Genomic DNA, 52,296 nt, shown 5'->3' on the forward strand with positions numbered 1-52,296 from the left:
GGAACCATCTATCGAGATGGCAAACGGGTGGCGGGCTGCTACATTCGGATCACGCACTCCTACGGATCACGAGGTCAGATCGGCTATTCCGGAAACGATAACCCTCAGGACAACAGTTTCAACGAAATCTTAAGCGTCGAAACCGATGAGCAGTCTATGTACCTGAAGGGGATGATGACAACCCGGTCGGGTCGTGAGCAGAAGCTCACGCATGAGGGAGTCGCCGAAGAGCTATGGCAGCTTTTCATAGAACGGGTTAAATAGGATACGCGCACGCAGTCTCTGGCATATTGCGATCGCCGCTGAGACTCCTCCTGGTCACGCGCTAGAAGGTAGTCTTGGGGTGCTGAATTACATGCCGACGCGGCAGTACGCCAGCCAATGTCACTGTACCGTCCACGGTAAAGCAAGCCATGCTTTACCGTGGCTATAAACTCGGCGTAGTAGGCGCCGAGCCGGCCACTTGGGCGCGATCGGCAAGCTGGCGCAATCTTGCTTCCAATTCGCGCAAGGCAGCCGAGCTATATTCATCGCCCTGCCCGTTCATTTGGTGAATCTCCGCTTCGAGGTGACTCAATAGAGCGTCTATTCGCTCACGCCGCACCTCACGCTCGATCTCGCCTGGCGACCGAAACCCGGTCCGCACTTCTCGCTGTAAGCCCATCATTCCTCCTCGCCATCGAGATTTTGCTGCGCCAGCCCTACAGCCACCCAGAGACAAATCGTCAATTTTCCCAAAATGGAAATTTTTTGGCCTTGAGGTGGTCGACGAATTTTTGATCGACAGACAAGAACCTGACCTCATCAAAGTCCGAGTATGGCCTTATTTGTCCGGGAATATGCAACGGCGGCCCTTGGACCAACGTGTTGATCGAACCACCGATTTGCCCAGGCGTACGGACGATGTCCTTGCACCATAAGCGATGCTCCTCAAGGAGAGCAAGTCTGTGTTCTGCCAAGATCTGTATGTTTGGCACGAATTCTCCTGGTTCGAAGAGGCCCACGGCCGAGTGTAGTCGAATGTTGAGGTGCTATGGCAGAAGACAGTAAATCTCGCGGTGATATGCTAAAGCGACCAAACCGCTTGATAACGCCCGAACAGGAGGCGACATGAATCGAGACGAAGTTTTGAGTACATTGCCAGGTAACGACGAGTTTCAGGCTGCGCCAAACTACAAAAAGAAGGAAATTGTCGCACGCCTTATCAGAACCATTCTCGATCAACTCGATGGCGAACAACGCAGCCCGGATCGTTGGGAGGCGGAGCATTTAGTCGCGGCGAATGGTTACCTTTTGTCGGACTGGTACAGTGCGGCGACGACAGCAGCCGTCAAGGCCCTGGCGCCTCCCCATGAGCGGGCGAACCCCGAAACATGGGCGAGGACCGACGACACGATCACAACGCGCGCACTTCGCGACGGGCTTGACTATGCCGCGGGAAAGCCAGCGCGAAACGGGTAGTTTGTGGGGACTGCTGTATAACGCAGGTCGGTGGCGTTGCCATTACAACAGTGCGGCGGAGTGGCCCTGCTTCGTCAGGAGGGACACGGCTTTCCTGTCGAAAGAGATGAACCTTTCCCCGCCGAGAAATCGGCCATCCCAGGCAATGATGCCATCGGCAAAATCGCCACCCGCCTCAAGCAAGGCAAGGCCCGCTTCGGCGGCTGGCCGGTTAGCGACAACGTTCCGCGTATCCAGCAGCGAGCGGATCGCCACTGCGATATCAGGCTTCGCCACCTTGTATGCGCTACGCAGGACCCAGACCAGTTCACACAATGTCTGCAGGCTCACGGCCACCATGTCGGCCGTGTCCAGTAGTGCAGTGGCCTTGTCTGCCTGCTCTTCATCATCGGCGACGATCGCGCGCAAAAGAACGTTCGTATCGACGGCTATCTTCATGCCTTGCCGGCCCCCGCCTTCGCGCCGGCTTTGGCGATTGCCTCGTCGATCTCCTCGATGGTCAATCTCGCACCGTTTGTCTTCCCTCTCAGGACGCCCCGAAGCTGGTGAAACGATCCGCCGGCCCGCGCAGCCCTAAGCTCGGCCCGGCCGTCAGGCAGCAGATCCACTTCAATCTTCTCTCCCGGCTGGATGCCCAGATGCTGGAGGACTTCCTTCCGGAACGTCACCTGGCCCCGGGATGTGACAGTTAGCGTGCTCATATCGACTCCATCAGTACATATCGCTATTGTAATGCAACCTTGCATTACTTGCGTGGGCGTTGTGACCATCTGGGCGCCAACTCAATCTTGCTCTTGCAAGGCGCCCGTTTTATCGATACTGTATAAACATACAGTATTTGTGGGCAGTCCGCCATGGAGCATCTAGTCAGGATCTGTAGTGAAAAGGATCGCCGGGTACTGGAGTGGTTGCGCCAGCGCGTCGGCGATACGGCGATCGCACGCGCGGCTGCGGAATGCGGTGGTGATGCAAAGCCGTATCTGTCTGCGGTATGCCGACGACTCGGCGTGCGGATCCCGATGCTGGCGACGCCACGCACCATCGAACCCAGCGTGGTCGCGGAGCGGTCGCTCGCCACCATCCGCTGCATCCTCGCGTCCCGCTATCCGCCTGCCGTTTCACGATCTGCTGTGGCACGCCGATGAAGTTCGCTGCGAGACAGCGGCGTCAGTGCCGCTGTTCAGCAGGCGAAATCCCTGCTCTAGAATCAGGTTTTCTGCCCTGCTTCAACGCACTCCATGCCGACCACTGCTGTGCAATTGCGAATCCGGTATTTGTACCACTATCAGCGCTACGGCGCTGAGGTGGCCACGCGGCTCGAGGCAATGCTGCGAACAAACAGGCTCTATATGTCGAGCCCGGCACAGTTCAACGATCCCTGGGATTGCCGCCCCTGGTTTGACCTGGACGCACTCGCGACACAGGCAGGTCGCGAGGAGCACATCGCGTGGTTCATGCGCCTGCCTGAGGCTCGGGCGGCGGATGCGGAGGAACTTCGCAACAATCCGGACCTGCTCCGGTTCATGGTGGACGACTGTTCCCGCTCGATGGGCCAGCGGATCAACGATGAATACCGTGTCTACTGCCTGACACCGTGTGACCAGAACATGCTGATGTGGTCGCACTATAGCGGGGATCATAAAGGCATCTGCCTTCAGTTCAAGGTACGGAGCGAACCATTTGTCGGAGCTTGCCAGATTGCCTATCAGGAGCGTCTTCCGCTGAGTACGTTGCCTGAGCAGCAGGATGACGCAATGACAAAAGCCCTGCTGACCAAATCGGACGTCTGGAGCTACGAACGCGAATTCCGCGTTGTTGCGAAGAACCCCCTCTTCGCGAGCCCCGGTGTGCCGACCGCGACCGATGGCTTTGTGACCACGAGCGAGAATGCGCTCGAGCGGATCATCATCGGGTGTGCATGTAGTGATGACGACGCCGAGGCGATCGTTGAAACCGTACGCCGACATCGGCCACGCGTTTCCGTGAGGCGGGCGCGGCGTCGCACGGATGTCTATGGTCTGGCGTTTACCGATCTCCATACGGGTCACTAGCGGTGGGCGCATCTTTGATTGGCGACCGGAAAGTACGCAATAATTGTGTCCAGTCGAATTCGCCAGGCGAGGCCCACCAGTGTTCCCATCCATCGAAGAGACGCGGCATCTTCTGCAGAGCCTGTCCGAGAGTTACGCGGTCGAAGTCAAGCGCTGGTTTGATCCAGCGCAGCCGGAGGGGCAGGCAAAACTCATCAAGACCTTGATCGCCTTGCGCAACAACGGCGGTGGAAGGTTCGTCATCGGTTTCGACGATGAGACGATGCGGCCTGTCCCGTTCGCTGGACAAGAGCCTGTTCGTGCCGTTTTCGTGCAGGACGAGATACAGGCACTCGTGAGCCGTTTCGCTTCGGAGCCGTTTGAAATTACGGTTCAGTATGTCGACCACGAAGGCGAAGAATTTCCGGTCATCTGCGTACCGGCAGGCGTTCGCACTCCCGTCGCGACGAAGTCCGAGCTCAAGGACTCGAACAACCAGAAAGCTCTTGTCCCGATGCATGCTGTCTTTGTGCGTACCCTTTCAAGCAACAATACGGTCAGTACCGCGCATGCGCAGTGGCGTGATTGGCCGAGGATTGCAGAAGTCTGCTTCGACAATCGTGAGGCGGACATCGGTCGTTTCCTGCGTCGTCATTTGACGGGAGCTTCGGCGGCTGCGTTGGCGCAGGTCTTCGGCGTAACGGATGGTGACGACGCTGAACCTGAGCCTGTGGGGAAAAAGAAAGAGCTGGTGAAGTTGCTGGATTCGGGGCGGCACCGGTTTTCAGATGCTGTTGCCGAGAGGAAGCTCACGTTGCCACCGACGGGCTTCTGGGAAGTTGCACTGATTATCGGTGGTCCTGTTCCGCCGCAGAATTTCAACAACTTCATGAATCTGCTGACGACGGCTAATCCGGAATACACGGGCTGGCCGGTATGGTTAAGCAGCACGTCTTTTCAGCATGAGGCAGACCGTCCCCATGTGCTCGAAAAGATATGGGAGGCACTCGTCGTTTCAGGTAACCGGCATATCGACTTCATGCAGTTTGATCCTCAGGGGGCGTTCTATCATCGTCGTGCGTTGAACGACGATCTGCCACTAACGAACCGTAGTCCCGCGCCGCAAACCGCATTCGATTTTGCGATGCCTGTTCTCGATTGTGCGGATGCTATCGCAGTGGGTCTCGCTTTTGCCAAAGCGATGGGTTGCCCGGAGGACGATGTAACGCTTGAATTTGCGTTCAGATGGAGTGGGCTGCGCGATCGTACGCTGGAGTCGTGGGCGCTTCCCGGTCGCTACATTTCACCGGGTCGCAAGGCTTACCAGGACGAAATCACGCTGTACCAGTCTGTTCCTTTGAGCACATCGCCTTCGGCGATTGGTGGCCTTCTGACGTCAATGCTGCCGCCCCTCTATGCGCTCTTTAATGGATTCGAACTTGGTTCCAAAATTATCGAGGAGCTGTCTGCCCAACTGGTTGAGCGCCGGGCACAAGTCTAGGAATCGCAGTAAGGAAACCGGGTCTGGACCGGTCGTGAATCTGATCGGCCAGACCCGACTCTCATTCGGCCTTGCCACTCAGCGAAACAGGTCCAGCTGACGCGGGTCGATGATGCGTTCAGGCACCTGGCCATGCGGTGCCTGCGCAATGCGGAAGAAATCGGGATTCACGCCAGCGTTACGCGCGGCGCTCAGCCAGCCTGGCATGGTGCCATGGCCATTCCACTCGTTGCCGAACGCGTCGCGGTAGACCGGCGCGTGGTCTTTATCGTGCTGGATGGAATCGGCGAGTGCCTGCGGCGTAATACCGAATTCCGCCATACGCCTTCTCAGCCAGACAATCAGCCGCTCGCGCGCTTCGCCGTCGTGAATTTTTCCACTCATGGCAATGTGAATTGCGTGTTGGTGGCCGGAAGCCCAACGCTTACAGCGGCGTGATGTTCGCCGCCTGTTTGCCCTTGGGGCCCTGCTTTACTTCGAACTGGACCCGCTGGTTTTCCTGTAGTGTCTTGAAACCTTCCGTGCGGATTTCCGAGAAATGGGCGAACAGATCTTCACCGCCGCCATCGGGAGTGATGAAGCCAAAGCCTTTTGCGTCGTTGAACCATTTGACGATGCCGGTTTGCATAATGAATATTCCAGAATGAATGTGAAAAAGGACGTCGAAGGACGACGACGCATCATAATCAAAAAGTGGCCACCTAACCAGTCGGAGTACTGGTAATCGGAGAAGCGCCACGACTCGTGTTGCGCGACTATCGCGTCTGGTACTGATCCGTTTCTATCGGTCATCCAGAAGCTGATGTCTACAGACTTCGGTCGATGCCAGCGGCAGCGGTACGAGAGCGATACCCCAGGCGCTGAGCAAGCCATCGAAGCACGGCTGGACACCTGTCCGTGGTACCGGCAACGCCACGCCGGTAACCCGGTAACGGACCCGCTCCTTTGCGCTTACGCCCCGGCGAACGATACGTTGAAGCGCTCCATGTCGAACGGCGTATTGCACGGCATCGGATGCCGTGCGTGAGTTCATCAATCCAGCGGCAGTGATTTCACCGACTGTCGCGTCACTGCGTTCACGCAACCATTCAAGCAGTAATTCGGCTTTTGCCTGCGTACCCATCTCCGTTTTTCCGACTCCCATGGTCACGCCCGTACCCGGGCATAACCAGATTATATCTGCCGTGCACAGTGAGTCCGCGCGGTACGGCAGGAATAATGGCGGAAACGTCAGCCATTACCCGCTTCTGGATCCTGCGCAACCTGCTGGAACTCCTTCATCATTCTGTCGTTGACACGGTCCCTGCTCTGCTGGGCCAGTAGCGACTGCTCGAGCACGAACGCAACTAGGTCGCCTGGCAGGGAAAGGAACTCAATGAGGTTCAGTCCAAAGTGCGCCAACACCTGGCGCTTTTCGTATTGCCGGATCCGCTCGTACAGAAGACCCCCTGAAGAACTGTCCTCGGCCTCATGCATTGCGACCAGCGACAGCGTTGGACCGCGGTTATCGAGCGCGTGGTTGTAGATGCCGTAGGCCGTTTCATAGCAGTCGCGCAGCAGCAGTTGGACGTCCGATGAGTTTGTGATAGCCGGCGCCTGTTCCAGTGCGAACTTCACCGGATTTTCTTCTGGTACGCGTGCGCCGAAGTCTGGCTGCGAGACATGCGGACGCCTTAATCCCTCAGGTTGATCTGGCTCATTTTCTGCACGAGCAGGGTAAAAAAAGTGTTTTCGACATTCATCGGCAGGATGTGCGGAAAGCGTGGTAAGCGGTTCTCCTCGTCCTGCGTCACGGTGTTCGTGCCGATGAGCGCGATGGTGCAGTCGTCGATGTACTTTCTCACTTCGGTGAAGTACCGGTTGCGCACTTCCTCGCCTGGCGAGAGCTCGTTGATGGCGTTCTCGATCGTCTCGCGATCGACGATGCCGGACTCGCCGAAATGGATCTCCTGCACCCAATGAACGTACTGCCGCATGTTGGTGGCCTGTCCGTGGGCGAGGATGTAGTTGTTGCGCTTCTCGTCATCAGGTGGCACTTCCATCGCGCCGTCAATGATGCGAACGATCTCGCCGATCCAGCGCTCGCCGGCGAGCACGTAGTCTGCGGCCGACGGTACGCGCAGCGTCATGGCGATCTCGTTGCTGAGTTGCACGCGCCGCGGCTGGCCGATCGTGAATTCGCTGCGGTAGCGGTTCACGCTCTCCGCACTCATCGTACTGCTGCCCCGCCCCGCCATATGCCGGACTTGCCACGCAGTAAGCGCTTTGTTGTCGACCCACAGCAGTTTGCTCACGTTCAGCCTGCTGCGCAGGATCCGCTCCTCCTTCGTCGTCGGATCGATGTACGGGCGCGCGTACTGGAATCCCCGCGGCCAGATAGAACAGGCGAGGCCCCAGAAGAGTACGGGCAGATCGGGCGTGAGAATCAGCTCACGGATCTTCGCCGGATCCTTTTCCTGCAGCGTCGTGTCGTGCAGGTGGTCGATGGTGAAATCGAGCAGCCACTTCGTCAGGTACGAGGAAGTGTTCGCGAACGCGAAGCCCGTGGTGTTGCGGCCCAGATCGATCTTGTCCTCCATGAGCTGCCGGTTCAGTTCGAGCATGGCCATCTCGTTCGGGGCTTTCAGTGACACGTGAAAGCCCGAATGAAAGAGCGGCACCTGGATGACGGCGCCGAGCCCCAGCATCGAGCGGATCTGCAGGATGGCCTTCTCGCCCGATACCTTCTCGTTCGGCGCACTCGAAAACGAGAGCCGTCCCAGATTGATCCTGCCCTGCTCCGAGTTGACGCCCTGCCGCCATTCACTGCCTTCGCGACTGATCGATGCCTGCCATTGGTCCCCTCGAGGCGCCAGACCGTTCGCGGCATTGGCCGTCCTGTACCACTCACGGCCATCTTCGGTTCGGGTGATGTCGATGTTCGGCAGCGTGTCCATGATGTCGCTGATATGCTGGCGCGTGCTCGCATGCCCGACGAGAAACATGTTGTCGGGGTTCCAGGCCCGCTCGAGCGGGGGGAACGTTTCGTACTCCTGTACGGTTGTCCTTGATGGTGTGAGTGGTGGCACGACGACGTTGACGCCGTCCTGCCCGTCCCCTTCCTCCTGTTCCCTTGGCAGCGCAGCGTTTTCGCCGCCCGCGGGCGGTTCGTCGGCACGGGGTACGTTGCGCAGGGCGTTGATGTCCGCCTGTTCAGCGGGCTGCCGGGCGGCAAACTCTGCAGCGCTGGTAACCGGAATTTCATCAAATCCATCGGCGGATTCGTCCGAGGGCAACGGCTGCCCTTCCGGACCGGGTTGATCCACGGGGTAATCTTCGGGCACGGTGACCTCCCGGCATGAAGATGAACGGCATGACGCCGAACGACAGCGCCGCTACTTTCCCTGACGGGGCGAGGCGGCTTCTACGACCTGCGCGGCGTTGTCCTCCTCGCTACCCCCATCAAGCCCGTCAGGCCCGTCAGGCCCGTCAGGCCCGACGCCGGCTGCCGTCTCGAAATGAATAGCTACGCCGGGCTGCGTCCCTGCCAGGGCGAGCTCCGCGTCATGGGTGAACTCGAGCAGGTGATTGACGATGGGAATAAGTGTCTGGTCGTGCCTGAGCTGCCACATCACGTACTGCTCGAACAGCATCGCCGCGCGCAGGTTTTCGTCGGGGTCGTCTGTGCCGCCCGTCATGCCGGTATGCGCCTGGTGCAACTGGACGAGTTCTTTCGAAAGCTGCTCCATGTCGCACCTGAACTGGATCAGCAGGGCGCAGTACTCTTCCTTGCTCCCCAGATGCGTGAGAAGGACAGGATTGCTGAGCACCGGCGCTGCGCGCCTGATCCAGTGGTCCATCAACGCGAGCATCTTGAGATACATGTCATTGAGCACGTCCCATTGCCCCGGTGCCTTATCGGCAGCCAGGCGGACAGCCTGCGCAATGGGCGCTTCCCGGAAGAGCGGCCCCTGCCTGGATGCATTTCGATTGCGTCGCGATTTCGTTTTTTTCGCCATTTCCGGCCACTCCAAAAACCTGATTTCGTTGTTTCGCGATTCATCATTTGAGGGAAATGAGAAATGCGACCCCGAGCCATTCGTTCGCTGCGTTATTCAGATATCGCGGCGGCTGAACAGATCGCTACAGCATTGAAGCAAGGGATATTTTTTAACGTGAGGAATCCAGATGATTGACATCCTGCGGGGCTACCTCGCGCAGGCGTCGTCCCCGGAATTCATGCAGACGATTGACGAGGCCCATACCGTGCTCGATGAATTCGGCATTGAGGACTATGCGGATATCTTTGTGCAGATCCTGATGATGGACGACGTGGTCGATCGCGGACAGACCGTTCAGGACGTGTACGACTCCACACACGATCTCCAGGTGGGATTGCTCAGGGCGCTTGGAGTCACGGTTTCCGGTGAGGCGCGTGTCGATCACCTGTCGGTGTTGCTCAGGGGCCTGAAAGCTATCGAGAGTTTTCACGATCCCGCTGCGATCCTGCGGCACTGCGAGCTTGAGTCGCATCCCGAGGAACTGCTGGCTGAAGTGCTGAGCATTACTACCGGCGCGCCGGCCGAGGACCTGCTGGTCGACCTGCACGGCGTCGACCAGCCGACCATCCAGCGCATTGTCGAGGTGGCCATTGCCCAGGCTGAAGACCGGATACCCGAGGGTGAGCGGCTGGACAAAGCTCCTTATGTTCAGGCATGGCGACGCTTCAGGGAATTCGCGGACGGACCGCCGGTGCTGCTGGAGCGCTTTTTTTCAGACGGGCTGGACGTGGGATACCCGTTTGCCCTCTACGTCAACATGATCGGGCCGGAACTCGAAACCCTGCCGCCTGCGGTGGTCGCTGCCAATCTCGTTGCAATGGCGCTCATTTCCAGTGATGGCAACGGCAACCCACGCAGCGTGATCAGCACGCACATCGACACCATGCTTCACGACCTCGACCTCATCACGAAGGTGACGGTGGCGGCGAACGATCTGTTGCTGAAATGCGAGATCAGGGCGACGACGGCCATCCGAACGGAAACACCCCACGATGGACAAGCGAACCTTCTTTTTCAGGGCGATGGCGGCTGAGGAGTATCGCCGCCGCGCCTGGGTCATTTCAGCGTTTAGCCAGACGCGCGAGAACCCGGATGCCTGGAAGACGGACCGGTATCCGTGGCGGATTGTCCAGACACCTACTGCACATTTTTTTGTCGATCCGGAAAAGGACCACGACCTCACGGCCATTGAGGATGCCACGCCAGGCCAACCGCCCTTCAGCTTCCGCGACCCCATCGACCTGAAGGCGGGCGAAGTGCCGAACCTGCGCGGCGATGTGCGAACGACCTATGGCAACACGCTGTTCAATTTCCTGGTGCTTGTCTATCCGTTCGGAGACCGCGTCGAATTCCAGCTGGGGCGAGTAAGCGCCGCCCAGCTCGAGGACCATGTCCTGAAGCGCACGATTGACGACCCCGATGTGGGTGTGAAGGGGAGCACGCCGGCACCCGCGCCAGGCACGGCATCAAAGGGCACCCAGGCTCCGCTCTACACCAGCGAGTATGTGAAATTCTCCAACGCGATGTTCCAGCTCACTGCCTTTACGCAGCTGTGCGTGCCCGCCGTAACGCGCAAAACCATGCAGGCGGCCCCGGGAATTCTCGCGCTGCGCGACAGGCTGCTCGAGCAGAACCGGGATCACCTCGATGACCCCGCTGTTGTCGCCGGCATCATGAAGGAGCTGGTGAAGTACGACAAGGAATATCTGAAAGACGATGAAGGTGCGAATTTCCTTATCACGAAGAAGTCCTGGGACGTCGTGCGAACACGTCTTTTTTCGATGATGGGCATGGAAGCGGGCTTTGGCGACCTGACCCGCGCCGATCTCGTGAAGACGTCCCTCGCCGAAGGCTGGGACATCAGCAAATTCCCGAGCATGAACGATACCCTGCGGGCCGGTTCGTACAAGCGCGGCGCGGAAACGGCGCTCGGCGGCGAACTCGTGAAGTGGCTGTTGAGGGTCTCGGCCAACCTCGGGGTTACACAAGAGGACTGTGGTGCGCGTCTCGGACTCGAGATGACAGTCGACGAAGACAACCTCTACAAATTGCCGGGTTCATCGGTGGTGACGCCTGGCGGTCGTCAGGAGATCGACAGCGAGGAGGCCGCCCGCGGCTATCTCGGCAAGAAGATCATGTTGCGCAGCCCGATGTTCTGCGTGCTTGCGAAGACCGACTACTGCTCGGTGTGTGCGGGCGCCCGTCTTTCGCTTAATCCCACGGCGCTGTCGGTGGCGATCTCGGACTACGGGTCCACGTTCATGGGATTGAGTCTCGGCGCTATGCACGGGAAAGTGCTTGAGACCGCAAAGATGGACTACAGGAAGGCTATTACATAGACACCTGAAATGGATAGAAAATGAGCGTCCAAAGGAAGTCTGTCGTCGCCAATGCGAACGCAGGGAGCCTGGCTGGAGTTGTAGAATATGACGTTCAGGCTACGGGGACTTCTTTTCTCCAGATAGTCTTGTCGCGCTCAGATCAATATCGTTTGCCCTTGTAAAGGCTGTCATCGAAGGCCAGCGTACGGTGCCGTTTTGGAGTCCGAACTGAAGCTGCCTTTCATTTGGCTCTTCATCAGTCGATTTGAGTGCTTCGAGCCCTTCCCGTCTCCATGCTAGGGCGATAAGTTTCTTCCTTCCATCCGATGACACGCTCAAGACGCGAATCCACGCTGGATTCCGTCCCAGACTTGAAAGGTCGGAGACGTCTTCATCTTCAAGCGAGCGAACAGGCGACCACCCTACGAGTATGATCTTCCGGGTTCGACCCGAGGAATCCAGCTGTTCCTGGCGCTGGACCTTTGTCCCGAGTAGCCGGAACCTTGAGGTTGGAATATGCGAGTCGGCCGCGAAGTGTTCTGCGATGACCCAATCCCCACCAGACGAGACAATAGGGACATCCCGTCGGCGATCGTAGTGGTATATCGACTGTAGGTGTCCCAGGGCGGTACGTGGGACTGCGGCATTAGGAAATGAATACCGCGCCGGCTTGAAGGCTCCAGCTTCAGACCTGATTGAATTGGCGGCGTTCATATCCAGTTCCAGTTCCTGGGGAGGCACCACAATTTTTTCCAGTCGGGTTCCATCGACCTGTGCAGAATAGACTGGCGTGGAAGACTCAATCGTGCTGACCGACGCCTGCGCCTCAAGGGTGAACAAGGGCAAGGTGCAGATCGCGACAGTCACTCTTTGAAGTAGAATGGATTGCGACATCACGCGATTTTTCATTTGAGAGTTTTTTGTTCCTGATGGTTGCCGACGCTGATATGCATTCGATTCTGCGAAGAACCATGCGCACCTATTGAATCGATCTCAGCGCCGTCGACCGACTGTTCCCGGCCCGTTCTACGTGGCAGATCCGCCTGCAATTGGTGCTGAAGGCTATCACCTGATACTCTCCTACAAACGAAGACCAGACGCGCATTTCAGTGCTTCCTCCCAGATCTGACGTGTTAAAAGTCCCGCGTCCTCCTCGCGGGCCAGGGCTGCTGCTTCGCCCGCCCACAGAAGCGAAAAATCGCTGCATCCACTCTTCTCGAACGCGACGCGAAGCGGATCCACTGCACCAGTTGCCAGCGGAAATGCGGGTGCGACCGCGCTCATCGGTCCCTGTTCGTGCATGAAGCGGGTCATCAATCCGCGTGCCGGCCGGCCCGTGTAGAGATTGGTCAGCCGTGTCGTGTCGTCACGCGAGCCACGCAAGGCTGCGCGGTGAATGCCGGACCTGCCAGCCTGAGGCGTCATCAAGTAGGCCGTTCCTATCTGCACCGCGCTCGCGCCAAGAGCAAAGGCTGCCGCAATCCCCCTTCCGTCGGCAATCGCGCCCGCTGCGATAACAGGCACCCTCACCGCGTCCACGATCTGCGGTAAAAGCGCAAATAGGCCGGGCTGCGCATTGATATCGGAGGTGAGGAACATGCCCCGATGGCCGCCGGCCTCTGCGCCCTGCGCGATGATGGCGTCGACACCGCGACTCTCAAGCCAGCGCGCTTCTTCGACGGTTGTTGCGGAAGACACGATCATCGCCCCGGTACGCCTCACCCGCGCAAGCATGCCCTCGCGGGGTAGCCCGAAATGGAAGCTGATCACCGGTGGTCTGGTTTCTTCGATCACATCGCACATGGCCTCATCGAAAGGTGCCCTACCCGGCCCTTTCCGGGCAGCGGACAGTTCAAGGCCGATTTCCCTGTAATAGGGGGCGAGTAATTCGAGCCATTTCGCTTCACCTTCCTCGTCCGTGTCTGGCGAGGTGTGACAGAAGAAATTGACATTGAACGGCGCTGACGTTCCAGCGCGAATCAAGCCGATCTGTTCGCGCAGTTGCGCAGGGGAAAGCGCTGCACAAGCAAGCGAACCCAGGCCGCCGGCCTCACTGACCGCAATTGTGAGAGGGCTCAGAGAACCGACCATCGGAGCCTGAACAAGAGGAAGGCGGGACGGAAGCATCATTTATCTCGCTTGCAGGAGGGTGATATTTTTTGATCTGGACGTCACGCGTATGCGCGTATTACAGGTGAGGTGAGATACCTCGCACTGTTCGTGCAATCCCATTTGCACTATTCGCGAGTCGATTGACGATCCAGCCATTGATGGCAACTGACCGCCGATGGCCGTTCTGCCGCACAACGATAGCCATCTGCATCTTACAGCTTTTGCCGCGTCGCACTATGACAGATCCACTGGTCTCGAAATTCCCGTGCATGGGAAAGTCTTTGAGACCGCGAAAATGGACTACCGCAAATCAATCATCTGAGCGCCGTGGGTGCCTGTCGGGCGAGCTCAGGTCCGTCAACCTTTTCGCGGGAGCCGCAGATGAACGATGAACCGAAGGAAACAGAGGGTCCAGATCCAGGGGCCAATCCGTCTGCCCGCACGACGGCGACCGCGAGGGGTCCCACAAGGCAGGATGGCAACGTCAGCCAGCCAGGTGAACAGGGCGGCAACACGCGGCCGGCCGTTTCCGCCGGCGAGGCCACGAAGGCAACTAACGGTCAGTCTGCGATACCATCGCGAAAAGTAGCAGCGCGCGCTGGTACGCCCGCGCCCGGCGCGCGCACCTCTCCAGCGGCCACGGATACCCCGGGACAGCAGCAGGAGCAGGCGCAGCAGGAACAGGAAGGCAGCCTGAAAGACGTGACCATTGCAGGCCAGATGATCATCAATACCGTTACGGAGTACGCGCAGATCATGAAGCCTGGTCGCGTGATCACGCAGGCCGAGGGCATGCGGCAACAGGTGAGCCTTTGCAACGCAGTCTTCGCCGCCATCAACACGCTCGATGCGGACTTCCGGTCCGTGCTCACCGCGATCCTCGGCATCCTGCACCGCGAACGTGACACCGCGTTCCGTGAGACACACCTCTTCCGCTACTGGGACAGCGTGGCCCTGTCGAAGAACCAGCGGCGCGGTTTCGAGAAGATCATCACCCTGCTCAAGACACTCGCGGATCCGAAGACGCGCCAGACCGCGCTGCGGCAGGTCGACTTCGAGCGTCTGATGCAGTATGGGCTGACAGAAAAAGGTCGCACACGTCTGGCGGCGTACTTCGGTAAGTAGTCGCCAGGTAGTCCTCTCAATTGCGGATCGCACTCATCCTGTGAACCCCCTCGCCCATCCGCAGCTCACGGGCCGCGGGCGAGGGTTCCATCCGGTGATGAGGAGAATCCGACCATGCCCGCCCTTCCCTCAGGTACATCCTCCACGCAAGCCCGGCAGATCCAGCGCGCCCTGAACGAAAAGACGGGCGCGAGTCTGAAGATCGACGGTCAGTTCGGGCCACTCTCAATCTCTGCACTGCAGAAGTACCAGAGCCAGATCGGCGTGCCGGTCAGCGGCATCTACGATTCGGCCACACAGGCGATCCTCGCGCCCTTCATGGCCCAGAAGTATCTCGGCGCGGCCGCGTTCCAGCAGGCCGCCGCGAAGCTGGGGGTGGATGTCGCTACCGTGCAGGCCGTGTGTCAGGTCGAAGCCAAAGGCGCCGGCTTTCTCGACAACGGTCAGTGCATCATCCTCTTCGAGCGCGCTCAGCTCTACAGGCAGCTTGTCCCGCTGCTCCCCTCCGCGAAACTTTCCCAACTCGTCAGCCAGTATCCCACGCTCATCAATACCACCGCCGGCGCCTATCTCGGCGGTGCGGCCGAATGGACGCGTCTTTCACAGGCCCAGCAGATCATCAAGGGCGGCGGCGTCGATCCTGGCGTCGCATACCGGGCGTGCTCCTGGGGGCTCTTCCAGATCATGGGCTACTGGTTTGCGGAGCTCGGCTATGCGAACGTGACCGACTACGTCAACGCGATGCAGATGAGCGAGTCCCATCAGCTTGACGCGTTCGTGCGGTTCGTGACCAATATGAACAGCGGCGCGATGTTGCGCTACCTGAAGGCGAAAGACTGGCTGCACTTTGCCCTGCAGTACAACGGGCAGGCGGCGGTCACCATGAACAACTATCCCCAGAAGCTGCAGGACGCCTACGCGGCTCTGATGCGCGTTGACCCATAGTTGCCGGGGCACAGGCTCCGCTGGCGACTGGACTGCACCCGGCACAGCAACGGATATCCCGATATGCCGCATCACGAGACGGCTCGAATTACCTGCAATCTCCAGCTATTGCAGCTCTGGAGTTTGGGGCTCGATCTCTGGGCGGCCCTTGAGCCAAAGTCCAAACTCCCGCATGACCTCGACGATGGGCTTCAGACGCTCGCCATCCGTGGTGAGCTGATACTCCACTTTTACCGGAACTTCGGCGAACACCGTCCGTTGGATCAGGCCGACCTGTTCGAGTGCCCGCAAATCAAGCGTCAACATTCGCTGCGATATTCCCGGGACATCTCTGCGCAGATCGTTAAACCGTTTCGGCCCATCCAGCAAATACGACACTAGCAGCAGGCGCCAGCGACCACCCAGCAAACGCATTGCCTCCTCAACTGAACATCCTGTCGCACTTCTCTTCATCGATTTTTCCGCATCAGTATATTTCTTGTACCTATATCACAATTTTCTCCCTTCTTCCTTTTTTATCCTTGCTGGGAGATATTAGCTTCCGCGCCATAGAAGTGGCGGCTTGTTTTCAATGATGAGGAACATGCATGAAGCTATATCACGCACCCGGTAGCTGCTCACAAGCGATTTGCATCGTACTGCAGGAAACCGGATTGGATGCGGAGATCGTCAAAGTCGATGCCCGCAAGCATTTGCTGGAGGACGGGTCCTGCTACTACGACCTTGCTGAACTGGGCTACGTACCGCTCCTGCAGTTAGACAGTGGTACCTTTCTGCGTGAAGGGCCAGTCATCGCGCAGTATCTTGCCGATCAACGCCCCGTGATTGGATTGATACCTGAATACGGTACGATTGAACGCTACAGGCTGCTCGAATGGCTCAATTTTTTGACTTCTGAAGTTCATAAAGGCTTCATACCGCTGCTCTATGCCGTGGCAGCGGGAAAATGGGTCGATATCGCCAGGCCAAAGCTCGAAAGCAGGTACGAATGGATTAACCGGCAGTTAGCTGGGAAGCAGTTTCTGATGGGCGACGTTTTCACCATCGCTGACGCCTATCTGTTCGCGCTAACGGGTTGGGGAAAGGCGACATGGATGAAGTCCGTGTACAACGCGAACATTGACTTCAGTTCGCACTGTCACCTCCAGGCGTGGTACGAACGTGTCAGGGAGAGGCCGACAGTTCAGCGCGTCCTGGCGGCAGAGCGGACGGCAGCTTCCTGAAGCGCAAGGTCACGCAGCTTTTCGGGCGACTCCGCCACATGTCAAAGAAACTCGATGCAGCAAATTGCCGGTAGTGTTGCCGTAATGGCTAACCCTCCGTTCATGAGCGGTTCTATTCTGCGCCATCCTCACGTTCGAAATCATCACCCGGGTCTTCATCATCTTCTGAATCGTCATTGCTGCAATCGACGTCTGCTGTGTCCCGGCGCGTGACGAGCGAGTACGCCGGAATTACGAACTTCAACCCCTTCGTGCGGGCGAATGCATCGAGCCATTGATCGAGCGATGGCAGCCCGAACAGCCCACATGCAACTTCCACTGCGTTGGTCGCACCGCCCGACAGATTGATGCCCTGCATGCGGCGGGTGTGCTCGCTCACTCCCTCGATACGGCAAAGCTCGCGGGACGTGGTTTCCTTGCTGATATTGAACGTCTCTTCGCCCGTGGGATACGAGCTGAGTGCATCGAGGTCGGCCGAGTGCGCCCGGATCGAGGTGCGAAGCGTCGGCGCCTCCTCGATCAGGCACAGTCCGTTATCGGCCACGAGATGCGCCGGCAGTGTGACGATCCAGCCCGACGGACTGACAACGTGCGCGTCGAGCTCTGTGCGCATCGAATCCGACGTCGTGCCGATGACCCGGTCCTTTTCCTCGAGGCAAAAGTAATGCAGCCGGTCGACGAGGCGTCGCGGCTGCGAGTTGAAATTGCAGAAGTCAGTCCATCCGGCAAAACCAGGCAAGGTGAGCTGCAGGTCCTTGTTCTCTTCGTCGAGCAGTTCCATCGACACGCAGTCGAACACGTTGTAGATCACGTATTCAAGCGGGTGATGCTGCTGCATGAACTGATGCCAGGAGATACCGGCCAGATGGCTGGCCGCTTCGAAACGGAGCTTGCGGATCCGCTCGCCGAACGTCTTCCTGAGGATCGCGTCGAGCGCGTATGACGGGTCCTTGCCCTTCTGCGAGCGCAGATGCCAGTAGACGCACATGGCGTCGATGAAGTAGAAGCTGGACGGACAGAAGACGGTGTGCCATTGCGCATGAGGTGGAATCGGACTCACCTTGCCCGAAGCCGTGACCTTCCTGCTGCTGCCGACCTTGTACCTGAAGTGGCGCCACGCCCCGGGCACGGCCGGATCGCTGAATACGTCCTTCGGATCGAGCCCGGCGTGCTCGAGGCATTCGATCATCTTCGGCATGTCGAAGTTGATATTCCAGATCGCGACAAAGTCCGGCTTCCATTCGTGCGCCTTCCGGAAACATGCGAGGACGATGTCGGCGGCACTGTCGGCCAGCACGACTTCCCAGCGCACTCCGCGTTTGCTGCATACGTCACCGATATAGTAATCCAGCTTGCCGCGTAGCGCCTGTTCGATGTCCACGCCCTCGCCCACGCCCTGGTTCGCGAGGAATGACTTGCAGATGGCCGTAATGATCCTGTCCCGGTACGAGAGCGTGGCCATGATGATCTCGCCGGTGCCGTGAACAGCATCGGTCTCGACGTCGAAAGCGGCGACGCTATATGGCGTGTTCACCGCGGGAAAGCGCTCCATGTACGTCTTGCGGATCACCGATGTGGACAGGAGATCGGCGCCGTACAGATACGGCGAGCGTCTGAGGATGTGCGGGTCCCGTACGCCTGGCATTTCCAGCGCCTTCGCGATGGCCATATTCTGGCTGGCGCGCGTACTTTCGAAGCGGTTCAGCCGCTCGAGCAGCTCCCATTCTTTTTTTTCCTGATGGTTTCTGAATGCGCGTTTCGTGACCCAGAACGGGAAAGTGAAATTCCTGATGAGCCGGATGTGCGGCTTCGCGGAGCCGTCCGGGTAGTGCGCAATTTCCTTGACGAGGTGGTAGTCGTCACGTTCGCCCCTGGGTGGCGGACAGTACACGGCAAATCTGCATTCCCAGGCAACCGGTTTGCTGGTGGCCGTCCCGGACATGGGGAACTCCCGCTTCCTGTAGATGAGCGCTGATGGACGACGGCTCGCGAATCCCTATGAAATGCCGGTGATGTCGTGGCTGCCGGTCGTGGCAACCAGCACACGATGGCGATCGCCGGTCAGATTTAATTTTCGGGAACAAAGGACGCGAGTCATGTGGCTGAAAATACCGATGCTGCAGATTGCCTGTGAGGACGTCGATTTCCAGAGCGATGCCTTTTTCCGGGAGCTGGCCGCATTGTTCCGGGAGCTGGAGGGTGTCAAGCCCGATGCGATTGCGGATCATGACGCTGCCATGCAGTTGCCGGTGCTCATCGCGCACTACACAGGCATGAACGTGAAGGTGGCGTGGATGGAGGACGGCCCCGTCGTCTATCCGCCGGCCGTGAACAAGAACCATGTCCTGTTAAGCAGATGGGGGGATTATTTCCGGCAGCACATGCTGACCAATGCGGATGCCGACAAGCTGATTGCGCAGAGCCAGGTCCGGCCCATCGGCCGGGTGGATCGCAGGAATGCGCGTGTGTCTGGTGTGTTCAGCGACCTGCAGTCGGTGTTGATCGTCCCACCCCAGCTTTTCCAGAAGAAGCTGTCAGCGGAGGAAATTGCAGCGATTGTCCTGCATGAGCTTGGACACGTCTTTGCGTATTTCGAGTTGATCAGCCATACGCTGACGACCAACCAGATACTCGCTGGCCTGTCGAAAAAGCTGGACCAGTCGGCCAGCGTCAAGGATCGCGAAGCGGTACTGGCCAAAGTGAAATCCGTTTCCCATCTTCAGGATCTGGACGTGGAGATGCTGGCGAAATCGGCGGACAGGAAGGTCATCGAGATCGTGGTGGTATCGAGCATTGCGCGCGAACTGCAGTCGGAGATCGGGATGCCGCTATTCGACATGAACGGCTTCGAGGCGCTCGCGGACCAGTTCGCCGTGCGCCTCGGTGCAGGCAGGGACCTGGTGACGGGGCTCGACAAGCTCAACCGGATCGATGGCCATATTGCGTATCGGAACCGGCTCGCGTGGCTCTATGCGGAATCGCTGAAAATGATTCTGCTGCTTGCCGTGCCGCTCACGCTGGGCGGCACGTGGTCCATGCTGATGGCCAGTTGCACGGCGGATTCGAAAGGCGCCGAGACAGAGGCGTATGGAACGCTAAAGACGCGTTATGAGCGCATCCGTGAGCAGCTGGTCGAGGGGATGAAGGATCCGAAGCTCAGCAAGGAAATGCAGGCGGACTATGCGGAGGACATCGCGGCGATTGACGAAGTACTTGCGACGGTTAGCAATCGCCGGCAGCTCTTCAGCTACATGGCCGACTTTCTCTCGTCGTCGCGGCGTCAGCGCATCTCGCAGGAAAAGCTCCAGCGGGAGCTCGAGAGCATCGCCAATAACGATCTCTTCGTGAAGGCCGCTGCACTGCGGCAAACCGGTATCTGACCACGGTCCCATCATGAAAGCCGAATTTGTCCCATTCCTTGCCGCGACTAACACCCAGATCCGCGAACTGGAGCACCGCAGCCGCGTCATTGCCACCGCGGTCGCACTTGCCGTTTCGCGGGTTGTATCCCTGCCGTCCACCGCCGTCGAGGCACCCGGTACCCATTACAACTTCACGGTGCTGTCTGAAGTCCAGCGATACATCGCGGTGTTTAACGAGGAGGTCGCCTTCGACGTGCGTCAGGCGCTCGCGAGCGCGCGTGAATTCTGGATGATGCGTTACCGCGCCGCGCATGCGGAGGCGTTTGCTCTGGTCGATCCCGGTGCGGGCTTCTACGATAACCTGATTGGCGTGGCGACGTACGTCGACAAGGATAGCTGCTGCTTCAATAACCAGCACCTGGTTGCGATCTATACGCTTGCGGGACAGGCGCTCGCGCTGATCCGTCAGATGCAGCTGGGGGACGGCCATGTTTAACCAGAGCATGAACGCGGGCCTGAACGCAGGTGTCGATGACTATGACACTGACCTCGAAGTCGTGCCGCAGATCGTCGAGACGATCGGCACGGGTGCGCCGCCGGAGCTCGAAGAAGAGACGGAGGCCATCACGGCGATGGAAGAGCGCATCGAGGATCTGCTCGTGTTGCGTGCCGAGATCCGCAAGCAGCGCGGTATGAGCCAGGCGCTCGCGATCGAGGGGTTGCGCATCACACCGGACTTTGGCGATGGTGCACCCATGAGCTTCTATTCCCTGCAGCCTGGCAGGACGCGACTCGCGCTCGCCAGCGAGTCGATCGTCAGCGGAATCTGGGACGCCATCAAGTCCGCGCTGGCCGCACTCAGACGCATGATCGGGAAGACCATCAGGTGGATTAAGGGCGGATCGGACGAGGAGGAAAAGGACGTTAGTCTCGACGAAGCGGCCAGCGAGACGGAGAAAAATATCGCGGCGCTGGTGAAGGTGGCCGAGGAACTGCTTGACGCACTCAAGGCGTCCCATCAGGGCAGGTACAGGAGTCGCGACGGCGGTGGTCCCGCCCAGCTGTCGTTCGAGCAGATAGTCGAATACGTGCAGGGCACTTCCAGGAATTACTTCTATGGCGATCAGCCTGGCCCTGAAAAGCTGTTTCTCGACCTGCTTCACAACGGAGAATATTCGCAGGCAATCAGCGCGATCGGCGGGCTCGTTGAAGGTCTGGCGGTGATCATCCGGCAGCGTGTGAACCTGCTGGATTCGATCGTCGAAAAGGATTTCAGGGAGTCTGCTTCTGCCATCGACGTGCACGTGGTGCTGCATGACCTGAGCGAACTGGAGAAACCCCTGATCGTCCAGTTTGAGGGGCGCTCACTGACGCTGGACGAACTTAACGCCCTGCTGCGCGATCTCAGGCACGGTGGCGACCGCAAGCGGGAACGCGACCGGCCTGCCATCGACGAGCTTTATACGGCCTTCTCCCGGATCCAGCGGCAGCTCAACATTAGCGAATCAATCCGGTCGCTCAGAAAGCTCACGCCGTTGATGGCCTCAATGGACTCGCACGTCGGGGCGCTTGAGACGACCGTGACCCAACTCCTCTTCCATCTTGGGTCTGATGAGGTAACGGAAATGCTCTGCCCTGCGCTGCTCAGCGCGGTTGCCAAACTGGGCCGGGACGTCAGCGACCTGGGAGTGCTGGTGCACAACGTGCTGTCGTATGCTGCCGGGATCCGGCTGACCGCGCAGATGGCGATTCGTCTTGCAAAAGACATCACGCACTTCATTGTGGAAAACATCGTCGACGAAACTGGCAAGGCACCAGTGGAATGGATGGAACTTGGCGCCAGGCTCGAACGAATCCGTTACTGAGTGTTCTGGATCAGGGGTTTCGTTGTTGTCGGCGCCATTCTTGCCGCGTACGATAATGAGAAGCGTCGGTGCAGGCACAGGCAGGAGCGTGATGATGAAGATCTTTGACAGCTTACGGTCGCGTGCTGCGGGTCCGTTATGGGGCCTGGTCTTCAGCTTGCTCATGACGGCGGCGGGCGTTGGGCTCTGGCGATACGCGACGGGAATGGAAGCCTCCGGGCAGACTGATGAATCGCTTGCCGTGGGGGCCATGGTTGTCGGGGTATTTATGGGCGTCTACGCGGGACATGAGATCTATCGAAGCCGCCGGTAATTCAGCGTCGTCGTTCCGACGGATACCCCGAATTCATTGCACCTCCGCTTCCGGTTGCACGATGACTGGATTACCAGGGTCACCGTGGAATATCTACGGTGACCCTTTATGCCCTCATCTTCCACTGTCCTAACGTGTTGTGGCGCTGTACGAGATGAAGGAGACAATCACGTTTTCCTTCACGCTTAACGTGCCATCGGCGTTAGCCACCAGCTGCTTGGCAATGCCGAGCTGGGTCGAGCGGTCCACCAGGGTGACCGTGTTCAGGTTGAGCGAGCCGCCGAGGCCCGACACCACGAAGCTGATTACGTCGTTTCCATAGACCTTGTTAAGTGCTGTGGTGATGGCCGACATTGATACCACGTCGCTTTGGAGCTGGGTATCGATGGTCGAGATGGTGATCGTCTGCAACTGCTGCTTGAGGCTGTCGTTTGCGAATATCGTAGGCGTGACGAGACAGGTGACCTGGAAGCTCTGGGCTGCGTCGATGTTGTAGAGAATGCCGTCCGGTCCCCAGACCTGCACGCTGCCCATGTTCGCGACCGGGTAATAGTAGAGCGAGGTGTTTTCGAGCAGGTTGTCATTGAAGGTCTCAAACTCTCCCGTCAGCCACCCCACCACGGTATCAAGAAGCTGCTCGACGTACGCTGGCGCCACCGAGTCTGTCGCGAAACGGTAGACCGCATCGATCATCATGATGTCGAGCTCCTGGGCGACGCTTCTCGGATTCACCGGTACCGGGTTGCCGTTGATGAGGATGACGTCGCCGACCCTGAACTGGTAGCTCGGCGTGCCATCGGTGTTCCGGACGGGTTCCCCCTTGTAATGCAGGATCGTGAACTGCGGTTCGCCGTCAACGATCGTAATGGCGCTGCCGGTTACCGGATCGACCTCGTAGACATCCTCCTGATAGTAATATGGGATGTTGGTCTGGTACGTCTGGTACTGAAGCGTCGAGACGACCGTCCTGCACTGTGCCCAGAGCGTGTCCAGGAATTGCCCGAACCCGATGACGAGTTGCTCGTTGGTAATCCCCGCTGTCCCCTCTGGGACAAGAAACGCGCCGAGCACACCGTCCACCGCTCCCTTCTGCCACTCGGGCGGCATCGACGAGCTTGTCAGATAGAGGACGTCGAACGTGGTTGTCAATGCCGCTGCGGTGAGTCGCGGTGTCGCGTTGTACATGAAGAACCGGGTGAGCGACAGGTTGCCCGCAGCGTCGATATTGAAGTTTGTCGACAGATCAAACGTGAAGAGCCGTTCGCCCGCGCTGGTCTTTCCGGTCAGCCCCCCCTGCAGACAGGCCCGCGCGGTTTCCCCTGGCGGGACGAACGAAAGCTGGCAGAACACCTGGCTGTCGTCGATCGCCTGATACGCGGCACTGGAAGTGGTGGCGAGCACGAGCTGGTACCCGGTCGCGGTGCAGCTGATCGTGTAGGTATTGGTGCTGACCTGCAGGCCCGTACTGTCATTCTCCCCTACCCAGAGCCTGGTGACGACCGCAGGACTGTCAAGGCGGTAAGGACGCCATGCAACCTCGTTGCCAGTGAGATCGAGTACGTAGTAGAACGGACTATAGAGATATTTTCCGCCGGTTATGGCGAGTGCCTTGCTACCCGCCGACATGGCTTCCAGCTGGTTGACCACGCTGTCGCTGACCATGGAGACGACGCCATTGTTGTTCTGGTAGAGCGTCGCGGGCGTGACGGTGATGCTTGTGCCATTGTCGATCACCGCACTGTTCTGGATCGCGTCGGCCACCGACAGTGTGACAGTCTCAATGGTGCTGGTGGCTGCGGTGATCAATTCGGCGTCGGCCGGCTGTGGCATCGGTGCCGTGGCAAGAAAGACCCTGTCGGTGATGTTGTCGATATTCTTGACCACGCCGAAACCCTTCTGGCCCAGTACATCGTCGATCTGTGCCTGTGTGATCGGAATGGACTGGGGGCCTACCGAGTTGTCGATGACCTGTTGCCGCAGGGTGAGGAAATCGACTGCACTGGTGCCACCGAGCACGACCTGATCCGAGTAGACGATGAGTGCCGAGAATGTCGACATGGGCGCGGTGAAGATCGTCTCGTCACTTTTGTCGATCGCGAGGAAGGTCGCGCTGAAGGCCGTCGGTGCATAGTTCGACAGGTTCATGTTCAGCGGACCTTTGGTTTCGTAGAGGTCCACGCGGATGTTCTGGTTCAGCAGGCCAGAACTCGTGTAAATCTGCGGTATCGCGATCGCGGCCTGGTTGGCGCCGGTCTGGGTATTGGTCGAGAGCGTGACCACCGCGGTGGGTGTGAGGGGATCATAGATCTGGGTCGAATATGTGACGTCAATTTCGACCCAGTGGTTCGTCGACGGATCCTGGGCATAGACCCGGCAGTAGTAGAACTGATCATTGATCGGGATGGTCAGCTGGAATGCCTTCGAGGGCGTGCAGGGTCCCGTGCGCGAGATGATGTCGAACTGCTGGAGTTTGAACTCCATGTAGACCCAGAGCTTGTCCTTGGCCTGCCGGTATTGCCACCTCACGAGATTCGACGAAAGCGTCTGCAGGGGGGAGGTGGTGGTTGTGTCGTAGGTAATGGAAAGACCCCCATGCGCCATCTGCTCGATCACGATCGGGTACTGGAGGCTGAACTGCACTTTGCCCACAACGAAATACGTATTGCGCGGGATTACGAGCTTCCTGAGCCCTGTCGTCGGGTCCAGGACCAGTTTCGCGAGCAACTCTGTTTCGTCAACGATCATCGACCATGTGGTCACGGCAGGTGTCGCGAAGCGGTCGACATAGTCGACGTCCGACATATGGGTGTACAGGTCGCTCATGAGTAGCGCGGCGACGGGGTACTGTCTGCGGTTCAACGCCTCGACCTTCTGGAGGAAGGCCGCGACGTTCACGGCGCCCGTCTCGATCGCATGCACGTAGGGATTGCTTGGGTCGACGATGCTCACGAGACCGTTCGTGACTTCGCCCAGGTAGTTGAAGTTGACCTGGGCGATGAGCGACGGGTTGTACTGATACAGCAGGATGTTCTGGATGAGGTCGTTGATGGTGGGGCTGCCCGACGGGACTGACTGGATCGACAAACTGTTCGGCATCGCTTCCTCGCTTGATTGCCGCCCTCTTGTTCAGGTACCGGGTGAGGTCGAACGGCGCTGCAGTTCAGGCGGTGCTGCCATCGCCAAAGTCAAGTTGTCCAAGCGTGTTCGGGGCGGTGCCGACGACGGTGTCAGGAGCGGGATTGCCACTCGCCTCGCCCGTCTGGTTCTGGCCGGTGGAAAAAAGCGGGGTCGCGAGCTGGTTCTGCAGGTTCGTGAGCCAGCCGATCAGTTGCTGGTAGAGCTGGCTATCTACCCACCACTCGAGCTCCCATGTGTCGGGATTGATCCATGGGTAGCCCTGGTGGTTAAAGAGCTGCAGCGCCGCCATGGGTACCTTGGTGCATGACATGGTGCGCAGGCCGTCGGCCATGACCGGATTGAAAAGCGCAACGGTGCTGTTGAACGCGTAGAGCAGGATGGGATCCTGATAGATCGCGCCCACGCAGTGCATGGGAATACTGATCTGCTCGTGCGACTGGTTAAGCGGACTCTGGCTGTCGTAGTTGAACGCAGCGCCGTTGGCCGGTGAGTACGGAAACGCCGCGCCGCAGGCGGCGATCTTCTGCACCTTCGTCTTCGTGACGTCGAGCACAAGACGATAGATACGCGTCTGGTAATCGACCTCGTTGTCGACGATCATCTCAGGGTACGGCATGAGCGTGCCCCGAAAGACGTGCGACATATACATTGACCAGTAGAAGAACAGCGCCGTAACAGGATCGCCCTGCATGTTGCGGAAAGTGAGGGTGATATCGTATGCCGAGTAAATTTCAGTCACGCCATCCACCAGCGAAAACACCTCCTTGTACACGCCCTCATGCGAGGTCGTGTAAGGCACGGTGATATCCGGCCAGCCCGCAGCCGACACCAGCATATTCGAGAGAATGGGAATAAAGGCCGACAGCGGATCGACAAACGGCGAGCTCATGCCGGTCGCGGGATCGCGATTACTGTCCGGATCCAGATAGCAACGAATAATTCTTTGAATGCTGTACGGGTTGATATTGGTGAGCGGGTTGAAGATTCGCTCGGATCTCAGGTTCCCGGGTGACAGGTTCAGGCGCGGGCGCGTGAAGAACGTGAGGCCAAACGTGTCTTTGTTGATCGGTATGGCCTGGGGGGTGAGCCGGTGGTTGATCCCGTAATACGCGTTGCGCAGCGCGTTGATGCCCCGCGCGCCCTGCGGCAAGGTCAGCAGCAACGTATCGACCGCCTGTTCGGCGGTAATGCCAGCCTGACTGAAAACATTGTCCAGACTGAGTTGCGCATAGGACGAGCACGCGTCGGGGTCCGGCGCGCCCGAAGCGTTGATCTCGGACATGGGCGTTCCCGTGCTTACCCGAATGAGGAGGATGGGCGATGGCTGATCCCGTTAGCGCGGCCGCAGCGAGTCAGGTGGGCTTGAGCGCCATTAACGCGATAATCCAGGGCATCAATCTGGCTGCGAAACAGGGCGCACGACATGATTCGCTCGTTGCGTTTACCCAGGCGGCACGGGTGGAACCGCTGGTGCTAATCGATACCGCAGTGCTGTTCGAGGATGTACTGCCTGACGTCATGCAATCGATGAGCAACATCTTTGCCGGCTACTACCTGCAGGCTGTATCCCTGAACTCGGTCATTGGCAAGACGACCGTCGCTTCCGTGCTCGGAAAATTCAATCCGAAGCGCGAATTCGATGCTCTGGATCTGGTCGCGGGAGGTGCTTCCGCTGCAACGAAAACGGCTTCGGCCGTATCGAAACTGCATCACATGATGACGGCTGCAGAAGCGTACCGCGACAGGTTGCCAACTGGCTGGTGCACTGGAGTGGCACTTGAAGCGCAGGTGAAATCAGGCCATGGCGCCAGAGCTGGCAGGCCGCTTGATGCGGATGACGAGAAGTTCAACCGGATGAAACGCGAGAACGAGATGCAGCGCATGGAGCGTGAAAAACTCGAGCACGCACGCGTGGCTGCGTCATTCGGGGAGGATGCGCTCAGCACGCTGAAAGAGAACGTCAACCTGTCGGTCGGCAAGATTTTTGAAGTGGCAATCAAGCACGAAGGCCAGACCTTCAAGGTGCCCGTTTCAATCCGCCTTATCGCCAACACCATCCCGACCGATCAGCTTGTTCATGTGCTGTCTCCCGGTGATGACAGTACTTCTGTCAAGGAGCGCTACCACGCATGGCGTGCAGGCCGGCTTGCGTTCTGGAAGGACATGATTCTCTGTCGGGATCTCGTCGATGCGCACCGCAAAAACCTCACGGCTGATGGCGATCGCCTCTATGCAAATATCGTTGCGAAGGAAAGAAAGAACGCTTTCGCAGCGATATTCCATGGCAATCCATCGGTCGCCTCAGCCTCGAACATGGTCGTCATGTCGGCCAGTACCGTGTCCATGCTCGAGCAGGAGCTTAACGGCCGGTTCGCAGATTTCCACGTACGCCAGAAAATCTTCGAGCGGACTTCACTGATGATCGTGGCTGTGATCGACCGCGAATGGGCGCGTGTGGAGTTCTATCACCGCGGCATTCCGGAGGTGAGCAATCTCGGTTTCAAGGACATCAAGGGTTATAGCAAGGGTTCGGGTGGCCCGGATGTCTCGGAGATCCTGCGCGCGTACAGCATGGTATCGGCACCTCGCCTTTGAGGTGGAACGTCATGAAACTGACCTCCTATATCACCGCCCTCTTTCCGAGGCTGCGCAAGGACGTTGTGCTCGACGACATCCGCAATACGCGGGTGGAGCTTGTCACATCCACACTGCCAGCGTTCACCACTGCCGCGGGGCTGCTCGGCAAATGGAAGTGGAAATCCGAAGAGATGCAGGGCTTTGCGGCGAGCTTTGGCCAGCTGGTTGGCAAGGGCAGCATGTTCGAGACGATTGAAGCGGGCCTGAAAGGATCTGAGGCGACGCTGATGCTTGCCGAGATGTTCGTCGTCAAGACATACAACGAGGAAATTTCAGCCGAGGCACTGACCTTCAGGAAAGCGAACGTGCTGCAGTTTATCGAAGCGGTCGCGTTTGTTTCACGCTTTGCACGCAAGCTCGCGAACATGGCGCTGGTCGTCGAGGCGATTCCCTACGCGGAAGACGGCGAAGCATTCACGCATGCACTGCAACCGGGCGAGGTCAAATGGATCAACGAGAACTTCGTCGCGTTCTGCACGATGTTTCGTGCGGTATCCGCGCCAGTGAAGTCGATCGAGGACACCTTCGAGACGATCCCCGATATCGTCATCAGGAACGCCGATTTCGGGGCGCTGAAGGAAACCATCGGGGAGAAGAGGCTTGATCCGTTCAGGTTCGGGTTAGTGCCGGTCCAGATGAATCCGTTCTATCACCTCGGGAAACTGGAAGCTGAATGGCAGGTCGCGCGGTTTAACGAAGCTAAGGATGAGCTCAAGCTTGTCCAGCTGCGCAAGCTCAAGCTCGAGAAGCTGCTGGCGAAGAAGCCCGATGCAGCACTTGAGCATGAAATCGAGTACATGCAGGACCGCGTGCAGGGTCTGAATGCGAGGATCGCCCGGATGGAGGCCTCCCATGCCTGACATCCATGCCGGCAGGCAGGGCACTTCCGGTGCCCTGCGCCTCTATCCGCGTGGCTTCCTCGGCAAGACCCTGCCACCGCGTCTCGCTGTCAAGCCACGACCATTCGATATCCGCATCCGCACGACGCCGGTCGCTGGCATTGTGGTGCCCCAGCAGAACACAGCGGATGCCAATGCCGCCGTGGAAATGCTCTACGCACAGTACATCAGGCGGGCGGCCGCTACGATGTCATTCGAATTCCGGGAGAAGATCCTGATCGTCGCGCTCGATGCCTTCGGAACAGCGAGCTTCACGGACTGGTACGCAACGCAGCCGGAAAGCCCGTCCTTTGGCGATACGCACCAGCGGTTCCTGATTGATACGTTGCACTTCATCAGGCATGGGCGGCGAAATCTCCCGCTGGAATCGTGGGCCAGCTTCCTGTTGCCCTTTGACGGAGGAAGACGTCTGGCGCATGCCGGCGAGACCCCTGACGAGACCGAACCCACAGAGGCGGCTGAAGAGTTCTTCAGCTACATGCAGTCGACTCAGCCGATCGCAGCGGGCCCCGGGACTGCCCTGCTGGCTGATGTCATCCAGCAATGGACTTCCCGAGCTGGCGGCATCGAGGACTTGATCGGGACACTGCACCTGCTGTTCGGCAATCTCTGAGCCCTTTCCCCTCCGGGTCAAATTGTATGGCTGACGTTCCGGGTGCCAGATGAGCCCGACCTGGATACGTCCTGTGCGGATAATAATCCGGAATCCTGTCTATTTGCCAGGCGAAATGAGGAGTTCTAGCATGCGTCGGATTACACATCGCGGTCTCGTGGCAGCAATGGAGGAAGAGGAGCTTCTGCAGGAAGAAGAAAATGCAGAAGAAGTGGAGGACCTCGCCAATTCGCAGGAAGAAGGCCTCACGGAGATCGTCGAGGATGAGGCGGAGCTCGACCAGCACGATGCGCTGACCGATGAAGCAGTCGAGACTGTGGAAGCGCTCGAAGCGTTGCGCGAACACCTGAGGGTGTCACTCGAATCGGGTGGACTGGACCAGGCCGGCGCCGGCGTGCTGGACATCAGCCTGAAGCATATGTACAGGCGTCTGGGGGTGAAGACCCTGCGTGTGACGCCGGCGCTCGAGTCGTTCGGCTCGATTGCACGGCGCAGCGAGACGACGAAGATCGCAATGGAGGAAGTCGGCGAGCAGGTCAGGAAGGTCTGGGATACGATCGTCGCGGCGATCAGGAAGGCGATCGAGTGGGTCAAGGGCTTCGTCAAGAAGCTCTTCGACAATGTCGAGGCCATGGTGAGCCGCGCGAAGTCGCTCAGGGAGGCGGCTGGCAAGATGGAAGGCGAGCCGAAGGAGCGCGTCATCAAGAATTCAGGTCTCGCGGGCGCGCTTCACCTGGGCGGCAAGGTGCCGGCCGATCCCGCAGGGTCGGCGCGAGTGCTGGAGGTGACGGAAAAGATGTTCGGCGCCTATGGCAACATTGTTGGCAAGGTCGCCACCGCTGGAGTCGATAAGGTTCTTGCCGATGCCGCGGGTGGCGAGCTTGCGAAGGACTTTTCGCCGGAGCACTTTGGGCTCGAGCCCGTACATGATGCGGCGGCGCAGGGCCTTCCTGCGCCGGAGGGCGCTGCGGTTGGCCGTTCGGCAGAACTGCCGGGCGGCAAGGCCATCGTGATGATGATCACACCGACGCTCGATGGCTCTAACGCGGGTCTGCTTGCATTCAACAGGCAGACCGCAGAGTTCAAGGGCGAGGACGTACCCGTGCTCACTCGCGACCCGGCCGTTGCAATCTGTGACAACGTGATCAAGCTCGGTGAAGCGATCCGGCAGAAGCAGTCGCTTGCCAAAACCTCGGAATCGGCGAAGGAACTGCTACTGAGGGCCTGCGAGCAGGCAGCTCGATCGGATGAGGGGAAATCTGAAGCCGTCAAGGCGGTGCGCGGGGTGCTCAAGCTGATCGATGCGCCGTTCGTCGCCATGACGTCGTACGCCGTCAAGACCGGCAAGTCGCTTAACCAGCACGTCGAGCAGTCCATTCGCGCGCATGGTTCCGTGGCCAGCGAGGCCACAGCGCAGACGAAGGAGGAGGCGAAAGAGGCGGCCTGATCCTGGGGCCGGCGTGGCGCATGTCACGTACGCCATCATGAGCCGATCTATCCATCCAGCAGGCCGGTGAATGCCTGGGCGACCCCCAGGCAATGCGCCCCTGCCTTTCGCTGCAGGTCGTACGATGCGCAAATTTATTGTCGCGCTGGAGTCGTACCAGGACCCTCACATTGCGATATCGCTGGAGGAGGAAGTCCTCCTTATCGACGAAAACGCGCGTGACGAGGCACAGATCCAGACGGATCTTGCAGACGTCAATCGCGGTCTGGATACCGCGGATGCGCTCGAAGACCTGGCTGTCGTCGCAGGCAACATCCAGGACGCAAGTGTCCAGGAGACGCAGCTGATCGATACCTGTGCGCAGATGGCCACGGCAGGTACGGACATCCAGCCGGAAGAGTTCATGCAGCCCGCTGAGCGGGCCGAAGACGGCACGGTGGCCACCGAGGGCTTCAGGGAAACGGCCAAAGGCATCATCGAGACGATCCTGAAGTACGTTGCGAAGATCTGGGAGTCGTTCATCGGCTGGCTCAAACGCACCTTCACGCTGATCGGTAACAGCCGTGCCCGGCTGGAGAGCCTGAGGAAATACCTCGAGAGCCTCGAAAAGGCGAAGTCACCGCTCAAGGAAGGCGCGACGGTGAGTGTCTTCGATGAGGCGGGCTATCAGCCTGTGAAGGATGGCCAGGCCTACGTCCAGTTGAACCGCGACTGGTCGCGAACGATGGAATGGGTCTTTGGCGACTATGCGCGGTATGCCCTCACGATGGGCGGCAAGGCTGTCAAGGGCATCGAGGCATTCGACGCCACCCATGCCGAGGAGTCGGCATCGAAACTGCGCTATGACCTCGCGAGCGTGAAGCTCGCCAGCATGCCAGGTCCGCGGCGCGCGAAACGGGTTGGTAATCTCGATGTGGAAATCTCGGACGATCTTCCGCACAACAAGGTGCTGATGGTGTCCGACCTGCAGCACGATGGCGACGCCACGACCCTGTCTGTCCTTGAAAAGCTGCGCACCCACCAGGTGCAGCTTGCTGACGCACGAGCGGGCGAAGCCGCCACCCGCAGTGTGCAGGCGGCGCAGTGCAAGCCACTCACGTTTGACGAGATGGATGCGCTCGTCGATGAGTTCGAGATGCAGCTACGAGCGGTGGAGAAGTTCACGAGCTCAAACCGCGAAGGCGAGCTCCAGCGCACGCGCAAAGCCCTCGCGAGCGCTTCACAGAAGGCCCAGGCGTCCATGGGCAAGCTGGATCAGGGAGACGGCTCTGCCAACAGCGCGGCGCACGGGAAAGTGGTGGAAACGTATTTCCGCGCGATGCTCGCGTTCAACGCAGCGTTTTGCAACTGGATCAACCAGCCCCTGCTGAGCGTATCGAGTCTCGCACTCACGAATGTGCGATCAGGTCTCGTACGCATCCAGGAGTCGCTCAAATGCTACGAGCTCCAGACGGGCGAGAGCCGAAAGGAGCATGGGGTTCCGTTTTCACCGCATGCGGCGTTGCCGGCCAAATGATGACCCGTCACCGCCCGACAATGATTCCGACGACAGGTGATGCGAGTGCCGTCGATACGAATGGCTGGTTTGGAGGATAAACCCATGCGATGGTAATTCCTGGGCCTTAAGGCGTTTGATGAAGCGCCGACGGGCGGCAAACCTACTTCGGCCTCGTGGCAGGACAGGATCAATGAGCAGACTCGCCAACCGTCTCAGATGGGCTACGCAGCCACCAGACCCTGATGGGCCCACACTCGATCTGAATTTTCTGGCCAACCCTGCCATCCGGGGCGACTGGACATTTACGCGGGCTTCGGCGGCACGGTATTTTGGTGCCAATCGCTGGCAAGGCACGGCGGCGAGCAACGTTGCACGCTTCGATCACGACCCATATACGGGCGAGTTACAAGGGCTTCTCCTTGAGGAATCGCACACCAACCTGTTGCCCAATTCGGATGCACCGGAATTTTGGAAATCAACGAATGTTCAGGTGGGTGCCGATGGAACGGCCGCCCCGGATGAGGCGAATTTTGCGCGGTTTTTTGTTGAGGCGGCAGGCGGGGACGTCACTTCCCACTCCGTGTATAAGGATGTCGCTGTATCGGTGTCAACCAGCACAAACTTCACATGGTCGACCCGACTGCGCCGCAGAGAGCGCACGGAGGCATATGTTGAGATGCGCAGCGGGGATAGCTACTGCGGCGCCTCATTCGACCTGGTCAGTGGGACAGTACTTACGCAAAGTGCCGGCGGACCGGACTGGACCTTCGTCAATGCGCGATCCATTCCGCTACGCGACGGATGGATGGAGTTGCGCGTAACCGGAAGGGTCACGATTGCCAACACGATCAGCGGAGCCGTCTTGCTGCAGAAGAACGGGTCGGTTGACTATGTGGGCGATGGCGTATCGGGTCTCTATCACGGCGGCTCGCAACTTGAACAGGCCGGATTCGCGACGAGCTACATTCCAACGACGTCAGCGGCTGCGACACGCGCGCTCGACAGGCTGACGACAAGCAATCTGGCCTTCTTCAAACCCGGCGACGGCACGTTGCTAATCGATGCCGTGATCATTGGCATCCCGACCGCGACCAGTGCGGTCTTGATCTCGCTGGACGATGGCAGCAACATTGGCGTCAGCATTTACAAGGCAGTCAACACGGGGGCGATGTGGTCATACATCGGCAGTAACGCGACATCGCTGGGGGTGACAGTGGCCGAGGGCGACAGGGTCCGGGTCGCGATTGCGTGGTCGGGAGACTGGAGCACTGCCTCGACCTCGATCAACGGGCGAGCATCCATCACGATGCGCCCGATGCAAGTGACGATCACACAGATGTCGATCGGTTCAAGGCGCGGCGCATTCATCTCGAGTATCTGGGCACGCGAGGCCAAATACTGGCCGCGCCGGTTCGACGACGCAGCACTCTCTGACTTAACGAGGCTGACATGACCTTCCATGATTACTACCTGCGCGCGCCGGATGCTGACGAACTGCGCAAGGCTTTGCTGGCGGCGCAGTTGATCGAGCCGCTTGGGGGCGCCGAGTACGCATCATGCGACGGTATAGAACTGGACATGATTGGCGAGCTCGCCATTTTCAAGGACAGCGGAGATGCGACCACGTTACCGGGTTGGCACGCGAACCTGCGCATGAGCCGGCCACTATCCGACGATGAGCGCGCTCGGCTCGCCGAGTTCGTGATCGATCCACCGAAAGCGCCATTGCGCGTATGGGCATAGAGCCCGCGTTCCTTCAACCGCCTTCGGGCGGCTCTTTCGTTTGCGTCTGGTATGGAGGAAAAAGCATGCGACGGTATTTCCTGGGCCTTGAGGCCTTTGATGAAGCGCCGACGGACGCCGGGGAAGATGAAGGCAAACCCGGCGAAGATGCACAAACGTCATCCGGGCCAGATGACGAAGGCAAGCCTCCCACTGGGAAGCCTGAAGGTGATGCGGCGAATGGATCCGGCAGTGGTGCAGAGACACCGCCGGCGCCGGCAGAGGATGCCGGGGCCGACGAGGGTGCGGAAGGAGCAGCCCCGGCAAATCTGGCTGATTCCGTTGTAGAAGGCGCAGCCGCACCGGCTCTTTCTCCTGCCCCGGCTGCTGGTGCGGATGAGTCAGCTGCGGTGCCAGAAGTACCCGTAGCGGAGCCAGCGCCCGCGGCGGCGCCAGCCGCAAGCGATGCATCTGCGGCTGTGTCCAATGTCGAGCCAGTGCCGTCGCTGCCCGACGCGCCGGTGACCGGCGAGGTGTCGCCCGAACCCGTGGAGCCGACGCCAGTCGGCGCGACAAATGCATCTGATGGCGCGTCGGATGTCTCGGGTGTGCCTGCACAACCGGAAGCCGAGCCCGCGGCGGACGCCGAAGCGCTCGAATCACTGCGCGAGGAGCTTGCGCTTGCCTGGGCGATGGAGGAAGCCGTCAACGAGTTGGGGGAAGCGGGCGAGACTTCCGCGGAGATTGCCCAGGACCTGGACGAGTCGGAACGTAATATCCAGATTGCCGATTCCCTCAGTGATGTCGCCTTTGTCGCTGACAGGATCGAGAAAGCGACGCCGGCGGAAGCGGCGCTCATGGAAACAGCAGGAGATCTTGCCGTGGCCGGCACCGACGTCGAGCCCGAACAGGTCGTGCCGTCGATGGAATCGTATATTGGTACGACGATCGCGACCGAAGGCATCAAGGAAACGGTCACGAAGATCCTGCAGGGTGTCATGCAGTTCATCGAGCGGGTCTGGGAGAAGATCCGTGCCTACTGGCGCGTGCATGGCTCGCTGCCGTTGTGGCGCAAGCGTATCGAAGCTCTGCGCAAGCGGGTACAGGGCGCCGGGGACGAGGTCATCCGGGAAAACGCGACGGCCCCTCTCTCGCTTGCGGGTCTGGTGGTAGATGAGGAGCTCCGGTCATCGACAACACTCGCCATGGTCGATACCAGCATTTCCCGGATGGTCAAGACCGTGCATGGGATTTTCTCGGGCTATGCCAACGGTGTAGTGCAGCGCGGCCACGACATCGTCAAGGCGTTGACGGAGTTCGACCCGAACCAGCCTGAGAAGGCCGTGAACGATCTGAAGAACAAGCTTGCCGGTATGCATGCCGAGGGCATGGAAAGCGGCAAATCGGTCACCCTGCCCGGCAACTTCGAGCTCACACTCGACGTTTATAAATCGCAGCCTGACGAAGACGCGGAGGCGGCACTCGAGCGGTTGCGTAACTCGGGTGTCAAGCTCGTAAAAGGCCGGATTCATCCTGCGCATCACATGGCAAAAATCCAGATACGACTGAACCGGTTGAGTGCCGAGGAATTCAAGCGGCGGGCGATCAGCCTGCTGGGATACGGCGATGAACTGCTGAAGGCGCTCGAGTACTTCTACGAAAAACCCTACCAACAGATGGAGGCGCTGTCGAAGCAGATAAAAAATGCGTCGGCCCAGGCGACGAATGCTACGGCCAGGGCGGGTGAAGCCGCCATGGCGGAGGGCAAGACGGTGGGTTACTACCGTTCCCTGCTGAATTTCAACAAGGCTTTTGCGCAGTGGACGTATCAGCCTTTCGTGCCGCTCTACTCGTACTCGATCCGCACGTTGCGCGCAATGCTGGAAATTGTGGAAGCCTATCTGAAGCCGCTCGGCAGGAAAGCGGAAGCACCCGAGCCGCAGGCCGCCTGAAATGCAATGAACCGCACTATGTCGGGGGCGATCGGGGGAGAGCCTCCGGGCTCTCCCCCTTTGCTGTCCCGTGACGACTGTCCAGGCCGATTCTATGCAATGACGCGAGTGAATCGACCATGCCCAAACTTATTCTGGCGGTGCCCGAGACGTACGACAGTGTTACGCGACCCATTATCTACGACGTCACGCGTCAGCTGTTCTCGTGGACGGGACTGCCAGCTGATACGCCGATCCTTTATCCGTCAGCCCATGGTACTGTCCAGCAACCCGGCTCGGAGCGTCTGCAGGAGCCACTGAACGCCGAACTGGCGTTCAGTGATCAGGTGAGCGTCGAGGTCGACGAGACGGTAGAGCAGGACCGCATCCTGAGCACCGCGGTACTGTATCCGGACAACCTTTTCATTTTCCGCGACCCGCGGGTCGAGACCATCCTCAAGCCCGTCTACTCATCGACGGAGATCACGATCAACCTGAAGTTTCGCTCTGTCGATGAAGTCAAGGCCAAACGCTGGCGAGAGCAGATGCGCGTGCGTGTTTCGCAGTTGCGCGACGTACTGCTCATCAACATCCGCTACGCGTACCAGATTCCGCCCGCGGCGCTGCTAACCCTCAGGGAGATCCACCGTCTGATGGAGAATGTCGCGGGCTACGGTGATTCGTTCGGGCAGTGGTTCAACCAGCACGTGAGCCCGGCCGCGACCATCGAGTCGAACCTCGCTGGTGAGCAGACGCAGGTTGCGTTCACCGAACACCAGATGCGCATCGTCGGCATGTGGGATTTCGAGGGCGCGCCAGAGATAGGGTCGAAGGAGGACGAAGGTGACACCTGGTCGATAGGTGTCGCCTTCAAATTCAGATATGACAAGCCGGTGGCGGTGGTCATGGACTATCCGCAGATGATCCACAACCAGGTCATCCGGCTGCGCGATGATACGCCGCCTTTCAACCCCAACCAGGTCAGGAAGCACTGGTCGCTCTCCGCGTACCTCTTCGAGCATTTCAACAAGGCGCGTGCGCTTGAGGGCATGCGCGGGGGCCCGGAGATCATCGGCAACGAGGGTCTATGTTTTCCGCCTTGGGATGAATTCCTGCCGAAGTGCACTGCGCCATGGTACATCCGCACCTTCAGCGCGATGATCGAGCTCGATCTCGGCGCAGGGCATGACGGCTGCCATGGCGGTGCCCACGGCGACGTCCATGACGTCACGCCCGGCAGCAGGCGCCTGATGGCGCTGGACCGGCTCCCGGGGGGCTATGCCATGAACGAGCGCATGCGCGCCTTTGTTGTGGGCGAGGCGCCGTACATGACGAAGCTCTTCTACTCGGTGTTTTCCTGCAACCTGTACCTGTCGAACGACATCCAGCCCGATGGCTCGATTTTGGTCGACCAGGACCTCAATGTCATGGCGACATTCGAGCCGAACCCCAGGGCCCGGTTTCATGTGTGGTTCGGGCTCTGCTACAACTGGCGCTTCCTGAGTCCGGCCGCCATGGCACGGCTCATGGAAAATTTCGACATTCTGCGGTCGATCGTAAATGGCCTGTGGCCGGATCTGCCTGCGTGCTGTCAACCTCATGCGATTGGCAGCAGCAACCAGACTTCGAGCGCGTCGATGGCGTGCCTCATGAACGGCGGTGCGGGTTTGTCCGACGGCGGCATGCTCGATACCGGCATGAAGACGGTTGAGACCTTCTACGTTCAGTCCATCAGTGAAGATGCCTGATCGGCAGAGGATGCTACGGGAGGTGAGATGCCAATTGTCGACGATGGCGGTGAACATACAGGCTTGCCTCCGCACCCACGGCCAGACCCCATTCGTATCACGGATCCAGCGTATCGGGGCATTGCGGTCGACAATCGTTATATTCCGGCGACAGACCTGCTTACGCATGTGGAGGGCAGCAGCTGGACGGTGGAGTACTACAGCCAGGTGCTGGATCGTGATACTACGATTCTTGGGGCATCGCTGCACAAGCCGGCCCAGTATCTGCAATATCGTCGTATCCGGCAGTTGGAGCTGAAGGTGACCCAGCCGCTTGCGGCCACGCAGGACGCGAACACCAAACAGATGGGCTACAAGGGTGGCGCGAACTGCTATCCGGTGTTGATTCCAAACCAGGGCGATGCTTTTGTCGCCCAGGTCGACGATGGCCGGTACGGTATCTTCAATGTCACATCGACCGAGCGCAGGAGCTTTTACAAGGACAGCGTTTACGCGATTGAATACGAGATGCTCGACTACGCGACACCTGAGCGCCTGCGCGATATCGAGGTGAAGACGATCCAGCGGCTCGTCTATGTGCGCGACTATCTGCAGTCCGGGCAGAACCCGCTGGTTGAACAGGAATACTGGCAGAAGCTCACGAAGTTGCACGGCCGCTTCGATTCGATGCTGAAGACCTACATGAAGCAGTTCATGAGCGATGAGTTCATGACGTTGCTGGTACCTGGTCAGCCGTGGCCGACCTATGATGCGTGGCTTGTGCGTGCGCTCACCGAGCTCTTCGAGACGACCGCCTCGCCGGATCTGCTCGCGATGCGGCAGCTGAATTGCGATGATGATCCATCCGTGGCGTGCGTGCAGCTGTGGAACGTGCTGGTGCGCAAGGATCCGGATCTGCTGAAGTTCGTGCACCAGCGTGCGGGACTCGTCTGGACCACGCGTTTCACGCGCAACGCCATGTTCAACGGCATCCGCTGGAGCGGTATCGAGCTGCTGGTCTATCCGGTCAATGTGGAGATGACTGTTGATCAGGAACTCGTGGGCATCGAACCGCTGACCGACAGCGATCTGGAGCAGACGGCATCGCGCACCGGACGGCTTGAGGACCTGGTAGCGACGGTGGCCCTCGCGGGCCTCCCCTATGCTGGCGCTCCGCTCATCCACCCTGTCCTGTGCGACGACTGTTACGTGCTCTCCAGGCGCTTTTATGAGAACACCGACGGACAGTCCCGACTGGAGCTGCTTGTGGGCGATTACCTCCATGACAACACACTCGATCCGGGCCTGCTTGATGTGTTCTGCGAAACATGGCATGGCTGGGGGGCACTGGAGCGTTTCTATTACACGCCCATCGTTCTTATGCTGATGCGTTGTGCCATCCGTCGTGTGTAGTGACTTGTGTCGCGGCCATAGCAGCCCCGTCTGGCAGGTTGCGTAATCAGGGAGAATCCGATGAAGCAGCATGTTCTCCGCGTGGTTCCGGCGCAACGCCCGGCCACGAGCAACTGGGTGCCGCCCGCGCAGCGCGATACGGCGTGGTGGATCTTCTACCGGCTCTTTCGCTGCCGGCTCAGGCGCATCCTGACCATCCCGCTCGAAGAAATGCAGGATGTGGGTACGCCGACCTCGTTCGATCCGGACGTCGACCGGCAGATGCAGAACGAGCGTGTCGAGCGCATGCTCTCTATCGCCCAGATGGCGCAGTACTGGAGTGACGGCATTTCGATCGGTCTCGTCGACCCGAAGGATGCGAAAGAGATTTACGAGCGCCTGAGCAACCACCTCTACGCGTGGAAGGACAAGCTCGACAACGAAGTCGCCCCGCGCACCGCGCCGCTCGAGGATCTGGCGAAGCTCGATGCGTTCGCGAATGTCGTCTATGCACTGGCCAGATATCAGCTTCCCCGCGATTACCTGGATTCCCGGTTCGAACGCCAGGCGCGCAACCTCTTTGCGATCACGGGCGAGAGTCTGCTCAGATCACCCAGGCCTGTCCGGCCCGGTTTCACAACCATCAACCGAACTGACGAGGAGACAGATCCGCGCGCACAGCGGCTGAGTCTGGCCGACGCATTCGTGCGTGGTCGCCCGTCCCCCGACTGGGCGCTGCGCTGGAAATAGGAAGCGCATGGAGGTAACTGATGTGGAGTTCGAACAATCCGCCCTGATGGTCGACGTGGACCAGATCATCAACGGCGGAGCCAACCCGGTGCAATTCACGGTCGGCGCAAGCCTGCTCGTCACCGCGATAAATACGGTAGTCACTCCGTTGAAAGTGACTGGCATTGACCTGAGGCGTGACTACCTGAACCGGTATTCCGACGAGCTGGTCATCACCACCGAGATCCTCGCCGGCCAGTACAGCAACCTGGTCTACCCGTACAAGAACGCGATCGACCTCACGCTCATGCGTACGCCACTCATGGAGGTGGGCGACACGCCTGACGCCAGCAGCACGGTCCAGTCGGAACGGTTCACGGCGACCCTGCTCGATGAAGGCTCACCGCTACTCGAGCAGAATGCACCCTTCTCGCCCACCCAGCCGAACCTGGACCTCACGGGACCGATGACTGTGCAGTTCCAGCTGGTGAACAAGGCGCTCGAGCAGATGCGGATGATGGATGTCGGTCAGGTCTTCCGCGGCTGTACGGTCGACGATGCGATCAGAACCGTGCTGACCAAAGCGTCCCAGACGACGACTGTCGACGGCCAGCGCACTGTGCAGGGTGTGAGCATGATACCGTCGGCCAACCCGACGCCGCGCGAGCATATCGTCATACCGCATGGTGTGCGACTGGTAGATGTACCCCAGCATATCCAGAAGCACTGCGGTGGTGTCTACAACGCAGGCATGGGCTATTTCCTGCAGGGCAACCAGTGGTATGTCTGGCCAGCACTTGATACGACACGCTTTAACAGCGCCACGGCGACGCTTACCGTGATCAACGTGCCGGCAAACAAGTTCCCGCAGGTCGAGCGCACGTATCGACAGTCTGGCACGAACCTGATGGTGATGGCCACGGGCAGTGTGAAGTTCCGCGATCCGAGCAACCACGCGCAGCTCAACCTGGGAAACGGCGTGCGGTTCTCGGATGCTTCAAAGTTCATGGACGGGTTTGTCTCGGTATCGGAGAACCGTGCGCTCGCCTCGCGTGGCAGTGTCAACAATGAGTTCATCGGCACCTCACGTCCGAACGGAAACAACAATGTCCACGTATCGGGCAGCCCGGTCAACGCAAATTCGCTTGAGGAGTATTCGAAGCTCGCGCGCGCGATGGGCGCCTCGATCACCATGGAGTGGGAGAACTCGAGTCCGGACCTGATCGTGCCTGGCATGCCAGCGCAGGTGCTGTGCCTGCAGAACGAGCAGATCCAGACGCTCGTGGGCGTGGTGATCGGCGCCCAGCACTACACGCAGATGCGTGGCCAGGGCTTCAGCGCTTCGCGCTACATCACCACAACACATCTGAACATCTTCTTGCAGCCTCAGGATCAGACCGGCAACGCGTCTGCCACACCTGCCAGTACGCCGTAGAGGGTTCCCATGAGCACACTTGCTCCCCTCGTGCTCGATTTCACGCAGCCGGCGAGAGATGTCCTGCTCGCCCAGATCAACCACGACAATGCGACGGCGATCACACCGGACCAGATCCGCATGGGCTACGTTGGCGCACTTGGCCTAACCGATCCCAGCGGGAAGAACACCACGGTCCATGTTGCGGCCGCGCAAGGCGCGAACTTCGAGGGTACGGGGTATTTCAACTATGACCGCATCGATATTGGCACAGTGCCCGGTGCGCGCTCAACGCTTTTCACGGTTGTCGCACAACAGAAGCGGTCGGATCTGCTGCCAGACATCAATGCCCGCTTTTCACTGAACCTCACACGCCCGGACATCGTGGACGCGCCGCTGCCTGCTGTTGCGCCCGGTGAGACGCTCGATGTCAGCCTGGTCATGAGTGCGCGCGCCCTGCTCTGGACCGGATCGCTCGTGCTGGTCATGACACGGTAGCGATGCGCGACATGCTATGAGCCGGTGCTACGGGCGCCGGCGTTGACATCGCATGATGCCGCTGATTTTCACTTCAGGAACGGAGGTCGTATGCAAATCAATACCGCGGAAAGTGCGGTAAGCAATCTGCTGGCCCTGATCGTCGCGTCCAATCCACGCTTCTCGGTGCTGACAGAAGATGCGCTAACGGTTGAGTCCGTGACCGCACTCGAGACACCCGACGCAGACGGGAACGATACGGTCACCGTCGTGTCGGGGCAAGGGTTCAGTCATACCCAGCCATTCTCCTACAGGCGCCTTGCGCTCGCTCCTGGTGTTCCCGCTTTTCCTCCTGCTATCTTGGTGACTGACGGCGACGAGGAAGCCGATGTTCTTGCTGCGATCGGCGCCGCCCTGGGTCTCATTGCCAGTGAGCTGGTTCTTGTCGACGAGTCTGGCACGCTCGAGGGAGCGAGCGAGGTAACCATCGACGCCAGCGTGAGCTCACTTCTGTACAGCAGCAGTCCTATTACGGTTGCGCTGGACTGGGAACCTGCACACATCAATTCGCTGGTCGATAACAACAGTATTGGCGAATTCCATGCGCCGTACGTGGGCGAAGACGCCTAGCTACCCGATCGCTTTATAGCGTCTGGCATGGGGGATCCATCCTCCATGCCCTTATGCCGTCAACGCATCATCCCAGCGGAGATCCAGAAAATGAACATTAATCCGACGCTCAGTACGATAGAAAACATCCTGCAGTACGTGACGAACCCTGCCTTGGGGCAGCCAACGAATCCGGATCAGGTTGCGGTGACTGAGCCCCAACCGTACGACCCGGCAACACTCGGGTTCTTTCTTGGCACGGGTCTCAATCTCGACGGTGAAAGCAGCAACACGCAGATCATTGTTTATCTGCGGCCGCCGCTTGAGGATGTCGCGCAGGATGGGGTGAACCAGGTACTGATCTACGAGCGGCAGCCGCTATCAGACATGGCGGGCGTCGGCGAGACGGTAGCGGTGAATTCACAGATGTCGGTGACGGAAATGTTGCAGGCCATTGCGGGCGCCCTGGACGTTGTCGACGATGCAATCGCATTCGTTACACCACCGGAGGGACAACCGGCCTCGGTTCAGGTCGATGCGTATCAGTCACCACTCTATCTGCCGGGCGCCGTGACCATCACCTTGAACTGGACTTAAGACGAGAAGTGGCACGAGAGCACGATTCCAGAATTTTTCAGCCATATATTCCGCCCGTGAGTTCAGACCAGAGATGGACTGAATTTTTATTCCCTCATCAACAGGAGCTGGAAATGGATTTCTGGGCGAACGCTGGAACCGCAACAAAAATGGCTGCATATCTCGTAGTTGCGGGCGTCGCATCACTGACGCTGAATAAATACGTGAAAGATCTGTTTAATACCAGATAGATTCAATAATCAGGAAAAGCGAAAATGAATTGGAACAAGTTTGGCACGGTCGGCAAAATTATCGCGTGCATCACAGTTTGTGTTATTGCGGGCACGCGGGCAGAAAAATGCTTCGACCAGATTTTCAATAACAGATAAGGCAAAAAAATGGAATTCTGCAAATCGTTTGGCTGGGCGGCAGGCGTCGTGCTTGGAACGTATGTCGGTGTCAAGGCCGTGATTGAAATCGAGTCGCATCTGAGCGCAAGAAAACGGGCAAAGCAGGAAGAACAGAAGCAGGAACGGACGCCCGAACAGAAGCAGGCGGTTTAAGGATGTGAAGCAGAAACCTGGATCAGAGGCCGGGTCTTCGCTCAGGACATCATGTAACCCCACCAAGGATGGAAAATGAAGTCAGGTATTCTCGTCGGACTCCTGTGCGTATATGTCATTGCCGAGCTCTACAGGCGCGGCCGCTAGGCGTCGTGGGCGGCTGAAAAAAATACCGCGCACAGGCAGCCTATGCGGTATGACAAAGGGCACGCGGCGAAGGTCACCATCCGTACGCTGCTGGCAAACCGGGAGCGAGCAGCGCGCGAGGGCAAGCCGGACCGTCCCCCGGTTCCCGGCCGCAATGCCGGGAATCTTCTGAAACCGCCTCACACGTTTGTGGAGGCGGTTTCTTTTTTTGCCGCAAGAAATCAAAAGAACCTGAGTCCTATATTACTCAAACAGAGTACGAGTTGTTTGCCTCAATTTGCACGTGTGGTGTAAAGCACATTGACTACTTTATTTTGCCAGGGAGTACAGATATGGCATCCGAAAAAATAGATGCGATCGTTATTCGCGGGTTGAAGAATCAGATCCGCAGTGCCTTTGAAGCCGGCAAGTTCATGACGGACGGTCGTGCGCTGCCCAGCGTGGATTTCGGCCGAACGATTGCGGTCGAGGTTACAGCGGTGGATACGCTGGGACTTTTCCCGACACTCATTTGCAAGGACGATGAGGTTGTGGCACACGGCCGGAAGTTTGAACGTCAGATGCACCTCAAGATGGTTCCGGAATGTACGCATCAGGACGCGATCATGCAGCTCGTTATCGCGAACTGCGTGCTTGCGCGCGAGTTCCATCACGTGAAGAACATCCGCGTCTGTCTGAAGGACTACAGCGTCGCGAACGCGTAGGACGTTGCGTGAACCGCTCAGAGCCCCGACAGCAGACAAGGCGCTGTGCGGGGCTCTTTTATTTCCGGATCACGCTTCTCCTATTCTTTGAGTCACAAGCTCTTTCGTTATTTTTTTGCTTCCTCCGTCCTGTCTTCGTGATCATCTGGTGCGGACCGGCGCGATGGTTGCGGGGATTCAGGGAGTGAGCCCCTCCAGTTAATGGTCAGGAGGACTGTCGATGAAAGCATCAAACGTTGCATGGGTTCTGCTCAGCGGGGGTGTCTGCTTTGCGATAGGCTGGATGCTCCCTTCGCCCCTCGCCGACAGCATGCGCTATGTATCCAACGTGCAGGAGAAAAGGGGCTCCGGACAGCTGGAGATCTTCGTCGATCTCGAGACTGGCTGCGAATACGTCGGACTCGAAAAAGGCTCCTTGACGCCGCGTGTCGGCCCGAATGGAAAGCAGGTCTGCAAGCAGGGGCAATCTGCGCAGCGTTAGGAGACAAGATGCAAGTCTGCCTTTCGGGGTTTCCTGAATTTTATGGCCTTTGACCATCTGATGAAGGAAGCCATTTCATGTCCGACCCTGCAACTCCACCGTCGCCGGGTTCGAGCGACGAAGATGTCAACCAGGCTTCAGCGGCTCAATCGGCAACCTGGGCAGCACGATGTGCTGTTGCCGCAGAGGAAGCAGCGGCGCTCGCGAGGCGATTCGCTGAAGACGCCAGCAATGCCATGTCCGGGGCGCTGGCCGTGTCCACAGATGCAGGCAACGTGCTCGTCGATGGCACGGACAGCAAGCCGCTGCTGCGCGTTGATCCGCGTCCGGAAAATCTCCTCAGTGCAAATGCTGAGGGACTCTACGCCGACGGCAGCTTTACCCAGGACGGTGAAGGTGCCGTACAGCGGACAATTCAGGACAAGGCACGCGAGTGGATCTCGCCAGAGGATTATGGAGCGATCGGCAACGGACTGGTGCTTGATGACGATGCGATTGCCCTGACGGTTGCAAGAGCTTGTGGCAGACCGATCAAGACACGCGATGACGCGGTCTACCTGATGAGCCAGACCGTGACGGTGGAAGGTGGACGGTTCATTTTCAAGGGAAAAGGCACGTTCAGGCGGGCGGATGGCGTGATTGTGAATACTGACGATGACCATTCGCACTTTACGCCCCTGTTCCGGTTGCAGGGGATGACATGGGTCGATCTTGGCGAGTGCACGTTCGATGACAACCGCCAGGGACAGGTTTATCCGGCCACGCAGAGCCGACCAGGCCGCGGATCAAACCCGTTCCGCCATAACGGTACTGTCGAGATCTGCCCGGATTCCACGGGCACCTTTCCGTCCGCCAACGTCCATATCCGGAAGGCTGCGTTTGATAATGCCTACCTGAACGGCCTGGTGCTCTGGCAGGTCCGTGATGCATGGATAGGCGAAAACTCTTTCCGCAACACGACCTGGAATGGCATAGCGGGTGCAGGCCTGCGCAACGTGTGCTTTTACCGGAATGACGGCTATCGCTGCGGCGACTCATCGATGTTCGGATCACTGCAGCAGATGGGGGATCGTTCACTAATCCAGGTGCGCGAATTTCCACGAAACTTTACGACGGAGTCGGAGGGCATCCCATGCATGACGACCGGCGAGTACCCGAGCGGAGGTATTAACCGGTTTGTCGATTTCACCGGAAATCGAGGTGACGAGTGCGGCGTCGAGACGATCTTCGGTCGCGCGATCATGGGCCTGTCTGGTGGCGAAAACCACTCGCATAACGTTGGCTATGGACGCAATCCTGCCGCTGGATTTCATCCGGCCCACATCTGGTTCGAGTCGTGCGAAGGCCACAATCGGGGGAATATCGGGTTTCAGGATACAGTCAGGCCTGGAGACGATCAGCCGGACGGCATGGTCGCCTATGCGATGACTGGCGATGCTTCGGCGCTGTATCCGTTCGTGGGCAACTACACGCTGGACGTGCGCGGTGCGCGCATGACGTCGGCGAAGGACACCACCGGCAACCCGGTGCCTGGTTTGCTGTATCGGGGCCTGCGCATCTCATCAAACGTTAATGCAGACTTCGCATTCATCGATGGGACCGACAACGATGGGATCTACGGAACGAACTTCGATTCGTTTGAACTTTCTCCCGTCTGTATTCACGATTCGTCGGCAAACAGCAGCACGATCATCAACACCAATCTCAATCAGGACATTTCGGTTGCAGGCGGACCGATTGAGCTACTCAGGTATGGCTCTAACACGGGAGGCGTGCCGACCAACATCTTCGCACTCAACTGCACGGTCGACGCTGGCAAGTCCGTCATCGTCTATAACGGCAATCTGAACAATGTTGCGTTTCCTCCAGTCAATGTGCAATTCTCCGATAGCGTGGGTAACGTCAATGCGACTTCGGACATGACGTTTCATAGCCAGGACGCGGCGTTTTACAGGCAGGTCAAGAACACCTACATCGGAGCGAATGCCGTTGCCGGATTCCAGACACAGTCCAATGGCGGCAACCAGCTGCTGATGGGCACGACGAGCAGCCTCTATGCTGGCTCGCTGGGAGTCGCGCTTTCGGGTTTTGTCCATGCCAGTGGCGCCAATACCGGCGGGCTGTTCGTGACCGCCACGGGTGGACCTGTGGTGATGCGGCCGGGCGGCGCCCGCGCGATGACGCTGTTCGCATCGGGGCGAATCCGTATTGGTGCGAGCGCCACTGATGATGGAACCAATGCGTTGCAGCTCGAAGGGCCGATCGGGCTGAGGTCATATACGGTTGCGACACTTCCAACTGCACCCGCCGGGATCCCGGTTGCTTATGCAAGTGATGGCCGTAAGCAGGGACAGCCCGCTGGCTCCGGGACGGGTGTGCCTGTCTACTATTCAGCGGGTCAGTGGCGTGTATTTTCCGGCGATTCGCAGGTGCAGACATGAACGACACGATGGAAGTGAAGAAGGTGCGGGTGCCGAACGAATTTCTGGTGCGCTTCGATGTTCGCGGAGTACCCATCGGCGCCCATCTCGTGATGATGAGCTATCTCCAGGCCGGTGAGGAAATCCTGGAGGAAACCATTCGCCTGGAAGACGCGGTGCCCACTGAGTGGTCCAGCGTGGCGATTGCGTCGTTGCTCGGAGACTATGCGGCCCAACTGTCGGCTGAGCTGTCTGCGAAGCAGCGTGAGCTGGATCAGGCACGCGCATGGATCGCGCAGTTCAAAGGTGGCGCTCCCCAACCGGAATGAAATGCGACGTTCGGCCAACTGGCCTGATATCGGAGGGGATGTTCAATGAACACGCTTTCACCAGAAGCCAACCTCGAGATTCTGATCGGAGAACTGGTTAGCCTGATCGAGGGCCTGGGCACCCCGATCAGGGCCGCCATCAAGACTGCACAAACGACAGTCATCGTGAATCTTGCAGGTGGGGCGAACGTGTCGCTCGATCTCACGCCGATTGTCCAGGGCGCTCCCGAAATTCTCTTCAACCTTCCAGTCGCGGCGAGCACAATCACCACCATTTCAATCATTAATCCACCAGAAACCGGCGTGCTCGCAGAGTTCGTGCTTGTCGTGAAAAACAGCGCAAGCTCGGCGATCGTCTGGCCCGCGACCTTTAGATGGCCTCAGGGCGTGGTGCCTTCCCTCAGTGGCGCGGCGGGCAAACTGGATACCTTCGTGATCTACACGCAGGACGGTGGCGCGAGCTATGACGCGTTTGTCGCGGGGCAAAACCAATGAGTCATCTGGCAAGGCGGTTGCCCATGTGCAGCGGGCCGCCATACAAGGGATTACTGGATTCGTTGAGCCTTTGGCCCGTGGGACACCAGTCAGAAGACCTATTGGGGTACGGCTTAGGTAGACTTTTCGCTTCTGGTCAAAATTTTACGGGACCTCGCAATGATGTAGACGAAAGGGCAAACGGACCACCCCTTAGTTTTCATCATGCGTAAAGGGAATCGCATGCTAGACACCGTTGTGCTTGAGTTCGACAGTGAATTGGCTATGCTGGAAGAAGCGATAGTGAAGCGCAGTCTGGATGACGAGATGTTTGACAAGGTGCTCGATGACATTATCGAGTGCCTGTATATGAAGGAGGTAGCGTTAGAAAACCTCGACAAGTACACACGCGTTAGCGAAGTCCCCGGATACCACCAGAATCTTCTCCGCACCGCGGAGCATCTCGGTCAACAACTTTACAGCCGGTTCGAACAATTCGGCCTGTATCTCCAGGGCGTGCTCCCATGGCAGTATTCCGGGCGATGCGGAACTCGTCAGCTCATTCTGTCATTCGTTCCGGTTCTCCAGAATGGTGCAATTAAGGATTGCGAACTAAATCGAGGTCGGTAATATATTACAAAATGGAAGATGGATTTGGAGATTTCGTTGCTGATCGAAACTGGAGGTGGTGGTGTTCATGAACGATGGTGGAAGCCGAACCTGGAGGTGCTATCTGGAGCCGGAAATATTCAGATCGGTGCTTGCTGATCTGGCGTTCAGGGGGATCCCGGATTTCATCCCCGATAGTGAAATGAGACCTGCCATGGTCATCTGCGAGAAAGGAAGACTTTCAATAGCACGAGTTTACTTTGGGCGACTCTCGCCTGCTTCGAAACTTGAGCTGATTTTTGCTGCCCATGCGGTCAACGTAATCCGCACAGATCCGGACACGGACCAGATCCGGATGGTTGTACCTGCCTGTGCGGAGAACCTGGTGTCAATGTTCTGCGTAATCTGGCTGACGTTTGCGCGGGCGCGGGCACGCGCGCAGGAGTGGAGTCTGCACGACATGACGGCGTTGTATGCCGATGTTACAGCGACACCGGCCTTTGCTGCCCCGATTCGGGTGTTCGGACGCCTCGTTCTTGGCCAGGAGAATCTTCAGTTACCCGACGGGCTCAATGTCAGACTGCCTGGCATGGCTGTGTCGTGACATGCGAGGCACTCTCATGCATCCAGATTCGGTGGTAGTTGAATTTCATGATGGGATAACGCAGCTCGATGCGTGTCTCATCAACTGTGACATGGGTGAGCCCTATGTTGATGAGTATCTCGGGACGATGGTCGATGCACTCAGGAACAGTCAGGAAGCCGCAGCGGACATTATCGCGTGGGCAGATACAGAGTGCGTTACTCATTACCAGTATGGGGAGATTTTATCGAGAACACTTGAAAACGTCGCAAGGGCGCTTTACCGCAAGCTGAACGATCTGATGCTCTATCCCCCAGACGGAATACTGCGCTATGCGTTTTCGGGCCGTCTTGGAAACGGGGCGATTGTCCTGACGTGGTGCGAAGGGTAAGGCGGGTAGATTTACAACCTGTTGTTCAGGCGTGGACTTATCTTGAACCAGAACAATTTATCAAACAACCATCTTTCTTCGGGACCGTCTGAGCCAGGCGTCGCGCCGGAGAGCGCGCACCTGGAAAGGGAAAGTTTGCAAGGACCACAAAGTGTCATCATCGACCTGGGCCAGGCGATCAGGGACTTCGAGAACAACGTGAAGTATGCGCGTGTGGACATCGATCCGGGAGATGTGCTGAGTGATATATCGAAAGAGATTATTTCAAAGGACTACGACAAGGACGCAGTCTTTGATTTCATTTCGGACCTGCGCTTCAACCTCGAAGAAAAAGTCCGGCCGAACCAGATGGCCTGTATTGCTGACGCCATTGAGAAGCTTGGTATGGCGCTTGTCGAGCGCCTGCGTCAGCACAATATCTACCACCCGGAAACAGGGAGGTTTGAATACGGGTTCTATGGATTTGCACCCGGAAACATGGCTGTTTTCCGAACGCTGATGCGTCGATGAGAACGAGTAACATTAACCAGTAACTGAAGGCCAAAGGGGGCACCATCGCCCTCTTTCTATGCCCCAAAATTTTCTGCACTTTCAGTGCCTTTCGTGTCACGGGATCTTTGAAAAATACAGGGAACAGCATGGTTTGACGGGAAGCCCGGAGGATTTTTTCCGTTCTTTCCCACGTTTGCCAGTACACGTCTGAACGGAGGTACCCGTGAGACATGGTCGGACAACCGAAAGAAAGTCAGTGAATAGCCTGAAAGACCTTCGCAGTCTGATTGCACCAGGACATTTCCCTTACCTGGCACATTCACAGTCTAGCCTGAAGAACACGATTGACAGCGAACGCGACAGCGTGAAGGTTGCGGTCTACAAGTTTTTGAGCGATCACCTGGAGCGTTCGACCGCGGGAATTGTCGATGCGCTGAAGGGCTGCGGATATGACAGTGATACGGTCGTTTGTGCAGTCAACTCGCTGGTGAACGATGGATACCTCGTTTCACACAGATACGGCAATGCCACGGATCCGCAGGATGTCGGCGTGCGCCTGATGGAGGGCAAGATCATGCCTGAAGCCGGTGATAGTCGTCGCCCAGGCAAGCCTGGCGTGTACAGGCACGTGATAGCCGTATCGCGTCGCGATCCGCACGGAATGCTCAATCACCGTGACGGCGTTGAGACAGCGATCTGGAAAGCGATGCAGGACCATGTCGTCCGGTCTCTGGACACTGTGGTGGAGATTGTCGGGGTCGCGGGCTTCGCCCCGGCCCTCGTGCGAGGTGAAATCATGCTGCTCGAGCAGAGGGGCTGGTTTGAGATAGACCGCTGCGCAGCGGTGCCCACCTATCGGCTCAAGGAGGAGATCGATGAACCCCTGCAGCCGGGTGCCGATCCTGGCCACGCCCGGAAGGAGGTATTCGATCCGGCCCAGCCCGCCGTGCCAGGCAGCCTGCTCGCAAAGGTACAGGAGGCACAACGCGCGCTGGACGACACCGCAGGGCCGGCGCATCCATACGGCAGACCGGCCAGTCGGGACGGGAACGACGAGCGCACGAAAGGGGCCAGTCTGGACACAACGGGTTGCGATCAGATTTGCAAGGTTCTTGCCGGCGGCGAGCACCTGACCACGATGGAGATCTCCTCTGCCCTGAAAGCGGGCGGCACCGGCATCTCAAGGGGCCGTATCTATGAGTTGATTCGCAGGCTCTATCAGGATGGTGTGCTGTGTCGCGACAAGACTGCGGTGAAAGGCGTGAATGTTGCATATCGCTACTGGCTCGCGCAAGGCCTGTCCCTCCCGGATGAGCCCGGGGCGACGCCAGGGGAGGAGGCGCTGCTGCGGACATCGTCCGACGGACCGCTGGTGATCAGCGTGCATCTGCGGGGCGTGGAGCTGTCGTTGCAGGAGTGCGGTGAGCTTTTGCGGGAGGTGGGCGATTTGTGGTTGCTGAGAAGGCTGAGTGATGGCAGAGGCCTTATCCAGTCCCGGTTCACGATCAAGGGCATTGATCTCTCACTTGCCGAGCTGCGGGAAGTTGCCTCATGTCTGGCGCAGGCCGCGGTGTGCCTGGGCTCCGGGTCTCGATATCCGCGAATGTTCGACGACGACGTTTTTCCGGACTGCACGCCTGCCACATGACCTGAATTGACCGCATACCGTCTGGAGTGGTAACTGCATCTTCACCGAAAGTCGAACAGATGCACCATGAAGCAAACAGCGAAAACTATACGGGAGTGCACCGCTGCAGACAGACTACTGGAAGTACCAGCAATGATCGAAGCGATTGATGGGAACATCCTCTACGTGGATGTCGAAGCCATCGTGAATCCGGTGAACTGCGTCGGGGTAATGGGCCGCGGTCTTGCCCTGCAGTTCAGGAAGGTGTTTCCGGTGGGCGGCGACAATTATCTTGGCCGGTCGTTGACGATTGTTTTGGCCGGTGGTGAGGAGTCGGAGGCGGCGTAGCCGCCGGAGACGACGAACCAC

At 58.7% G+C, this 52,296-nt stretch carries 55 protein-coding genes (1 of these 55 running past the window's edge); 41 read left to right on the top strand and 14 right to left on the bottom strand.

Annotation, left to right across the window (positions count from 1 at the left end):
• Positions 1 to 264, top strand: the end of a protein-coding gene (locus tag HDG34_RS16105; RefSeq protein WP_184146075.1) for a toll/interleukin-1 receptor domain-containing protein. 693 nt of this gene lie to the left of the window's left edge; only the last 264 of its 957 coding nucleotides appear in the window; its start codon lies off the left edge, out of view; it ends in the stop codon at positions 262 to 264.
• Between the two features lie 461 nt (positions 265 to 725).
• On the opposite strand, the gene HDG34_RS16110 is transcribed toward HDG34_RS16105, so the two are convergent.
• Positions 726 to 977 carry a hypothetical protein gene (locus tag HDG34_RS16110; protein ID WP_184061244.1) on the bottom strand — a complete coding sequence of 84 codons (252 nt, stop codon included), beginning with the start codon at positions 975 to 977 and terminating at the stop codon, positions 726 to 728.
• A 133-nt stretch (positions 978 to 1,110) separates the two neighbouring features.
• Here HDG34_RS16110 and HDG34_RS16115 point away from each other — a divergent pair, with 133 nt between their 5' ends.
• Entirely contained in the window at positions 1,111 to 1,461 is a 351-nt protein-coding gene (locus tag HDG34_RS16115; RefSeq protein ID WP_184061245.1) for a hypothetical protein, read from the top strand.
• A gap of 42 nt (positions 1,462 to 1,503) precedes the next feature.
• On the opposite strand, the gene HDG34_RS16120 is transcribed toward HDG34_RS16115, so the two are convergent.
• The gene (locus HDG34_RS16120; RefSeq protein ID WP_184061246.1) at positions 1,504 to 1,899 is read right to left on the bottom strand and encodes a type II toxin-antitoxin system VapC family toxin; all 396 of its coding nucleotides are present in this window, start codon (positions 1,897 to 1,899) and stop codon (positions 1,504 to 1,506) included.
• Positions 1,896 to 2,162 (bottom strand): AbrB/MazE/SpoVT family DNA-binding domain-containing protein, encoded by a 267-nt coding sequence (locus tag HDG34_RS16125; RefSeq protein WP_184061247.1) that lies wholly within the window; start codon positions 2,160 to 2,162, stop codon positions 1,896 to 1,898. The genes HDG34_RS16120 and HDG34_RS16125 overlap by 4 nt, the downstream gene beginning before the upstream one ends.
• A gap of 153 nt (positions 2,163 to 2,315) precedes the next feature.
• Here HDG34_RS16125 and HDG34_RS16130 point away from each other — a divergent pair, with 153 nt between their 5' ends.
• The 3 genes from HDG34_RS16130 to HDG34_RS16140 all read left to right on the top strand — a co-directional run bounded on the left by HDG34_RS16130 (position 2,316) and on the right by HDG34_RS16140 (position 4,992).
• Positions 2,316 to 2,606, top strand: a complete 291-nt coding sequence (locus HDG34_RS16130) for a hypothetical protein (RefSeq protein ID WP_184061248.1) — start codon at positions 2,316 to 2,318, stop codon at positions 2,604 to 2,606.
• 93 nt (positions 2,607 to 2,699) lie between these two features.
• Positions 2,700 to 3,512, top strand: a complete 813-nt coding sequence (locus tag HDG34_RS16135; RefSeq protein ID WP_184061249.1) for a DUF2971 domain-containing protein — start codon at positions 2,700 to 2,702, stop codon at positions 3,510 to 3,512.
• A 79-nt stretch (positions 3,513 to 3,591) separates the two neighbouring features.
• Positions 3,592 to 4,992: an ATP-binding protein gene (locus HDG34_RS16140; protein WP_311734765.1), complete on the top strand. Its 1,401-nt coding sequence runs from the start codon at positions 3,592 to 3,594 to the stop codon at positions 4,990 to 4,992.
• 78 nt (positions 4,993 to 5,070) lie between these two features.
• Here HDG34_RS16140 and HDG34_RS16145 read toward each other — a convergent pair whose 3' ends face one another.
• From HDG34_RS16145 to HDG34_RS16165, 5 genes are all read right to left on the bottom strand, one after another.
• Positions 5,071 to 5,376, bottom strand: a complete 306-nt coding sequence (locus HDG34_RS16145; protein WP_184061251.1) for an H-NS family nucleoid-associated regulatory protein — start codon at positions 5,374 to 5,376, stop codon at positions 5,071 to 5,073.
• Between the two features lie 40 nt (positions 5,377 to 5,416).
• Entirely contained in the window at positions 5,417 to 5,620 is a 204-nt protein-coding gene (locus tag HDG34_RS16150; protein ID WP_184061252.1) for a cold-shock protein, read from the bottom strand.
• A gap of 602 nt (positions 5,621 to 6,222) precedes the next feature.
• Positions 6,223 to 6,609, bottom strand: a complete 387-nt coding sequence (locus tag HDG34_RS16155; protein WP_184061253.1) for a hypothetical protein — start codon at positions 6,607 to 6,609, stop codon at positions 6,223 to 6,225.
• 56 nt (positions 6,610 to 6,665) lie between these two features.
• Positions 6,666 to 8,315, bottom strand: a complete 1,650-nt coding sequence (locus tag HDG34_RS16160; protein WP_184061254.1) for a hypothetical protein — start codon at positions 8,313 to 8,315, stop codon at positions 6,666 to 6,668.
• 51 nt (positions 8,316 to 8,366) lie between these two features.
• A complete protein-coding gene (locus HDG34_RS16165) occupies positions 8,367 to 8,990 on the bottom strand; it encodes a hypothetical protein (RefSeq protein ID WP_184061255.1) in 624 nt (207 codons plus the stop codon).
• A 169-nt stretch (positions 8,991 to 9,159) separates the two neighbouring features.
• Here HDG34_RS16165 and HDG34_RS16170 point away from each other — a divergent pair, with 169 nt between their 5' ends.
• The gene (locus HDG34_RS16170) at positions 9,160 to 10,065 is read left to right on the top strand and encodes a hypothetical protein (RefSeq protein WP_184061256.1); all 906 of its coding nucleotides are present in this window, start codon (positions 9,160 to 9,162) and stop codon (positions 10,063 to 10,065) included.
• Positions 10,025 to 11,371 carry a hypothetical protein gene (locus HDG34_RS16175; protein WP_184061257.1) on the top strand — a complete coding sequence of 449 codons (1,347 nt, stop codon included), beginning with the start codon at positions 10,025 to 10,027 and terminating at the stop codon, positions 11,369 to 11,371. Before HDG34_RS16170 ends, HDG34_RS16175 begins: the two co-directional genes overlap by 41 nt.
• Positions 11,372 to 11,470: 99 nt before the next feature.
• Here the strand turns inward: HDG34_RS16175 and HDG34_RS16180 are convergent, their stop codons facing one another.
• Together HDG34_RS16180 and HDG34_RS16185 are read right to left on the bottom strand one after the other, a co-directional pair.
• Positions 11,471 to 12,262, bottom strand: a complete 792-nt coding sequence (locus HDG34_RS16180; RefSeq protein WP_184061258.1) for a hypothetical protein — start codon at positions 12,260 to 12,262, stop codon at positions 11,471 to 11,473.
• Positions 12,263 to 12,433: 171 nt separating this feature from the next.
• Positions 12,434 to 13,480 (bottom strand): nitronate monooxygenase family protein, encoded by a 1,047-nt coding sequence (locus HDG34_RS16185; protein ID WP_184061303.1) that lies wholly within the window; start codon positions 13,478 to 13,480, stop codon positions 12,434 to 12,436.
• 366 nt (positions 13,481 to 13,846) lie between these two features.
• Between HDG34_RS16185 and HDG34_RS16190 the strand changes: the two genes are divergently transcribed.
• Both HDG34_RS16190 and HDG34_RS16195 read left to right on the top strand, forming a co-directional pair.
• The gene (locus HDG34_RS16190; protein WP_184061259.1) at positions 13,847 to 14,590 is read left to right on the top strand and encodes a hypothetical protein; all 744 of its coding nucleotides are present in this window, start codon (positions 13,847 to 13,849) and stop codon (positions 14,588 to 14,590) included.
• Positions 14,591 to 14,704: 114 nt separating this feature from the next.
• The gene (locus tag HDG34_RS16195) at positions 14,705 to 15,535 is read left to right on the top strand and encodes an N-acetylmuramidase family protein (protein WP_184061260.1); all 831 of its coding nucleotides are present in this window, start codon (positions 14,705 to 14,707) and stop codon (positions 15,533 to 15,535) included.
• 105 nt (positions 15,536 to 15,640) lie between these two features.
• Here the strand turns inward: HDG34_RS16195 and HDG34_RS16200 are convergent, their stop codons facing one another.
• Positions 15,641 to 15,988, bottom strand: a complete 348-nt coding sequence (locus tag HDG34_RS16200; RefSeq protein WP_184061261.1) for a helix-turn-helix domain-containing protein — start codon at positions 15,986 to 15,988, stop codon at positions 15,641 to 15,643.
• A 134-nt stretch (positions 15,989 to 16,122) separates the two neighbouring features.
• Here HDG34_RS16200 and HDG34_RS16205 point away from each other — a divergent pair, with 134 nt between their 5' ends.
• Positions 16,123 to 16,758 (top strand): glutathione binding-like protein, encoded by a 636-nt coding sequence (locus tag HDG34_RS16205; protein ID WP_184061262.1) that lies wholly within the window; start codon positions 16,123 to 16,125, stop codon positions 16,756 to 16,758.
• Positions 16,759 to 16,870: 112 nt separating this feature from the next.
• Here the strand turns inward: HDG34_RS16205 and HDG34_RS16210 are convergent, their stop codons facing one another.
• Complete coding sequence (locus tag HDG34_RS16210) at positions 16,871 to 18,700, bottom strand: hypothetical protein (RefSeq protein ID WP_184061263.1); 1,830 nt, start codon at positions 18,698 to 18,700, stop codon at positions 16,871 to 16,873.
• Positions 18,701 to 18,872: 172 nt separating this feature from the next.
• On the opposite strand from HDG34_RS16210, the gene HDG34_RS16215 reads away from it, so the two are divergent.
• The 4 genes from HDG34_RS16215 (at position 18,873) to HDG34_RS16230 (ending at position 22,298) form a co-directional block, all read left to right on the top strand.
• Positions 18,873 to 20,138 (top strand): hypothetical protein, encoded by a 1,266-nt coding sequence (locus tag HDG34_RS16215; protein ID WP_184061264.1) that lies wholly within the window; start codon positions 18,873 to 18,875, stop codon positions 20,136 to 20,138.
• Positions 20,139 to 20,151: 13 nt separating this feature from the next.
• Positions 20,152 to 20,616: a hypothetical protein gene (locus HDG34_RS16220; protein ID WP_184061265.1), complete on the top strand. Its 465-nt coding sequence runs from the start codon at positions 20,152 to 20,154 to the stop codon at positions 20,614 to 20,616.
• On the top strand, positions 20,609 to 21,985 hold the full coding sequence (locus tag HDG34_RS16225; RefSeq protein WP_184061266.1) for a hypothetical protein: 1,377 nt from the start codon (positions 20,609 to 20,611) through the stop codon (positions 21,983 to 21,985). The genes HDG34_RS16220 and HDG34_RS16225 overlap by 8 nt, the downstream gene beginning before the upstream one ends.
• A 94-nt stretch (positions 21,986 to 22,079) precedes the next feature.
• Entirely contained in the window at positions 22,080 to 22,298 is a 219-nt protein-coding gene (locus tag HDG34_RS16230; RefSeq protein ID WP_184061304.1) for a hypothetical protein, read from the top strand.
• A 129-nt stretch (positions 22,299 to 22,427) separates the two neighbouring features.
• Here HDG34_RS16230 and HDG34_RS16235 read toward each other — a convergent pair whose 3' ends face one another.
• Together HDG34_RS16235 and HDG34_RS16240 are read right to left on the bottom strand one after the other, a co-directional pair.
• Positions 22,428 to 25,394 (bottom strand): hypothetical protein, encoded by a 2,967-nt coding sequence (locus HDG34_RS16235; RefSeq protein ID WP_184061267.1) that lies wholly within the window; start codon positions 25,392 to 25,394, stop codon positions 22,428 to 22,430.
• Between the two features lie 64 nt (positions 25,395 to 25,458).
• The gene (locus tag HDG34_RS16240) at positions 25,459 to 26,718 is read right to left on the bottom strand and encodes a hypothetical protein (protein ID WP_184061268.1); all 1,260 of its coding nucleotides are present in this window, start codon (positions 26,716 to 26,718) and stop codon (positions 25,459 to 25,461) included.
• 38 nt (positions 26,719 to 26,756) lie between these two features.
• On the opposite strand from HDG34_RS16240, the gene HDG34_RS16245 reads away from it, so the two are divergent.
• The 27 genes from HDG34_RS16245 (at position 26,757) to HDG34_RS38640 (ending at position 52,275) form a co-directional block, all read left to right on the top strand.
• Complete coding sequence (locus HDG34_RS16245) at positions 26,757 to 28,031, top strand: hypothetical protein (protein ID WP_184061269.1); 1,275 nt, start codon at positions 26,757 to 26,759, stop codon at positions 28,029 to 28,031.
• Between the two features lie 65 nt (positions 28,032 to 28,096).
• Positions 28,097 to 28,933, top strand: a complete 837-nt coding sequence (locus tag HDG34_RS16250; protein WP_184061270.1) for a hypothetical protein — start codon at positions 28,097 to 28,099, stop codon at positions 28,931 to 28,933.
• Positions 28,926 to 29,585, top strand: coding sequence for a hypothetical protein (locus tag HDG34_RS16255; protein ID WP_184061271.1), 660 nt, complete (start codon positions 28,926 to 28,928; stop codon positions 29,583 to 29,585). The genes HDG34_RS16250 and HDG34_RS16255 overlap by 8 nt, the downstream gene beginning before the upstream one ends.
• A gap of 166 nt (positions 29,586 to 29,751) precedes the next feature.
• Positions 29,752 to 31,032: a hypothetical protein gene (locus HDG34_RS16260; RefSeq protein WP_184061272.1), complete on the top strand. Its 1,281-nt coding sequence runs from the start codon at positions 29,752 to 29,754 to the stop codon at positions 31,030 to 31,032.
• A 70-nt stretch (positions 31,033 to 31,102) separates the two neighbouring features.
• Complete coding sequence (locus HDG34_RS16265; protein WP_184061273.1) at positions 31,103 to 32,548, top strand: hypothetical protein; 1,446 nt, start codon at positions 31,103 to 31,105, stop codon at positions 32,546 to 32,548.
• 172 nt (positions 32,549 to 32,720) lie between these two features.
• A complete protein-coding gene (locus HDG34_RS16270) occupies positions 32,721 to 33,983 on the top strand; it encodes a hypothetical protein (RefSeq protein WP_184061274.1) in 1,263 nt (420 codons plus the stop codon).
• Positions 33,980 to 34,273 carry a hypothetical protein gene (locus HDG34_RS16275; protein ID WP_184061275.1) on the top strand — a complete coding sequence of 98 codons (294 nt, stop codon included), beginning with the start codon at positions 33,980 to 33,982 and terminating at the stop codon, positions 34,271 to 34,273. Before HDG34_RS16270 ends, HDG34_RS16275 begins: the two co-directional genes overlap by 4 nt.
• Positions 34,274 to 34,338: 65 nt before the next feature.
• On the top strand, positions 34,339 to 36,204 hold the full coding sequence (locus HDG34_RS16280; protein ID WP_184061276.1) for a hypothetical protein: 1,866 nt from the start codon (positions 34,339 to 34,341) through the stop codon (positions 36,202 to 36,204).
• A gap of 119 nt (positions 36,205 to 36,323) precedes the next feature.
• Positions 36,324 to 37,931 carry a hypothetical protein gene (locus tag HDG34_RS16285; protein ID WP_184061277.1) on the top strand — a complete coding sequence of 536 codons (1,608 nt, stop codon included), beginning with the start codon at positions 36,324 to 36,326 and terminating at the stop codon, positions 37,929 to 37,931.
• Positions 37,932 to 37,958: 27 nt separating this feature from the next.
• Entirely contained in the window at positions 37,959 to 39,323 is a 1,365-nt protein-coding gene (locus HDG34_RS16290) for a hypothetical protein (protein ID WP_184061278.1), read from the top strand.
• 60 nt (positions 39,324 to 39,383) lie between these two features.
• Positions 39,384 to 40,052: a hypothetical protein gene (locus HDG34_RS16295; RefSeq protein ID WP_184061279.1), complete on the top strand. Its 669-nt coding sequence runs from the start codon at positions 39,384 to 39,386 to the stop codon at positions 40,050 to 40,052.
• 22 nt (positions 40,053 to 40,074) lie between these two features.
• A complete protein-coding gene (locus HDG34_RS16300) occupies positions 40,075 to 41,466 on the top strand; it encodes a hypothetical protein (protein ID WP_184061280.1) in 1,392 nt (463 codons plus the stop codon).
• Positions 41,467 to 41,475: 9 nt separating this feature from the next.
• The gene (locus HDG34_RS16305; RefSeq protein ID WP_184061281.1) at positions 41,476 to 41,943 is read left to right on the top strand and encodes a hypothetical protein; all 468 of its coding nucleotides are present in this window, start codon (positions 41,476 to 41,478) and stop codon (positions 41,941 to 41,943) included.
• Between the two features lie 90 nt (positions 41,944 to 42,033).
• Positions 42,034 to 42,552 carry a hypothetical protein gene (locus HDG34_RS16310; RefSeq protein WP_184061282.1) on the top strand — a complete coding sequence of 173 codons (519 nt, stop codon included), beginning with the start codon at positions 42,034 to 42,036 and terminating at the stop codon, positions 42,550 to 42,552.
• 90 nt (positions 42,553 to 42,642) lie between these two features.
• A complete protein-coding gene (locus HDG34_RS16315) occupies positions 42,643 to 43,128 on the top strand; it encodes a hypothetical protein (protein ID WP_184061283.1) in 486 nt (161 codons plus the stop codon).
• Between the two features lie 377 nt (positions 43,129 to 43,505).
• Entirely contained in the window at positions 43,506 to 43,670 is a 165-nt protein-coding gene (locus HDG34_RS38635; RefSeq protein ID WP_184146081.1) for a hypothetical protein, read from the top strand.
• A gap of 479 nt (positions 43,671 to 44,149) precedes the next feature.
• Positions 44,150 to 44,521 carry a hypothetical protein gene (locus HDG34_RS16325; protein ID WP_184061285.1) on the top strand — a complete coding sequence of 124 codons (372 nt, stop codon included), beginning with the start codon at positions 44,150 to 44,152 and terminating at the stop codon, positions 44,519 to 44,521.
• A gap of 220 nt (positions 44,522 to 44,741) precedes the next feature.
• Positions 44,742 to 45,002: a DUF6440 family protein gene (locus HDG34_RS16330; RefSeq protein WP_184061286.1), complete on the top strand. Its 261-nt coding sequence runs from the start codon at positions 44,742 to 44,744 to the stop codon at positions 45,000 to 45,002.
• Between the two features lie 77 nt (positions 45,003 to 45,079).
• Positions 45,080 to 47,443: a hypothetical protein gene (locus tag HDG34_RS16335; protein ID WP_184061287.1), complete on the top strand. Its 2,364-nt coding sequence runs from the start codon at positions 45,080 to 45,082 to the stop codon at positions 47,441 to 47,443.
• Positions 47,440 to 47,751, top strand: a complete 312-nt coding sequence (locus HDG34_RS16340; protein ID WP_184061288.1) for a hypothetical protein — start codon at positions 47,440 to 47,442, stop codon at positions 47,749 to 47,751. The genes HDG34_RS16335 and HDG34_RS16340 overlap by 4 nt, the downstream gene beginning before the upstream one ends.
• 45 nt (positions 47,752 to 47,796) lie before the next feature.
• Positions 47,797 to 48,246: a hypothetical protein gene (locus tag HDG34_RS16345; protein WP_184061289.1), complete on the top strand. Its 450-nt coding sequence runs from the start codon at positions 47,797 to 47,799 to the stop codon at positions 48,244 to 48,246.
• Between the two features lie 222 nt (positions 48,247 to 48,468).
• Positions 48,469 to 48,855 (top strand): hypothetical protein, encoded by a 387-nt coding sequence (locus tag HDG34_RS16350; RefSeq protein WP_184061290.1) that lies wholly within the window; start codon positions 48,469 to 48,471, stop codon positions 48,853 to 48,855.
• A gap of 61 nt (positions 48,856 to 48,916) precedes the next feature.
• Complete coding sequence (locus HDG34_RS16355; RefSeq protein WP_184061291.1) at positions 48,917 to 49,438, top strand: hypothetical protein; 522 nt, start codon at positions 48,917 to 48,919, stop codon at positions 49,436 to 49,438.
• A gap of 16 nt (positions 49,439 to 49,454) precedes the next feature.
• Entirely contained in the window at positions 49,455 to 49,808 is a 354-nt protein-coding gene (locus HDG34_RS16360; protein WP_184061292.1) for a hypothetical protein, read from the top strand.
• Between the two features lie 42 nt (positions 49,809 to 49,850).
• Positions 49,851 to 50,318: a hypothetical protein gene (locus tag HDG34_RS16365; RefSeq protein ID WP_184061293.1), complete on the top strand. Its 468-nt coding sequence runs from the start codon at positions 49,851 to 49,853 to the stop codon at positions 50,316 to 50,318.
• 238 nt (positions 50,319 to 50,556) lie between these two features.
• Positions 50,557 to 51,948: a hypothetical protein gene (locus tag HDG34_RS16370; protein WP_184061294.1), complete on the top strand. Its 1,392-nt coding sequence runs from the start codon at positions 50,557 to 50,559 to the stop codon at positions 51,946 to 51,948.
• A 132-nt stretch (positions 51,949 to 52,080) separates the two neighbouring features.
• Positions 52,081 to 52,275 (top strand): hypothetical protein, encoded by a 195-nt coding sequence (locus HDG34_RS38640; RefSeq protein WP_221309153.1) that lies wholly within the window; start codon positions 52,081 to 52,083, stop codon positions 52,273 to 52,275.
• The last annotated feature ends 21 nt before the right edge of the window (positions 52,276 to 52,296 follow it).

It is taken from the genome of Paraburkholderia sp. HC6.4b (assembly GCF_014200875.1).
In the GTDB taxonomy this organism is placed as follows: domain Bacteria; phylum Pseudomonadota; class Gammaproteobacteria; order Burkholderiales; family Burkholderiaceae; genus Paraburkholderia; species Paraburkholderia tuberum.

Coding starts and splice junctions, on each gene's coding strand:
- HDG34_RS16115 (WP_184061245.1), top strand. CDS start 1,111: ATGAATCGAGACGAAGTTTTGAGTACATTGCCAGGTAACGACGAGTTT.
- HDG34_RS16120 (WP_184061246.1), bottom strand. CDS start 1,899: ATGAAGATAGCCGTCGATACGAACGTTCTTTTGCGCGCGATCGTCGCC.
- HDG34_RS16125 (WP_184061247.1), bottom strand. CDS start 2,162: ATGAGCACGCTAACTGTCACATCCCGGGGCCAGGTGACGTTCCGGAAG.
- HDG34_RS16130 (WP_184061248.1), top strand. CDS start 2,316: ATGGAGCATCTAGTCAGGATCTGTAGTGAAAAGGATCGCCGGGTACTG.
- HDG34_RS16135 (WP_184061249.1), top strand. CDS start 2,700: ATGCCGACCACTGCTGTGCAATTGCGAATCCGGTATTTGTACCACTAT.
- HDG34_RS16145 (WP_184061251.1), bottom strand. CDS start 5,376: ATGAGTGGAAAAATTCACGACGGCGAAGCGCGCGAGCGGCTGATTGTC.
- HDG34_RS16150 (WP_184061252.1), bottom strand. CDS start 5,620: ATGCAAACCGGCATCGTCAAATGGTTCAACGACGCAAAAGGCTTTGGC.
- HDG34_RS16165 (WP_184061255.1), bottom strand. CDS start 8,990: ATGGCGAAAAAAACGAAATCGCGACGCAATCGAAATGCATCCAGGCAG.
- HDG34_RS16170 (WP_184061256.1), top strand. CDS start 9,160: ATGATTGACATCCTGCGGGGCTACCTCGCGCAGGCGTCGTCCCCGGAA.
- HDG34_RS16175 (WP_184061257.1), top strand. CDS start 10,025: ATGGACAAGCGAACCTTCTTTTTCAGGGCGATGGCGGCTGAGGAGTAT.
- HDG34_RS16180 (WP_184061258.1), bottom strand. CDS start 12,262: ATGAAAAATCGCGTGATGTCGCAATCCATTCTACTTCAAAGAGTGACT.
- HDG34_RS16185 (WP_184061303.1), bottom strand. CDS start 13,480: ATGCTTCCGTCCCGCCTTCCTCTTGTTCAGGCTCCGATGGTCGGTTCT.
- HDG34_RS16190 (WP_184061259.1), top strand. CDS start 13,847: ATGAACGATGAACCGAAGGAAACAGAGGGTCCAGATCCAGGGGCCAAT.
- HDG34_RS16195 (WP_184061260.1), top strand. CDS start 14,705: ATGCCCGCCCTTCCCTCAGGTACATCCTCCACGCAAGCCCGGCAGATC.
- HDG34_RS16200 (WP_184061261.1), bottom strand. CDS start 15,988: ATGAAGAGAAGTGCGACAGGATGTTCAGTTGAGGAGGCAATGCGTTTG.
- HDG34_RS16205 (WP_184061262.1), top strand. CDS start 16,123: ATGAAGCTATATCACGCACCCGGTAGCTGCTCACAAGCGATTTGCATC.
- HDG34_RS16210 (WP_184061263.1), bottom strand. CDS start 18,700: ATGTCCGGGACGGCCACCAGCAAACCGGTTGCCTGGGAATGCAGATTT.
- HDG34_RS16215 (WP_184061264.1), top strand. CDS start 18,873: ATGCTGCAGATTGCCTGTGAGGACGTCGATTTCCAGAGCGATGCCTTT.
- HDG34_RS16220 (WP_184061265.1), top strand. CDS start 20,152: ATGAAAGCCGAATTTGTCCCATTCCTTGCCGCGACTAACACCCAGATC.
- HDG34_RS16225 (WP_184061266.1), top strand. CDS start 20,609: ATGTTTAACCAGAGCATGAACGCGGGCCTGAACGCAGGTGTCGATGAC.
- HDG34_RS16230 (WP_184061304.1), top strand. CDS start 22,080: ATGAAGATCTTTGACAGCTTACGGTCGCGTGCTGCGGGTCCGTTATGG.
- HDG34_RS16235 (WP_184061267.1), bottom strand. CDS start 25,394: ATGCCGAACAGTTTGTCGATCCAGTCAGTCCCGTCGGGCAGCCCCACC.
- HDG34_RS16240 (WP_184061268.1), bottom strand. CDS start 26,718: ATGTCCGAGATCAACGCTTCGGGCGCGCCGGACCCCGACGCGTGCTCG.
- HDG34_RS16245 (WP_184061269.1), top strand. CDS start 26,757: ATGGCTGATCCCGTTAGCGCGGCCGCAGCGAGTCAGGTGGGCTTGAGC.
- HDG34_RS16255 (WP_184061271.1), top strand. CDS start 28,926: ATGCCTGACATCCATGCCGGCAGGCAGGGCACTTCCGGTGCCCTGCGC.
- HDG34_RS16260 (WP_184061272.1), top strand. CDS start 29,752: ATGGAGGAAGAGGAGCTTCTGCAGGAAGAAGAAAATGCAGAAGAAGTG.
- HDG34_RS16265 (WP_184061273.1), top strand. CDS start 31,103: ATGCCTGGGCGACCCCCAGGCAATGCGCCCCTGCCTTTCGCTGCAGGT.
- HDG34_RS16270 (WP_184061274.1), top strand. CDS start 32,721: ATGAGCAGACTCGCCAACCGTCTCAGATGGGCTACGCAGCCACCAGAC.
- HDG34_RS16275 (WP_184061275.1), top strand. CDS start 33,980: ATGACCTTCCATGATTACTACCTGCGCGCGCCGGATGCTGACGAACTG.
- HDG34_RS16280 (WP_184061276.1), top strand. CDS start 34,339: ATGCGACGGTATTTCCTGGGCCTTGAGGCCTTTGATGAAGCGCCGACG.
- HDG34_RS16285 (WP_184061277.1), top strand. CDS start 36,324: ATGCCCAAACTTATTCTGGCGGTGCCCGAGACGTACGACAGTGTTACG.
- HDG34_RS16290 (WP_184061278.1), top strand. CDS start 37,959: ATGCCAATTGTCGACGATGGCGGTGAACATACAGGCTTGCCTCCGCAC.
- HDG34_RS16295 (WP_184061279.1), top strand. CDS start 39,384: ATGAAGCAGCATGTTCTCCGCGTGGTTCCGGCGCAACGCCCGGCCACG.
- HDG34_RS16305 (WP_184061281.1), top strand. CDS start 41,476: ATGAGCACACTTGCTCCCCTCGTGCTCGATTTCACGCAGCCGGCGAGA.
- HDG34_RS16310 (WP_184061282.1), top strand. CDS start 42,034: ATGCAAATCAATACCGCGGAAAGTGCGGTAAGCAATCTGCTGGCCCTG.
- HDG34_RS16315 (WP_184061283.1), top strand. CDS start 42,643: ATGAACATTAATCCGACGCTCAGTACGATAGAAAACATCCTGCAGTAC.
- HDG34_RS38635 (WP_184146081.1), top strand. CDS start 43,506: ATGGAATTCTGCAAATCGTTTGGCTGGGCGGCAGGCGTCGTGCTTGGA.
- HDG34_RS16325 (WP_184061285.1), top strand. CDS start 44,150: ATGGCATCCGAAAAAATAGATGCGATCGTTATTCGCGGGTTGAAGAAT.
- HDG34_RS16330 (WP_184061286.1), top strand. CDS start 44,742: ATGAAAGCATCAAACGTTGCATGGGTTCTGCTCAGCGGGGGTGTCTGC.
- HDG34_RS16335 (WP_184061287.1), top strand. CDS start 45,080: ATGTCCGACCCTGCAACTCCACCGTCGCCGGGTTCGAGCGACGAAGAT.
- HDG34_RS16340 (WP_184061288.1), top strand. CDS start 47,440: ATGAACGACACGATGGAAGTGAAGAAGGTGCGGGTGCCGAACGAATTT.
- HDG34_RS16345 (WP_184061289.1), top strand. CDS start 47,797: ATGAACACGCTTTCACCAGAAGCCAACCTCGAGATTCTGATCGGAGAA.
- HDG34_RS16350 (WP_184061290.1), top strand. CDS start 48,469: ATGCTAGACACCGTTGTGCTTGAGTTCGACAGTGAATTGGCTATGCTG.
- HDG34_RS16360 (WP_184061292.1), top strand. CDS start 49,455: ATGCATCCAGATTCGGTGGTAGTTGAATTTCATGATGGGATAACGCAG.
- HDG34_RS38640 (WP_221309153.1), top strand. CDS start 52,081: ATGATCGAAGCGATTGATGGGAACATCCTCTACGTGGATGTCGAAGCC.